A 57023-nucleotide genomic window follows, 5' to 3' on the forward strand; every position below is an offset into this window, starting at 1 on the left:
AGCAGGACGTGACCGGCGCCCAGCGCTCCGGCCGCCGGGCCGGCGAGGGCCTGGCCGACCGGCATCATGGCGAGCGAGCCGGCCACGTCGTAGGCGTGGATGCGGTTGAGGACGTCGGCCGGGACCTGCGTCTGCACGGTGGTCGCCCACATCACGCCCCAGAACGACATCCCCGCCCCGGCGAGCGCGGCCCCGGCCGCCATGGCCGGCACGCCGAGGCCCGCCCCGACGGCCGCCGGGAAGCCGAAGAAGGCGAACAGGGCGAGCGCGCCCGCGCGGAGCATACGGCGGGGACGCAGCCGCAGGGCGAGCAGGCCGCCGATCACCGTGCCAGCGCCGAGGGCCGAGTTGAGCAGGCCGTAGGCGCCCGGGCCGTGGTGCCGGACGACCTCGGCCGCCACCAGCGGGACGGTCGGGCCCCAGACGGCGATCATGTACAGGCACCACACGGCGATCACCGCCCACAGCCAGGCGCGGGAGCGGAACTCCCGCCAGCCGTCGACGAGATCGGCCCGGAAGGCGCGCAGGGCGGAACCGGTGGCGGTCCGGGTGCCCGCGGGCAGCGGGGGCAGGCGCAGGAGCAGCAGGCACAGGGCGCTGAGCGCGTAGGTGGCCGCGTGCGCGGCGAAGACCCCGCCGGGCGAGGCGAGGCCGACCAGGACGCCGGCGGCGGCCGGGCCGGCGAGCTGGGCGGCGGACTCGGCGATCCGGATGGCGCCGTTCGCGCCCTGGACGTCCCGGGCGAGACGGGGCACCGTGCTGGCGACGCCCGGCTGGAAGACCGCGCCGGCCACGCCGTTGACGGCGCCGACGGCGCAGATCTGCCACAGCACCACGTGCCCGGTGAAGAAGAGGCCCGCGGCGAGGGACTGGGTGGCGAGCCGGACGAGGTCGGCGCCGATCATCAGCCCGCGGGTGCCGAACCGGTCGGCGACGACCCCGCCGAAGACGACCAGACCGGCGAACGCGGCGGCCGTGGAGGCCATGGCGAGACCGACCGCGCCCGCGCCGTACCCGTGGCGCAGCAGGCCCGCGGCCAGGGCGACGGGCAGCATGGTGTCGCCCAGGCGGGCGACGGCCCGGGCGGCGAAGAACAGCGCGAAGTCCCGCGACCACACGGCGGCCGGGGCACCGGCCGCGGCCTGCCGCGTCTGCCGGCCGGCGCTCTCGCGCCGCGCGTCCGTACCGGTCATCCCGTGTACTCCCCCTCGCCCGTCCCCGGCTCCCGGCCGGGCTCCCGGCTCGCTCCGTCGCGCGGGATCCTGCCAGTCCGCGGCCGCGCGCACCGGGATTTTCACCCCCTGGACGGCAGCCCCAACTCCGGGTGGCTGTCCAGGAGTCGGGTGGGGGCGGCCTGGCGCCAGGAGTCGGCCAGGATGTCCCGCAGCTCCTGCTCGTCCTCCAGGGCGGCCAGTCTCGCTCTCACCCAGGCGAACTGGGCCTCGTGGGCGGCGATCCAGAACTTCTCCGGTTCGGCCAGCACCAGTTCGTCGCGCTCGTCCTTGGGACAGCGCACGGCGAGGGACGTCTCGTCCTCCGGGAGAGTGGCGAACATCTTCCCGGCCACCCGGAACGTGGGCATGCTCCAGGCGACCTTCTCCGTGGTGTCCGGCAGGGACAGGGCGATTCGGCGTACGTCTTCTGCGTCCGGCATGCAACGCAAGGTAGCCCCTGCCACTGACAGTCACCCTCCGAGCCGCTTGTAGTACAGCGTCGTCGGTCGCAGGGCACCCGCCGGGCTCGCCGCGTAGTCGGGGATGGTGCCGACCACGGTCCAGCCGGCCGAGCGGTACAGCAGCTCGGCCGGGCTGCCGGTCTCGGTGTCGAGGTGCAGCAGGGTGCGGCCGGCAGCGGCGGCGGCCCGTTCGGCGGCGGTCAGCAGGCGGCGGCCGAGCCCCTGCCCCCGCGCGCCGCGGTGCACCATCAGTTTGACCAGCTCGGCGCGGTGCCCGCTGTTGGGCTTGGCCGGGAAGTCCAGGCCGACCGTGCCGGTCACCCGCTCGGTGTGGTCCACGGCCGCCCAGACCGCGCTTCGGCCCGCCCGCACGGCCTCGGCCCGCTCCCGCCACCAGTCGGCCGCGTCGGCGTGGCCGAGCGGTGCCAGGAAGCCGATGGAGGCGCCCGAGTCCACGGCGTCGGTCAGCAGGTCCGCCAGGTCGCCGGCCCGGTCGCGGACCCGGTCGGCGTGCCAGCGCTCGATCCTCACGGCCGTACCACCGCCAGGACGTAACGCGCCGGGTCCGGGCCGGTGCAGCGGAAGCGGGCCGGGCCGGTCACGCGCATCCGCAGGCAGTCCCCGGCGCCGAGCCGGTGGACCTGTTCGGCGACGGTCACCTCCAGGGCGCCGTCCAGCAGCCAGAGGTGCTGTTCGAGGCCGGGCACGGGCGGCCGGTCGTAGGCGAGGTCCGCGCCCGGGGTGAGCCGGCCCTCGACCAGTTCGCCGCGCAGCCCGGTGTGCGGCGGGGACACGGACCGGCGGACGAAGCCGGCGGCGCGGTCCTCCCAGACTCGCTGCTCGGCGGCCCGCACCACGGGCACCGGGGCCGCCTCGACCTCGCTGAGGAGCTGGGACATGGTGCGGCCGTAGACGTGGCAGAGCCGGTTCAGGACGGCGGCGGTGGGGCTGGTCTGCGCGCGTTCGGCGCGGGACAGCGTGGACCGGCTGACCCCGCTGCGCTCCGCCAGCTCGTCCAGGGACCAGCCGTGCTGGGCGCGCAGTTCGGCCAGCCGGGCGCCGAGCAGGGCGTCGACGGCATGCTCGTTTCTCATATCCGGGACGCTAGCCCGGATATGAGACGCCGGTGTTACGGGAAACTCACGCGCCTCACGCCCGCGCCGCCTCGCCGAGCGTCTCCAGCACCGGGCGGATCAGCGGATGTCCCTCGGCGCCGCGGCGGACGGCGGCGAAGACGCGGCGGGTCGGGGCGACCCCGTCGACGGGCCGTACGACCACGCCGGCGAGGTCCATCCCGCACAGCGCGGAGCGCGGGACCAGGGCCACGCCCGCGTCGGCCGCGGCGAGCGCGACGACGGCCCGGAAGTCGTCGGAGGAGTGCTCCAGCCGGGGCTGGAAGCCGGCGCTCTCACAGGCGAGGACCACCACGTCGTGGCAGGGATTGCCGGGGTACGGGCCGATCCAGGCGTCCTTGGCCAGTTCGGCGAGGGGCACCTCGGGCGCGTCCGCCAGCCGGTGGCCGAGCGGGACGACCGCGTCGAACGGCTCGGCGTAGAGCGGGACATGGGTCAGCCGGGGGTCGTCGGCGGGCGGGGCGCCCCGGTATTCGACGGCGACCGCCACGTCCACCAGCCGGTCCAGGACCATGGGCAGACTGGCGTCGCCCTCGGCGTCCTGCACCCGGATCCGTATGCCGGGCGCCACGGCGGCGAGGCGGGCCACCGCCGGGGCCACGACCTGGGCGATCCCGGTCGCGAAGGCGGCCACGGTGACCGTGCCCGCCTCGCCCGAGCCGTAGGCGGCCAGCTCGGCCTCGGCGCGCTCCAGCTGCGCGAGGACCGCGTTGGTGTGGCTGAGCAGGATCTCACCGGCCGGGGTGAGCCGTACGCCCTTGGCGCCGCGCTCGACCAGGCGGTGGCCGGTCTCCTGTTCCAGGGCCGTCAGCTGCTGGGAGACGGCGGACGGCGTGAGATAGAGCGCGGCGGCCGCCGCGGTGACCGTGCGGTGGTCGGCCACCGCACGGAGGATGTGGAGCCGCCGTGCCTCGATCATGATCTCGATTATCCCAGGTCACCGGGTCCGGTCAGGCCGCCAGTGCGGCGCGCGCGGCGATGAAGGCGTCGACCGCGCGGTGCACGTCGGCCGTGGAGTGCGCGGCGGACAGCTGGACGCGGATGCGGGCCTGGCCCTGCGGGACGACCGGGTAGGAGAAGCCGATCACGTAGACCCCGCGCTCCAGCAGCAGCTCGGCCATCCGGGCCGCCTGCGCCGCGTCGCCGATCATGACGGGCGCGATGGCGTGGTCGCCGGGGAGCACGTCGAAGCCCTCGTCGGTCATCCGGCGGCGGAACAGCGCGGTGTTCTCCGCCAGCCGCACCCGCAGGTCGTCGGCGGACTCCAGCAGGTCGAGGACCTTCAGGGAGGCGGCGGCGATCACCGGGGCGAGGGTGTTGGAGAACAGGTACGGGCGGGAGCGCTGGCGCAGCAGGGCGACGATCTCGGCGCGGGCGGCGACATAGCCGCCGGACGCGCCGCCGAGGGCCTTGCCGAGGGTGCCGGTGACGATGTCGACGCGGTCCATGACGCCGTGCAGTTCGGGGGTGCCGCGGCCGGTCGGGCCGACGAAGCCGACGGCGTGCGAGTCGTCGACCATGACCATCGCGTCGTAGCGGTCGGCGAGGTCGCAGATCTCGCGCAGCGGGGCGACGTAGCCGTCCATGGAGAAGACGCCGTCGGTGACGATCAGCCGGCGGCGCGCGCCGGACGCCTCCTTCAGCTTGGTCTCCAGGTCGGCCAGGTCGCGGTTGGCGTAACGGAAGCGGCGGGCCTTGGACAGCCGGATGCCGTCGATGATGGAGGCGTGGTTGAGGGCGTCGGAGATCACCGCGTCCTCCTCGCCGAGCAGGGTCTCGAAGACACCGCCGTTGGCGTCGAAGCAGGAGGAGTACAGGATCGTGTCCTCCTGGCCGAGGAACGCCGACAGCCGGGCCTCCAGCTCCTTGTGCACCTCCTGGGTGCCGCAGATGAAGCGGACGGAGGCCATGCCGTAGCCCCAGCGGTCCAGGGCCTGGTGGGCGGCGGCGATCACCTCGGGGTGGTCGGCGAGGCCGAGGTAGTTGTTGGCGCAGAAGTTGAGGACCTCGCCGGGGCGGCCGCCGGCGGTGACGTTCACGGTCGCGGACTGCGGGCTGCCGATGACCCGCTCGGGCTTGTGCAGACCGGCGGCGCGGATCTCGTCGAGGGTGGTGCGCAGGTCGTCGCGTACGGTGTCGAACATAGGGGGGTTCTCCTGAAGGTGCCGGCGGATGAGGGGAGTTACACGGTCCAGTCGAGGATGACCTTGCCGCCCGTGCCGCTCGCGGCGTCGGCGAAGGCGGCCTCGAAGTCGCGGTAGCCGTACCGGCCGGTGATCACGGGGGCGAGGTCGAGGCCGCCCTCCAGCAGCACCGACATCGCGTACCAGGTCTCGAACATCTCGCGGCCGTAGATGCCCTTGATGGTGATCATCGAGGTGACGATCCGGGCCCAGTCGACCGGGAACTCCTCGGCGGGCAGGCCGAGCATGGCGATCCGGCCGCCGTGCGTCATGTTGGCGATCATGTCCCGCATCGCCTCGGGGCGGCCGGACATCTCCAGGCCGACATCGAAGCCCTCGCGCAGGCCCAGCCGGCGCTGGCCGTCGGCGATGGTGGACTCGGCGACGTTCAGCGCGAGGCTCACCCCGGTCTTGCGGGCCAGTTCCAGGCGTTCCTTGCTGACGTCGGTGATGACGACGTTGCGGGCGCCCGCGTGCCGGGCCACGGCGGCGGCCATCAGACCGATCGGTCCGGCGCCGGTGATCAGCACGTCCTCGCCGACCAGCGGGAAGGACAGCGCGGTGTGCACGGCGTTGCCGAACGGGTCGAAGATCGCGGCCACGTCGAGGTCGACGGGGATCCGGTGCACCCAGACGTTGGCCGCGGGCAGCGCGACGTACTCGGCGAACGCGCCGTCGCGCCCGACGCCGAGGCCGACGGTGGCCCGGCACAGGTGGCGGCGGCCGGCCAGGCAGTTGCGGCACTTGCCGCACACCAGGTGGCCTTCGCCGCTGACCCGGTCGCCGACGCGGACCTCGGTCACGTCCCGGCCGGTCTCCACGACCTGTCCGACGAACTCGTGGCCGACCACGAGCGGCGTGCGGATGGCCTGCCGCGCCCACCCGTCCCAGGCCCGGATGTGCAGGTCGGTACCGCAGATCCCGGTCCGCATGACCTTGATGAGGACGTCACCGGGGCCGATGACCGGCTCCGGGACGTCCGTCAGCCAGAGTCCCGGCTCCGCCTTGTCCTTGACCAGCGCCTTCAACGCTACGGCTCCTGAGGGATGAGACCCGGGCACGCGGGCATGCCGACGGCGCCCGCACCGGGTCAGAGGGGTGGAATCACCCTGCAATCTGCCGTATGCGCGAGCCGGGGTCCATCGAGCTTTTCTTAACCGGCGCCTCAGCTTTCCTACAGGCCCCTCCGGGCAGCGTGCCGCCCGCCTCACAAGGGCAGGCCGTCCTCCGCGCCGCGTTCGAGGCGTACGACGAGGTCGGCGGCGAACGCCTTGATGGTCTCCAGGCCGGTCCGGCCCCAGGCACGGGGCGCTGTGTCGGCGGCACACACGGTGCCGAGCGCCATACCGGAGCCGTCGATGAGCGGGGCGCCGAGATAGGAGCGGATACCGAACGCGTCGACGACCGGGTTGCCCGCGAACCGCGGATAGTCGCGGACGTCCTCCAGGACCAGTGCCTTGTGGCGCACCACCACATGGGGGCAGAACCCATGGTCGCGCGGCAGCATCCGGCCGATCGCGGCCCGGCTGCCGTCTTCGCGGACGACGGGCGCGAGGACGGGCGCGCTCAGGCCCGCGAAGAACTGGTGGTCCTCGCCTATGAAGTTGACCATGGCGTAGCAGGCGCCGGTGAGCTGGGCGAGACGGCCGGCGAAGGCGTCGAGCGCGGGGTCGGGCCGGTCCGCCAGGCCGAGCCGGCGCAGCCGGTGGACGCGGGCGGGTGCCTCCTTGTCCTCGGGCGTGAGCAGCAGACCGCGGACCGGCCGGGGCGGCTCGTAGCTCATGGCCGGACTCCGGCACTGTGGGTGTGCTTCATACAAGGGCTCCGTGAACGGTGGGGCGGGATCACATGCGGGCGCGCTGGCTGGGCACGGCCGCCGGGGTGCGGGCCAGAAGATGGCGTACGAGGGTGAGCAGGGTCTGCACACCGGAGCTGGAGATCCGGGCGTCGCAGCGCACCACCGGGACCTCCGGGTCGAGGCCGATGGCGGCCCGCACCTCGTCGGGGTCGTAGCGGTGGGAGCCGTCGAACTCGTTGACGGCGATAACGAAGGCGAGCCCGCGCTCCTCGAAGAAGTCGACGGCCGCGAAGCACTCCTGGAGCCGCCGGGTGTCGGCGAGGACGACCGCGCCGAGCGCGCCTTCGGACAGCTCGTCCCACATGAACCAGAACCGCTCCTGTCCGGGCGTGCCGAACAGGTACAGCACGTGGTCGGCGTCGAGGGTGATCCGGCCGAAGTCCATGGCGACCGTGGTTTCCATCTTGTTCTCGACGCCGTCGAGGCTGTCCGTGCCGACGCTGACCGAGGTGAGCAGCTCCTCCGTGCTGAGCGGCGCGATCTCGCTGACCGCGCCGACGAAGGTCGTCTTGCCGACCCCGAACCCGCCCGCGACCAGGATCTTGAGCGCGGTCGGGAACGGGTCAGAGCTGTCGTCGTAGTCCATCGAGCACTGCCTCCAGCAGAGACCGGTCAGTGGGTGTGTGGTGGTAGGCGGGCGGCTTGGTGGTCAGCGCACCGCAGTCGACCAGGTCCGCGAGCAGCACCTTGGTGACCACCGCGGGCAGCTTGAGCTGGGCGGCCACCTCGGCGACCGGGACGGGCGCGCGGCACAGGCCGAGTGCCTGCGCGTGCTCGGGGCCGAGGTAGCCGAGCGGGGTGACGCCGGTGGCCAGCACCTGCGACATCAGGTCGAGGGCGATGCTGGGTCTGGTCCGGCCGTCGCTGACCGCGAACGGACGCACCAGCCGCCCGGCCGCGCCGTCCAGCCAGGGCCCGTCGCCGGCTGCGGCCACGCTCAATGCCCCGTCGCCGCGGGGTCCGCGCTCAGCTGCCGGGGCGCGGTCGCCAGGTACGGGCGCACGCTCTTGACCAGCATCGCCATCTCGTAGCCGAGCACCGCGGCGTCGGCGTCGCGGCCGGCCAGCACGGCCAGGCAGGTGCCGGAACCCGCGGTGGTGACGAACAGCAGGGTCGCGTCGAGTTCGACGACGACCTGGCGGACCTCCCCGCCGTCGCCGAACCGGACGCCCGCGCTGCGGCCGAGCGAGTACAGGCCGGAGGCCAGCGCCGCCATGTGGTCGGCGCTGTCGAGGTCGAGGCCGTGCACGGACTTCACCAGCCCGTCGGAGGAGAGGAGCACCGCGCTGGAGGTGTGCGGTACGCGCTGCACGAGGCCGCTCAGCAGCCAGTCGAGGTCGGACGCGGGAACGGTCGGCGCTTCGCTCGCCATGGTGGATCGACTCCTTGGGGTACGAAGATCAGCGGGAGCGCTGGGGATGGGGGTACGGCGTGCGGGCGCGGGCGCGGGTGCCGGCGTGGTCATCCGGCGGGGGTGCTCCCCTCGGTGCGGCCGGCGCCCTGGCTGTCGTCCGGGGCGGGCGCGTGGACGCGGGTGCGGGGCAGGGGGGCCGGGAGCGGCGGTCGGTCCAGAGGGGCGTGGCCCGGGGGTGTGGGGTCCGGAGCCATGGGGAGCGGAGCCGTGTGGTCCCGGGGCGGAGGGAGAGGAGCCGTGTGGTCCCGGCCCGTGTGGGGAACGGCCGTGTGGGCTGGAGCCATGTGGAGGGGAGCCATGTGGCCCGGGCCCAGGTCGGGGGCGGCCGTGTGGGTTGGAGCCACATGGTCTGGGTCCATGTGGTCGGCGTCCATGGGGTCCGCGTCCATGTGGTCTGCGTCCATGTCGGCAACCGTCATGTGCGTGGCGTGCCTGTGTGTGGCGTCCGTATGCGTGACATCCCTGTGGGGCAGACGCACGGGCCCGTACGCCGTCCCCCGGTGCCTGCCGTCCTCGTACGTCCCTGGCCCGTACGGCGATTCCGCGTACTCGGAGGACTCGGAGGACTCGGAGGCCGCGGCGTATCCGGAGGACTCGGCGTACGCGGACACGGCGTGCACCTCCGTCTCCGCACCCGCGGCCGTGCTCGCCTCCCTGTCCGTGCCGATGGCCGTGTCCATGGCTGTGTCGATGGCCGTGTCCAGGCTCTGCTGGGCCTCCGCGAGTCCGATCCCGCGCCGGAAGGCGGCCATCAGACCGGGATCGTGGCCGGCGGCGGAGTCGGTGTCCTGGCGGGGCGCCGGGCCGCCGCGGAGTTGGGGCGCGAGGTGCTCCTGCGCGCGCCGGCGGGGCAGTTGGGGCTTGTCCATGGTGCCGCGCACCGGGTCGACGCGCGGGGTGGGCGGAACGCCCGTGTGCGCCTCCACCACCTGCCGGTCCTCGGCGCTGACACCGTGCCCGGCATCGACGGGCATGGGCCGCGCCTCCTGGGTGCCGCGTACGGGCAGCGCGGCCGGGGCGGCGCCGTGCTGTCCGTAGGTACCGCTCTCGATGCCGCGCCGCCCGGTCCCGCGCTGCGCGTGCCGCCGCCGCCCGGTGGCCACACCCTGACCGGCCCCCGCCCCGGACTCCGTCGCGCTCCCGGCCCCGGACCCGCCGCCGGCCACCGTCCCGCCCACGGGCCCGGCGGCATTCCCTCCGTCGTACACGGAGCCGTTCGCCGTCCGGCCGTCGTACAGGGAGCCGTTCGCCGTCCGGCCGTCGTACGCGGAGCCGTTCCCAGTGCTGCCAGCGGGCTCGGTGCCGGCCTCGGCTCCGGTCCCGGCGACCGCGCCCGGTACCGCGAGCGCGGGCCCCAACAGCGGCTGGGGGACGACGAGTACGGCCTGCACCCCGCCGTAGATGTTGGTCTGGAGCCGCACTTGGATACCGTGCCGGCGGGCGAGCTGGGAGACGACGTAGAGACCGATGCGGCCGTCCGCCAGCAGGCTGGCGACATTGACCTGGTCGGGGTCGGCGAGCACGGCGTTCATCCGGTCCTGCTCGGTGAGGGTCATGCCCAGCCCGCGGTCCTCGACCTCCACGGCGAGCCCGGAGGTGACGAGGCTGGCGCGCAGCAGCACCTGGGTGTGCGGGGCGGAGAACACCGTGGCGTTCTCGACGAGTTCGGCGAGCAGATGGATGACGTCGGCGACGGCGTGGCCGCGCAGTTCGCCGTCGACGGGCGGCACCAGCTTGACCCGGGAGTACTGCTCGACCTCGGCGATGGCGGAGCGCAGCACCTCGGTCATGCCGACCGGGTTGCTCCACTGCCGGCGGGAGACCGCGCCGCCGAGCACGGCGAGGTTCTCGGCGTGCCGCCGGATCCGGGTGGCCAGGTGGTCCACGTGGAACAGGCCCTTGAGCAGGTCGGGATCCTCGATGTCGTTTTCCAGGTCGTCGAGGATCGAGATTTCCCGGTGCACGAGGGACTGAAGGCGCCGCGCGAGGTTGACGAACACCTCCAGCTTCTGTTCGCTGCCCGTCCGGCTGGAGAGCTGGGCGGCCCGTACGACGGCGGTGACGGCGCCGTCGTGCGCGCGGGCCAGGTCGGCGGCGAGCAGGTCGAAGTCGTCGGCGTCCGCCGGGGGCGGGCGGCGGCGGCCGCGCTGGGGCGGGGTCTCGCCCCGCCGGAGCGCGTCGACCAGGGCGCGCAGGTCGGCCTCGCCGTGTGCGGCGGTGCGCCGGAGCGCGTCGACGCGGGTGGTGACCGAGCGGGCGGCGCGGTCGGCGGCCACGGCGGCGATCAGGATGCCGACGGCGGCCACGCCGGCCGCCGCCGCGATCACGCCCCACAGCAGGGGGCTGGTGCGTGCGCCGGCGGAACGGATGCTGAACAGCACGGGGGCGCCGGCGCTGAGCGCGACCGCGAGCGGCGGCAGGACGGCGAGTCGCATCAGCTGTGGCCGTATGTGCGTCTCGGGCAGTGCAGGAGCGGGTCGGGCGCCCGGCCGCCCGTGCCGGCCGCCCTCGCGGCGGTCGGCGCGGGTGGCCGGTGCTCGGAGGTGAGACATCTGCGTCCTCGTACTGTCCGTCGGGCTTGGAGTCCTCGTGCGGTGTGCGCCGCGGGCACGCGTGGATGCGGGCAGGCGTCACCGATGCGTCGGCCGGCGGGACCGGTGAACCGGCCGCGTCGCCCGACGGACACTCACAGTAGTCGTCCGCGCTTCCCGTGCGGTCGGCAGTCGGCAAAGTCCCCCGAGGAGCGTCCCGCTCTGGTATGAGGTGCCGTACGACAGTCCGATGACGCCTGTGCAGCGCGCGAACGGATCCGAACGGAACCGGTCCGACCTGTTCGGATGCGGTCAGTACGGAGTGAAGGCCGCACCGGGTGCCGTTCGCTTCCCGGGGCACCGATAGGCGGGCAGAGGCCGCCGTCCGGCTTCCGGTGCACCGCGGCGGCGGCCCGCGAGGCTTCCGGCCCCCGGTCTCTCCGGCAGGATAATCACAGAGTGTGATTGCCTTGGCCCTGGCTCGGCGGATGCGCGGCACCGGGACAACACGACGCAGCGCACGTACCCGGATCGGGGTACGTGCGCTGCGTGGGGTACGAGGGCGGGCCGGGGCCGCCGGGTCTCAGTTCACCGGGTGCCGGCTCCGCGCGCGGGCGGTTCCGCCACGAAGGCGCCGACCGAGCGCCAGGTGCGCCGGACCTCTCCCGAGACGCCCCGCCACCACGGCTCCGCCGGCAGCTTGCCGGCGGGTTCGAAGGGCTCGCCGGGGCGCGGCAGGGCCACCGCCTGGCCGGCCTCCTCGGCGGCGTCCTTCGTCCACTCCCCCGGCTCGGCCCAGGGGTGCGGCGCGAGGTTGAAGGTGCCCCAGTGGATCGGCAGGAGCACGCCGTGCGGTGCGTCGCCCTGGAGGTCGAGGTGGGCGCGCAGGCCTTCCTCGGGGGTCATGTGGATGTCGGGCCAGAACTCGCTGTAGGCCCCGATCTGGATCATCGTGGCGTCGAACGGGCCGTGGGCGGCGCCGATGTCCTTGAAGCCGTCGAAGTAGCCGGTGTCGCCGCTGTGGTAGATCCGGTGTTCCTCGCCGGCGACGACCCAGGACGCCCAGAGGGTGTGCTGGGTGTTGCGCAGGCCCCGGCCGCAGAAGTGGCGGGCCGGGGTGGCGGTGAGGGTGAGGCCGCCGACCCGGGTGGACTCGTGCCAGTCCAGTTCGCGCAGCCGGTCCGGGGCCACGCCCCAGTGCTCCAGGTGGGCGCCGACGCCGAGCGGCACGGCGAACAGGGTGTCCGTGCCGGCCAGCGCCTTGATGGTGGGCAGATCCAGGTGGTCGTAGTGGTCGTGGGAGATGACCACCACGTCGACCGGTCCGAGCGCGGCCAGCGGCAGCGGCACCGGGTGCAGACGCTTGGGCCCGGCGAACGGGAACGGGGAGCAGCGCTCGCCCCAGACCGGGTCGAACAGGACCCGGTGGCCGTCGATCTCGGCGAGCACGCTGGAGTGGCCCATCCAGGTCAGCCGCAGTCCGGTGGCGGGCGGCTCGGCCAGGTCGGCGAAGGTGGTGGGGTGCACCGGCACGGTGCCCTGGGGGGCGCGCAGCGGCCGGGCGTCCTTGTCCAGGAACACCTTCGCCAGGTCGAGCGTGGAGCCGCTGGGGCGGGTCCGGGCGGGGCCGCCGGGGTTCTGGAAGACGCCGTCCTTGAAGTGCGGCGAGCGGCGGATGCGTGCCAGGCGGGCACCGCCCGGGTCCGCGCCGAACGCGGCGGGCCGCAGCGCGCGCAGCCCGGAGCCCGGAGAACGCAAACCGGTCACGGTACCTCCCGGTGAAGTGGGTGAGGCCCCCTATTATGGTCGGCTCCTCCGACAACCCCTCCGGCGGCCCGGTCGCGGCGGGGCGTGCCCGGGGTCACGGGCACGCGGCGGACGGGAAAAGCCGGACAGGCCCTAGGGTGACGGCGTGGCCAGAGTGCGGTTGAGTGTGGCGGAGCGGCGTGAGGAGTTGCTGCGCGCCGCCATCGGGCAGATCGAGGCGCGGGGCGTGGCGGCGGTCAGGATCGCCGACGTGGCCGCGACGCTCGGGGTGAGCAACGCGCTGGTGCTGTACCACTTCTCCACCAAGGAGCGGCTGGTCGCCGCCGCGTTCGCGTATGCGGCGGCGGACGATCTGGCCCGGCTGCGCGGGCTGCTGGGGCGGCGGACGACGGCGCTGCGCCGACTGCGGGCGGCGGTGCGCTGGTACGCGCCGACCGGCCAGGCCAAGGGCTGGCGGCTGTGGATCGAGGGCTGGGCGGTGGCGCTGCGGGAGCCGGCGCTGCGGGAGGTCACCCGGGACCTGGACCGGCAGTGGAAGGCGGCGATCACGGAGGTCATCGAGGAGGGCGTGGCGGGCGGGGAGTTCACGTGCGCGGACCCGGCCGGTACGGCGCTGCGGCTGACCGCGCTGCTGGACGGGCTCGCCGTGCAGCTCACGTCGTACCCGGGCGCGGTGCCGCGGTCCCGGGCCCGGGAGTGGGCGGACGACGCCCTCGCCCGCGAACTCGGCGTCGACCGCGCGGCGTTGACCGACCGCCGACGGTGATCCGGGCCACCGGCGGTAAGCCGGACCACCGGCGATGATCCGAGCCACCGGCGACGAGCCGGGCCACCCGCGACGAGCCGAGCCACCCAGGGGGGCCGAGCCACCGACGGTAAGCCGGGGCACGGGAAGCCCACCGCCAGGCACGACAAGGCGCGCCCGCGCCCCCGAACCGCCCCCGCGCCGCCCGACCTTGAGCCGCCCGGCCTTGAACCGCCCTGCCTTGAGCCGCCCAACCTTGAGCCGGACCCACAGCGGTGAGCGAGCACCCCACCGCACCGAGCCACCCGCGCGGGACACGGCCGGCAGACGGCCACCGGACGGACGGGGATCAGGCCACGGCGGAGATCCGCAGCTTGATGTCGTCCGGTGAGAGCGTGCCCTTGGCGGTCACGTGGTCGCCGGAGGACTCCCCGCGCAGCCGGCGCCCGATCCAGGGGACGAGGAACTCACGCGCCCACTGGACGTCGTCGCGGCGGACCTCCAGGGTGCCTCGGGGCGGCAGCGGCGGCCAGGGCTGCTCGGGGTCGGCCGGGACGTCCAGGCCGAGGACCTGTCCGGCGCGCAGCGCCACGCGCGTGTGCCCCTCGGGCGAGAGGTGCAGTCGGTCGCTGTCCCAGGCCCTGCGGTCCTGCACGGACTTCAGGGACCACAGGTCGAGTACGGGGCAGCCGTACCGGTCGGCGATGGCGCGGACATGCCCGTTGTAGGTGGCGATCTTGCCGCGCAGATGCTTGAGCACGGGCACGCCACGGGTGTCGAAGCCGGTGGTCACCATGACCGTGCCGGCGACCGCGGTCAGCCGGGCCACGGCGCGTTCGAAGCGCTCGGCCACCTCGTCGGGGTCGGTGCCCGGGCGGATGATGTCGTTGCCGCCCGCGCAGAAGGACACGAGGTCCGGGGCGTGGGCGACGGCCTGCGGGAGCTGGTCGGCCACGATCTGGTCCAGCAGCTTCCCGCGCACGGCGAGGTTGGTGTACCGGAAGTCGCCCTCGGGGCGCCGGTCGGCGAGCAGTACCGCGAACCGGTCGGCCCAGCCTACGAACGCCCCGTCGGGCCCGGGGTCGCCGACGCCCTCGGTGAAGCTGTCCCCCACCGCCACGTACGACCCGATCACTGATCTGCTGTCATTCTTCGAATCGTCTGCCACGTCGGACCATGATTCACCTTCCGATGTGACTTACGCGACCGTAGGCGGGGGTTGACGAGCGGTGAGATGAGCCACTCGTAAAGAGTTTGCAATGCAGGAATAAGGTTCTTCTCCCGATCGGGTCAGATACGGTGCAGCCGGATGACCGTCGCGTCCAAGTCGCCCTTGAGGTCCGTACGCAGGCCGTGGTGCAGCAACACCGCCCCCCGGTGCACTTCGCCCGTTTCGCGGCACGCGTACGACGCCGACGGGTCGAGTCCGCGCAGCCGCAGCGCCGGTACCGGCTCGCCGTAGCGCTGCGTCTGGAGCCAGGCGAGGACGACGCTCCGCCCGCCCCGGACGTACTGCACGGCGCTCAGGCCGCCCGTGGGAGGCCGCAGCCGGTACAGCTCGCCGTGCTGCACCAGCGGGCGGATCTCCTTGTACAGCTCCACCCACCGCCGGGCTTCGTCCCGTTCCCGCGCGCTCCACCGCGTCAGGTCGCCGCCGATCCCGAGGACGCCCGCCATGGCGCTGACGAACCGGAAGCGCAGCGAGCTGACCCGCCCGTTCAGCTGGGTGTTGGGGCTGTCGGTGACCCAGGCGGCCATCACGCGCGCGGGATGGAGCTGGGTGAAGCCGTGCTGGATGGCGAGCCGGTCCAGCGGGTCGGTGTTGTCGGAGGTCCACACCTGGTCGGTGCGGCCGAGCACCCCGAGGTCGATCCGGCCGCCGCCGCCCGAGCAGGACTCGAAGGCGACCTGCGGATGCGCGGCGCGCAACCGGTCCAGCAGGGCGTACAGGGCGTGGACGTGGTCCGTCCACAGGCGCTGCGGATACGGCTCCCCGGGCCAGCCGGCGTCGGTGAAGCAGCGGTTGAAGTCCCACTTCACATAGTCGATCGGGGTGCTGGACAGCAGGGTGTCCAGCCGCTCCCACAGATGGTCCTGGACGTCCTGGCGCGCGAGGTTGAGCACGAGCTGGTGGCGCTGTTGCGTGCGCGTGCGTCCCGGCTGGTACTGCACCCAGTCCGGGTGCGCGCGGTACAGCTCGCTGTCCGGGTTGACCATCTCGGGCTCCACCCAGATGCCGAAGCGCATGCCGAGGCCGTGCACCAGGCTCGCGAGGGGTCCCAGGCCGTGCGGGAAGCGGTCGGGGCTGGGGGTCCAGTCGCCGAGGCCGGCGCGGTCGCTGGTGCGGGCGCCGAACCAGCCGTCGTCCACCACGAACAGCTCGACGCCGATCTCGGCGGCGCGGCGGGCGAGGGCGGCCTGCTGCTCCTCGGAGATGTCGAAGTGCGTCGCCTCCCAGGAGTTGAACAGCACCGGCCGGTCCCGTCCGGCGTCCGGGACGACGTGGGCGCGCTGGTAGGCGTGCCAGGCGCGGCTGGCACCGCCGTGGCCGCCGTCGCTCCACAGGCCCGCGAAGACCGGGGTGGTGTACGACTCGCCGGGCTCCAGGAGTTGCAGTCCCGAGTCGTCGTGGCCGGCGCCGCCGGTGATCTGTACGCGCGCGTCCGGGAGCTGGGCCACGGCGATGCGCCAGGAGCCGGACCAGCCGAGCGCGCAGGCGTAGACCTCGCCGTGCTCCTCGGTGGCGTCGGTGTCGAGGGCGACCCAGGGCAGGTGCTGATGGCCGGTGTGGCCGCGGCGGCTGCCGATGATCTTCTCGCCGTAGGTGAGCGGGGCGGTGGTGAGCCGGGACTCGGCGGCCCAGCGGCCGTGCAACTGGGACAGCCGCCAGCCCTCGCGCTCGGGCAGGGTCCAGGTGGCCGCGTCGGCGCGCAGCAGCTCCACGCGCGCGTGGCCGCCGTTCAGGACGGTCACCCGGCGTTCGACCACGTCGCCGCGCATCCGGTAGTGCAGCGTGACGGTCACGCCGTCGTCGTCGAAGCGCAGCCGCAGCCCGTCGTCCGCGCCGCCGTCCGCGGCGTACGACACGAAGCGCCACTCGGTGCCGCGCCGTTCTTCGGTGCGGACGGACAGGGCGGGGCGGACGAAGCGGGGTCCGCCTTCGACGGGATACTCCTCGCGGCCGTCGAGCGGGGACTCGAAGGGGCGGTGGCCGGGCAGCGGGCGCGCCGCGAGCGCCACGGCGTCGGCGAGCGCGATCCGCGGCCCCCAGTGCAGATGGACCAGCTCGTCGGCGTCGGTGAGGTGCAGGGCGTAACTGCTGCCGGGGCTCGACAGGAGCCAGGTGCGGCCGTCCTCGGCGATGTCCACCATCGAGACCTCACAGGTGTCAACAGATTCGCGCAGATCCCGACATCATCGAGGCCGGGCGCCGGCCTGGCAATGCCTGTGGACAACTCGTTTCACGGGGAAATGGATGCCGTATGGTCGACGCAGCCCCCGCCGACGAGCCATGACGGCGGGAACCGACCGGGAGGAGCCCCCGTGACGCAACAGGTCCCGTCGACCGAGCCTGAGCTGGCCGGAGTGCGCAATTTCCGTGATGTGGGCGGGCTGCCGACCGTGGACGGACGGCGGGTGCGCCACGGAGTGCTGTTCCGCAGCGGCCATCTCGCGCACGCGACGGAGGAGGACGCGGCTTTCCTCGCCTCCCTGCGGCTGCACACGATCTTCGACTTCCGCAACGCGGCCGACCAGAAGCTGGAGGGCCCGGACGTCGAGCTGCCCGGCGTGCGGAACGTGAACCTGCCGCTGAGCGACCCGGCGGACGGCGCCGAGTTCTGGAAGATGGTCCGCGACGGCGATCTGGACCAGTTGCGCGCGCTGCTCGACGATGGCAAGGGGGCGGCCCGGATGACCGCCTCCTACCGGCAGATCGTCAAGGAGCGCACCGCCGAGCACTCCCGGGTGCTGCGCGCGCTGGCCGAGGACAGCGTCCCCGCGCTGATGCACTGCGCGGCCGGCAAGGACCGCGCGGGCGTCTCCATCGCCGTCACCCTCCTCGCCCTGGGCGTCGAGCGCGAGGCGATCGTCGCCGACTACCTGGAGTCCAACGCCAAGCACCGGCGCTACCGGGTGCGTCGCAGCGGCAGCGCGGACACGGCGTACACGCCCGAGGTGATGGACCTGCTCAGCCCGCTCTTCGACGCCCGCGCGGAGTATCTACAGGCGGCGTTCGCGAGCATCGAGGAGACCTGGGGCGACGTGGACGGCTATCTGGACCGGGGTCTCGGCGTCACGCCCGCGGTCCGCGAGCGGCTGCGCGACCGTCTGCTGGACTGACCCGGGCGGCCCGCGGCCCCGCCGGTCAGCTCTTGGCACCCACCGCGAACAGCAGGTAGAGGAAGGCCGCCAGGACGTGTCCGAGGGCGATGTAGATGATCAGCCGGATCCACAGGGACCGGGGGAACTTCTCTTCGAGGTTGGTCATGGCAGCTCTCCGCTCGACGGCCCCAGGCACAGCGTGGCCGTGGGGCTCTGCAGCAGGGTGTGGACGAACAGCAGCTCGACGCCGTCGTGGTCCTCGGCGGCGAGGCGGTGCGGGGTGAGCGAGTCGAAGTGCGCGCTGTCACCGGGGCCGAGCAGATGGGCGGTGTCGCCGAGCCGCAGCCGCAGGCGGCCGCCCAGGACGTAGAGCCACTCCTCGCCGGGGTGGACGCGCACGATGTCGCCCTGTGAGCCGTACGGCACCCGCACCCGCAGGGCCTGCATGCCGCGGCCGGACGCCCCGGCCTGGACGTACGTCCAGCCGCCGGCCCGGGTCGGTTCCATGTCGGCGGCGCGCACGATCGCGTCCCGGTCGGCGGCCGTCTCACCGAGCAGGTCGGAGACGGTCGTACCGTAGATACGGGCGAGCGCGAGGAGCATCGGCAGCGAGGGCTGCCGGTGCCCGGTCTCCAGCCGGGACAGATGGGCCGGGGAGAGGCCGGCGGCGCGGGCCGCGGCCTCCAGGGTCAGCCCGGCCCGCCGGCGCAGGGACCGCAGCTGCGGCGCGACGGCGGACAGGCCGCCGTCGGCGGCCGGCGGCGGCGCGGCGTCTGAGGCGTTCATGCCTCCATTGAGCCCCACGCTTGCCTCTCGGGCAATTTTCTTGCCTCAGAGGCAAACGCCCGGGGTCTCGGCCGCCCGCCGCCGGCCCGCGCGCCCGGCGCCCCGGTCAGCGGTTGGCCACCGCCTGCTTGATCAGGGTCTTGCCGAAGTCCCACATCAGGCCGCCGCCGCTGTGCGCGTCGTCCATCACCGCCGTGAAGGCGTCCACGAACCGGTCGACGTCGGCCTCGTCGACGACCAGCGGCGGAATGAGCTTGATCACTTCCAGGTGGTCGCCGGAGACCTGGGTGAGGATGCGGTGCTTCTGGAGCAGCGGTACGACGACCATCTGCGCGAACAGTCCCTTGCGGGCCGTCTGGAGCATGGTCCAGCGGGTGCGCAGCTTCAGCGAGGACGGCCGGCCGAACTCGATGCCGATCATGAGACCGCGGCCGCGCACGTCGGCGAGCAGTTCGTATGTGTCGATCAGCGCGGTGAGCCGGGACTTCAGCAGCTCCCCCGTGGCGCGCACCTGGGCGACGATCTGGTCGTTCTCCATGACCGACAGCACGGCGAGGCCGCACGCCATCGCCTGTGCGTTGGCGCCGAAGCTGGCCGAGTGCACCAGCACGCGGTCCATGGACGAGTAGACCTTCTTGAAGATCCACTCCTTGCCGAGGGTGGCGCCGACCGGCACATAGCCGCCGGACAGCGCCTTGGCCACGCACACCAGGTCCGGTTCGACGCCGTCCTCGTGCTGGTAGGCGTAGAAGTCGCCGGTGCGGCCGAGGCCGGTCTGCACCTCGTCGGCGATGAGCAGCGCCTTGTGCCGGTGCAGCAGTTCCTGCGCGGCGCGCAGATAGCCGGGCGGTGCCTCGTGCACGCCCTTGCCCTGGATGGGTTCCACGATCAGGGCGGCCACGTCGCCCTTGCGCAACTCGCGTTCCAGCGCGTCGAGGTCGCCGAGCGGGACGGCGGTGTCGGGCAGCAGCGGCGCGAAGCCGTCGCGGAAGCCGTTCTCGCCGTTGACCGACAGCGAGCCGGTGGTCAGACCGTGGAAGGCGTGGTCGCAGTAGAGGACGCGGGGCCTGCCGGTGGCGTAGCGGGCGAACTTCAGGGCCGTCTCGACCGCTTCGGTGCCGCTGTTGCCGAAGAACACCCGGTCCAGGTGCGGGCTGTGCGCGAGGAGCCGTTCGGCGAGCAGTCCGGGCAGCGGCTGGCAGTCGAAGCGGGTCAGGTCGGCGAGGTCCAGGTCCAGGACGTCGTGCAGCGCCTTGCGGACGACCGGGTGGTGGCGGCCGAGGCCCATCACACCGAACCCGGCGAGCATGTCCAGGTAGTCGTTGCCGTCCGCGTCGAAGAAGTGCGCTCCCTCGGCGCGCTCGTAGACCTTGTCGAAGCCGATGGTGTGCAGCATGCGCGGGAGCTGCGGGTTGAGGTGCTTGGCGTGCAGCTCGTAGCGTTCGGCTCCGCGCTCGGCGAGCAGGGCGCCGAGGTCGAACTCGGTGGTCATTCACTCTCCTTGACTGTGCCGTCGGCGTCCTTGACGGCCAGACTGGCGCTGATCCGCCCGGCGATCTCGACGGGCGTGAGACCGATGTCGGCCAGCACCTCGCCGCGCTTGGCGTGCGGGAGGAACTGCTCCGGGATGCCGAAGCGCCGTACCGGTACGTCCACGTCGGCGTCGCCGAGGGCCAGTGCCACGGCCGAACCGACGCCCGCGGCCCGGCTGTTGTCCTCCACCACGGCCACCAGCCGGTGACCGGAGGCGAGCGGGGGCAGCGCGGGGTCGACGGGCTTGACCCAGCGCGGGTCCACCACCGTGCAGCCGATCCCGCGGGCTTCCAGCAGTTCGGCGGCCTTCAGGCACACCGTGGCCATCACCCCGACGGCCACCAGCAGCACCTCGGGGCGCTCGGCGCGGTGCAGGACGTCCATGCCGCCCGCCCGGCCGACGGCCGGGACGCACGGGCCGGCGGTCTCCTTCGGGAACCGGATCAGGGTCGGCGCGTCGTCCACGGCGACGGCCTCGCGCAACTGGGCGCGCAACTGGTCTGCGTCGCGCGGCGCGGCGATCCGCAGGCCGGGGACGACCTGGAGGACGGACAGGTCCCACATGCCGTTGTGGGAGGCACCGTCGGTGCCGGTGACACCGGCCCGGTCCAGCACGAAGGTCACCCCGCACCGGTGCAGCGCGACGTCCATCAGCACCTGGTCGAAGGCGCGGTTGAGGAAGGTGGCGTAGACGGCGACGACCGGGTGCAGCCCGCCGGTGGCGAGGCCGGCCGCGGAGACGGCGGCGTGCTGCTCGGCGATGCCCACGTCCCACACCCGGTCCGGGAAGCGTGCGGCGAACGCGCCGAGGCCGACCGGGTGCAGCATGGCCGCGGTGATCGCGACGACGTCCTCGCGCTCCTCGCCGATCCGCACGATCTCCTCGCCGAACACCGAGGTCCAGGACGGGCCGCCGGGCGGGGCGAGCGGGGCACAGGTGAGCGGGTCCATCACGCCGACGCTGTGGAAGTGGTCCTCCTCGTGCGCGAGGGCGGGTTCGTAGCCGCGGCCCTTCTCGGTGAGGCAGTGGACCAGGACGGGCCCGTGGAAGCGTTTCGCGCGGCGCAGCGCCGATTCGACGGCCTTGATGTCGTGGCCGTCGATCGGGCCGAGGTACTTCAGGCCCAGGTCCTCGAACATGCCCTGCGGTGCGAAGGCGTCCTTGAAGCCCTTCTTCGCGCCGTGCAGGGACTCGTAGAGCGTGCCGCCGACGACCGGGGTCCGCTGGAGGACCTCCTTGCCCCAGGCGAGGACCTTCTCGTAGCCGTCGGTGGTGCGCAGGGTGGCCAGGTGGTTGGCGAGGCCGCCGATGGTGGGGGCGTAGGAGCGCTCGTTGTCGTTGACGACGATGATGAGCGGCCGGTCCCTGGCCGCCGCGATGTTGTTCAGCGCCTCCCAGGCCATCCCGCCGGTCAGCGCGCCGTCGCCGATGACGGCGACCACATGGCTCTGCTCCCCCCGCACCTCGCGGGCCTTGGCGAGGCCGTCGGCCCAGCCGAGCACCGTGGAGGCGTGGCTGTTCTCGATGACGTCGTGCTCGGACTCCTCGCGCGAGGGATAGCCGGACAGTCCGCCCTTGCCGCGCAGCTTGGAGAAGTCCTGGCGGCCGGTCAGCAGTTTGTGCACGTAGCTCTGGTGTCCGGTGTCCCACAGGATGCGGTCCGCCGGTGACTCGAAGACCCGGTGGAGCGCGATGGTGAGTTCCACCACGCCCAGGTTGGGCCCCAGGTGACCGCCGGTCCGCGACACCGCGTGCACCAGGAACTCGCGTATTTCTCCGGACAGTTCTCCGAGTTCCGTCTCGGCCAGCGCCTTCAGGTCGCGTGGTCCCCGGATGCTCTCCAGAATGGTCACTCTCGGGCCCCCTCTCGGTCCGTGCCTTGTCTCAACCCTCGTGGTCCGCCGGGTCCGTCCGCCCGGCCGGCTTCACGGCCTCCTCGATGAGAGTCTCCACGATCTCGGACGGGCGCAGCCCGAGCGACTCCAGGATGCGGATGCCGACCTTGACCTCCTCGGCCGGCGGCGCGGACAGGGAGACGCGGATGGTGTCGCCGATGCCCTGGCTGAGCAGCGCGCCGAAGGCGACCGCCGACTTGATGGTGCCCTGGAACGCCGGGCCGGCCTCGGTCACGCCGAGGTGCAGCGGGTAGTCGCACTGCCCGGCGAGCTGCCGGTACGCCTCGATCATGACGACCGGGTCGTTGTGCTTGACGGAGATCTTGATGTCCTGGAAGTCGTGCTCCTCGAAGAGCGACGCCTCCCAGAGCGCGGACTCCACCAGGGCCTCGGGCGTGGCCTTGCCGTACTTCTGCAGCAGCCGCCGGTCCAGGGAGCCGGCGTTGACGCCGATGCGGACCGGCGTGCCGTGGTCCTTGGCGGCGCGCGCGATCTGCTTCACCTGGTCGTCGAACTGCTTGATGTTGCCCGGGTTCACCCGCACCGCCGCGCAGCCGGCCTCGATGGCGGCGAACACGTACTTCGGCTGGAAGTGGATGTCCGCGATCACCGGGATCCGCGACTTGGCGGCGATGACCGCCAGGGCGTCCGCGTCGTCCTGCGTGGGGCAGGCGACGCGGACGATCTGGCAGCCGGAGGCGGTGAGTTCCGCGATCTGCCGCAAGGTGGCGCCGATGTCGGACGTACGGGTCGTCGTCATCGACTGCACCGACACCGGGGCCCCGCCGCCGACCGCCACCGGCCCCACCCGGATCCCCCGCGACACCCGTCGCGGCGCCACCGGGCGGGCCGGCACCCCGGGGACGCCCAGGGGGACGGCGGTCACCGTGTCACTCCCGGTTCCCGGAGACGGTCTCGCGCATCGCCCGCAGGGACTCCTTCAGGGAGCCCATGGTGGCGAGGACGGCGGTGGGCTCGTAACCGCAGTGCGCCATGCAGTTGGCGCACCGCGGGTCCTTGCCGCGGCCGTACTTGTCCCAGTCGGTCTCCTCGATCAGTTCGCGGTACGTCGGCACGTACCCGTCGCTCATCAGGTAGCAGGGGCGCTGCCAGCCGAAGAGCGAGTAGTTGGGGATCGCCCACGCGGTGCACGGGAAGTCGACCTTGCCCTCCAGGAAGTCCAGGAAGAGCGGGGAGTGGTTGAGCCGCCACTTCTGGCGGTTGCCGCCCGAGAAGGCCTTCTTGAACAGCTCGCGGGTCTGCTCCACCCCGAGGAAGTGCTCCTGGTCCGGGGCCTTCTCGTAGGCGTAGGCGGGCGAGATCATCATCTCGTCGACCTTGAGGTCGTCGTTGAGGAAGTTGAGCACCTCGATGATGGTCTGCGGGGTGTCGGTGTTGAAGAAGGTGGAGTTGGTGGTCACCCGGAAGCCGCGCCGCTTGGCCTCCTTGATGGCCTCCACCGCCTCGTCGAACACGCCTTCCTTCGCGACGGACTCGTCGTGCCGCTCGCGCAGCCCGTCGATGTGCACGGCGAAGGCGAAGTAGGGCGAGGGGGTGAACTTGTCCATCTTCTTGCGCATCAGCATGGCGTTGGTGCAGAGGAAGACGTACTTCCGTTTCGCCACCAGCTGACGCACGATCTCGTCGATCTGCGGGTGCATCAGCGGCTCGCCGCCGGCGATGGACACCATCGGCGCACCGGACTCCAGCACCGCGCCCACGGCCTGGGCCACCGGCATGCGCTGCTTGAGCACGCCGGCCGGGTGCTGGATCTTGCCGCAGCCCTCACATTTCAGATTGCAGGCGAAAAGCGGTTCCAGCTCGACAATGAGCGGGAACTTGTCCCGCTTGCGGAGCTTCTGTTCGGCCAGGTATGTAGCGACTTTGATGGACTGGCGCAACGGCATGGCCATCTGGCTCACCTCCGGGGGAGCGGCAAAGAACGGTGCCATTCGAAAAATGCGGGAAGGATGGAACGAAGGACGCGGAAGGCTGATATCCCTCCGCGCACCGTGCCGATCCGGACGAGTTCGTGTTCGGGAGCGTCCACGACCACCCGGACGGCGGCGACCGGCCGTTCGCCTGTGCGGACGGCGGCCAGCAGCGTGGCCGCCGACTCCATGTCGACGGCGATCGCGCCGGTGGCGAGCAGGCCGGACCGCTCGGGGCCCCGGACGACATGGTCGGAGCCGGTGAGCGGGCCGGTGTGGACGGTCCGTCCGGGCAGCAGGCGCCCGAGCTCCTTGACCAGGAGTTCGGTGCCCACGCAGGGGACGGTGCCGCCCGGGTCCCGGGTCTCCTCGGCGACGACCAGGTCGCCGGGGTGCATGCCGGGGGCGAGACCGGCACAGAAACCGGTGGCCAGCACGGCCGTGCCGGCCCGTGCCGTACCGGCCAGCAGCCGGGTGACGGAGCGTTCCGCCGCGCGGGGCCCCATGCCCGTGCGGAGGAAGGTGACCGGCCCGCCGGTGCCCGCCCGGCCGCTGCGCGCCACCGGCCCGCCCCTCGGCCGCGCGCCGCGGTCGCCGGTGCGCAGGGCGAGGTGCTCGATGCCGAGCGCGCAGGCGATCAGCAGCGGGGCCGGAGCGGGCTGGTGGCTCACATCAGTCCCTCTCGGCCTGCGGGGAGGCCTTGCGGGGCCGGGCGAGCAGCTTCCGCTCGAAGGGGTCGCCGTGCAGGTACCGGCCGAGCGCGGTGAGCGGGAACACCTGCCGGTACAGGTGGTAGTTGATGGAGAAGTCCCACGGGAAACCGGTGCCGGTGAAGTACGGCTCGTCCCAGGTGCCGTCCTCCCGCTGGGTCTCGGCCAGCCACCGGATGCCGCGCTCGACGGCCGCGGAGCCCTTCTCGCCGGCCGCGAGCAGCGCCATCAGCGCCCACGCGGTCTGCGAGGCGGTGGAGGCGCCGCGGCCGCCCCACTCCTTGGCGTCCCGGTAGGAGCGCAGGTCCTCGCCCCAGCCGCCGTCGTCGTTCTGGACGCTCTCCAGCCAGCTCACGGCCCGCCGGATCGCCGGGTGGGAGCCGGGCAGCCCGGCCGCGGTGAGCGCGGGGACGACCGAGCCGGTGCCGTAGATGTAGTTGACGCCCCAGCGGCCGAACCACCCGCCGTCCGGCTCCTGTTCGGCGAGCAGCCAGTCGATGCCGCGCCGGGTGCGCGGGTCGTCGGCCAGGCCCTCGGCGGCGAGCATCTCCACGACGTGCGCGGTGACGTCCGCGGACGGCGGGTCGATGACCTCGCCGAAGTCGCAGAACGGCAGCCGGTTCGGGAACGGGCTGGTGTTGTCGGCGTCGAAGGCGCCCCAGGCGCCGTTCTTCGACTGCATGCCGAGGTTCCAGCGGACGGCCCGCCCGATCGCCCGGTCCACGCGCTCGGGGTCGTGGTGGCGGACCCGGCGCAGCGCGAGGGCGACCTCGGCGGTGTCGTCCATGTCCGGGTAGTTGTCGTTGTGGAACTCGAACGCCCAGCCGCCCGGCGGGAGTTCGGGCCGGCGTACGGCCCAGTCGCCGGGCCGGACGATCTCCTCGCCGAGCATCCAGTCGGCCGCCTTGACCAGTTGCGGGTGGTCCACCGGCAGACCGGCGTCCACCAGGGCGATGGTGGCCAGGCAGGTGTCCCACACCGGGGACTGGCACGCCTCGATCATCCGGGCGCCGTCCTCGCGCCAGACGGCGAACCGGTCCAGCGAAGCCAACCCCTCGCGCAGCACGGGGTGTTCGAGGTCGTAGCCGAGCAGGTGCAGGGCGATCACCGAGTACACGGCCGGGGGCTGGATGCCGCCCCAGCAGCCGTCGTTCTCCTGCCGCTCGATGATCCAGCGGGCCGCCGAGTTCAGCGCGGCCTTGCGCAGCCTGCGCACGGCGACCTTGCGGTAGCCGCGCACCACCTTGTCGAGCCGCTGGAAGACCCCGTCCCAGCTCGCCACCGGGGCGAGCGGCTGGGGCGGGTTGGGGTCGGCCGGGTCGGTGTGCAGCTCGTCCAGCGCGAACGGCGCCGGGCGCACCGGGCGTTTGGCGGACACGATGGTGAGCGGCACGATGGTCTGCCGGGCCCAGCACCCGAAGCTGTAGATGTTGAGCGGGAACCAGGTGGGGAAGTAGATCAGCTCCGGCGGGAGTTCGGGCAGGTCCTCCCACTTCCACCAGCCGAACAGGGCGAGCCAGATCCGGGTGAAGACCCGGGCGGCGGCGATGCCGCCGCGCTCGCGGATCCAGGCCGAGGCCCGCGCCATGTGCGGGTCGTCGGGCGCGTCGCCGGCCAGGCGCAGGGCGACGTACGCCTCGATGGTGGTGGACAGTTCGCCCGGGCCGCCGTAGAAGGTGGCCCAGGTGCCGTCCTCGCGCTGCTCGCCGCGGATGAACTGCGCGGCGGCCTGCGTGGTGCGCTCGTCCAGAATGCCCAGGAACTGGCGGAGCAGCAGGTCCTCGGCGTCCATGGTGACGTTGGTCTCCAGGTCGCCTTTCCACCATCCCTCGGCGTCCTGCCTGGCGAGCAGGAAATCGGTGGCGCGCCGGGCGGCGCGCGCGGCGGCTTCTTCTGCCCCGGTCGTCTCCGGGGTGGTGAGGGTGGCGTCGCTGGCCGCGGCAGCCCGGGACGGCAAGATGGCCCCGGTGCTTCCGTCGGTCGTCGCTGTCATGGCTTCCCCTTCGTGCAGTCGTGCGAGTCGTGCTGCTGTGGGTCCGCCGTCGGCCGGTGTCCTGAACCCTTGCGACACCGGCCGGCGACTACGCGAGGCTTATCCGGCCAATGGTGATCATCTCTTTCGTACGACGACGAAGTCGGCGAGCGCCGTGAACGCGTCCCGCACCCGGTCGGGCATGTCGACGGCGTCGAGGGCTTCGATGGCGATGGTGTGCTGACGGCGCGCTTCCCCGGCCGTCCACTCGCGGCCGCCGGCCTCCTCGATGAGGGCGGCGCGGGCCGCGAACTCCTCCTCGGAGAAGTTCGCGAAGTCACTGCTCTTGGCGTCGGCGGCGAGGATCTCGCCGAGCCGCTCGGAGGCGGGGCCGCCGGCCGCGAGGGCGGCGACGACCGGCAGGGACTTCTTGCGCTGGCGCAGGTCGCTCCAGGTCTGCTTGCCGGTGGCGTCCGGGTCGCCCCAGATGCCGAGCAGGTCGTCCACGGCCTGGAAGGCGAGGCCGAGGTGGTAGCCGTAGCGCTCCAGCGCGTCGGCGGTGGCGTCGGCGGCGCCGCCGAGGACCGCGCCGATGGAGGAGGCGCAGGCGAGCAGGGCGCCGGTCTTGTTGCCCTCCATCTCCAGGCACTCCTCGACGCTGACGCGGTCGCGGTGCTCGTAGGAGATGTCCTGGGCCTGGCCGTCGATCAGGGCGCGGGTGGCCGTGGTCAGCCGGCGGGTGGCACGGCCGGCCTCGGCCGTGCCCAGTTCCAGCAGGACCTCGCCGGCCAGGGCGAACAGGGCGTCGCCGACCAGGATGGCCTGGGCGGGGCCGTGCACCTTCCAGACGGTGTCGCGGTGCCGGCGCTGTTCGTCGCCGTCCATCAGGTCGTCGTGCAGCAGCGAGAAGTTGTGCACGAGTTCGACGGCGACCGCGCCCGGGACGCCCGTCTCGGGCGCGGCGCCGGTGACCTCGGCGGACAGGACGGCGAGCGCCGGGCGGACCGCCTTGCCGCCGTCCCCGTCGGCGGGGTTGCCGGCGGCGTCGATCCAGCCGAAGTGGTAGGCGGCGACGGTGTCCATGGGCGGTGCCAGCCGGTCGACGGCCGCGCGCAGCACCGGTGTGGCCAGGGTCCTGCCGCGCTCCAGCAGCGCGGTCACGTCCACCGCGGGCCTCCGAACGGGCGTCGCGGCCGGGGGCACAGTGGGCACAGTCTCTCCTCTTGTTGCGGTTCCGGGGGTGCGGGGGCCTGCCGCCCGCCGATCGGGCATCAGGCCGCCTCCTCGAACTCGAAGAGGTGGCGGGGGCGGGGCCGGCCCAGGGCGCCGAGCGCGGCGTCGGCCGCGCTCACTCCGCTGCGGACCGCACTCTCCATGGTCGCGGGCCACCCGGTGGCGGTCCACGCTCCGGCCAGGTACAGGCCGGGGGCCTTGGTCCGGGCGCCGGGCCTGAGACGCCCGACGCCGGGGGCGGGGGCGAAGGTGGCCGTGCGCTCCCGGGTCACGAAGAAGTCCGTCACCTCGGCCGTGCGCGTCCCCGGGATCAGGCGCTCCAGCTCCGGCAGATAGCGCTCGCGCAGGTCGGCCACCGGTGTGTCGATGTCGTCCCACGCGGCCGACTGGGACAGCGCGAGGTACTGGCCCGTGCGCAGCCCGGAGGCCTCGGTGCGGTCGAAGACCCACTGCACCGGGGTGCCGAGGGCGGCGAAGAAGGGCCGCGCGAGCACCTTGCGGTCGTAGACGACGTGGACGTTGAGGATCGGCGCGGTGCCGATCTCCAGCAGCCGTCCGGGGGTGTCGAGGGCGCCGGGCGGCAGCAGGCCGTGCGCCTCGCGCTGGGGTACGGCGAGGACGACGGCGTCCGCCGAGAGCGTCTCGCCGGGAACTTCGACGCTCCACGCTCCGTTCTCGTTGCGGGAGACGGAGGTGACGCGTGTACGGACCTCGGTGCGCACGCCCGCGGAGTCGAGCGCCTTGCGGGCCAGCCGGTCGTGCAGTTCGCCCAGCGGGACGCGGGCCCAGCCGATGTCGGCCGCGCCCGGGGCGGAGAGCAGACCGGTCTTGAACACCATCGCGGCGAGCCCCAGCGAGGCGTCGCCCGCGACCGCGTTGAGGGTGGCGACCCCGACCAGGTCCCACAGGGCCTCGACGGCGCGCGCCGACTGGCCGTGCGCCGCCAGCCAGCCGCCGAAGTCCTGGGCGTCCAGGCGCGGATCGGCGAGGTCGAGCCCCTTCAGCGCGAGCGCGGCACGCCCGACGGCGGCGCGCTCGGCGAGCGAGAGGTGCGGATAGGCGGCCAGGCCGCGCCCCAGGTGGAGGGGGACGGGCAGCGGGTCGCGGCGCAGCCTGCCGAGCCGTCGTCCCTCGGGCTTGGCGGCGTCCACGACGGGCACGTCCAGGCGGTCCTGCAGCGGTGCCAGCGCCGCGCCCTCGATCCGGTCGAGGAACCAGCGGTAGGCGGTGCAGCAGCGCAGGTAGACGTGCTGGCCGTTGTCGACGGTCAGTTCGCCCCGCTGGAAGGAGAAGGCGAGGCCGCCCAGCCGGGGCCTGCCTTCGAGCAGGGTGACGTGCACGCCGGCGTCGGCGAGGGCGAGCGCGGCGGTGGTCCCGGCGAGGCCGCCGCCGACCACGACGGCGCTGCGGCCCGCCGCCGGCGGGGTGCCGGGGTGCGCGGGTGCGGAGTGTGGTGAGCCGTCGCTCATCGTGCGTCCTTCCATGCGTGCCGGGCGTGCTGGTTGAACGGTGCACGCCCGGCTGTCGCAGTCAGGGACGCCACGCCGCAGTGGAGGGTTGCCTGCCGCATGCCGTCTGGTGCGGTGCGGTCCATCAAGCGCGCCTCCTGACGGAGCGCCGGGAGACGTGACGGGTGTCGAGGCCGGACAGGCCGCGCACGGCGACGTAGGCCTTCTCGTGTCCGGGCAGCGAGACGCGGCCGCGCAGCACGGCCTGCGGGTCGCGCTCGATGCGGTCCAGCAGCCGGCGGTAGATGCCGGCCATCGCGGCCACACAGGCGCCGCTGCGCCGGTCGAGCAGCGGCAGCAGCCGGTAGCCCTCGGCGAACAGGGCCCGGGCGCGCCGTACTTCGAAGTGGACGAGGCCGGCGAAGTCGGAGCCCTCGGGCGGGGTGGGGGCCTGGAACCCGGCGCCGCAGCCGAACTTGGCGAGGTCGTCGGCGGGCAGGTAGGTGCGGCCGCCCACCGCGTCCTCGCGGACGTCGCGCAGGATATTGGTGAGCTGGAGGGCGAGGCCGAGGGTGTCGGCGTACTCGGCGGCGCGCTCGGTGCCGCGCGCGCCCGGTTCGGTGCCGAACACGCCGAGCGAGAGGCGTCCGATGGCACCGGCGACACACCGGCAGTAGACCTTGAGGTCGTCCCAGGTCTCGTAGGTCTCGCCGCGTACGTCCATCTGGACGCCGTCGATCAGCTCGTCCAGGCCGCCGAGCGGGATCGGGAAGGCCCGGGCGGCGTGGCTGAGGGCGACGGCCACCGGGTCGGTGTCGTCCTCCTCGACCCCGCCCTCGCGGATCCGGGCGAGCAGGGCCCGGGTGTCCTCCAGCCGGGTCAGCTTGACCTCGTCGGCGAGGTGGCCGTCTCCGATGTCGTCCACGCGCCGGGAGAACGCGTACAGCGCCGACATGGCGCGGCGCTTGGCCGCCGGCAGCAGCCGGATGCCGTACGCGAAGTTACGGGCCTGCTGCCCGGTGACGGCCTCGCAGTAGCTGTAGGCGGCGAGTACCGGTGCGGACACGTGCGGCGCGGACTCCACGGTCCGGATCACCCCTCTCCTCGCAGGATCACGCCCGCCTCGCGCAGCAACTGGACCTTGCCGGGTCGGGGCGGGCCGGGAAGTACGTCGTATTCGGCGGCGGCGATCGCTGCGACCGCCGCCCTTCCCCCCGCCACGAACCCCGCGAGCAGCAGCTTGAGCCTGCCGTGGACGCTACCCACCAGGGGGGCGCCTTCATTCAGCAGGTCGCGGGCGCGTTGTGCTTCGTATGCAACCAGGGCGCGCACCGATGCGCCCGCGCTTTTCACGCCAAGATCGGCTTCCTGGACGTGGAAGCGGCGCATGTCCTCGGCGGGGAGGTAGATCCGGTCGCGGCCGAGGTCCTCGGCGACGTCCTGGAGGTGCTCGACGATCTGCAGGGCGGTGCAGACCGCGTCGGACAGCCGGATCCGTTCGGGAGTGGCGGTGCCGGTGACGGCCAGGACGAGGCGGCCGACGGGGTTGGCGGACAGCTCGCAGTAGGCGAGGAGGTCGTCGTAGGTCTCGTACCGGGTGACGAGCTGGTCCTGGCGGTTGGCGGCGATCAGTCCGAGGAACGGCTCGGGGGTGAGGGCCCGGCGGCGGACCGTGGGCTGCAGGCGGCGCAGCAGCGGGTGGCGCGGGGTGCCGTCGAAGACGCGGCGCAGGTCGGCCTCGAAGGCGTCGAGGAGGAGCAGCCGGTCCGCGGCCTCGGCGGGGGCCACGCCGAGCAGGCGGGCGTCGGCTCCGCCGGGGGCGAGGTCGCCGTCGCCGATGTCGTCCACGAGGCGGGCGAAGCCGTAGACCGCCATGAGGTCCTCGCGCCAGGCGCGCGGCAGGAAGAAGGGGGCCACGGGGAAGTTCTCGCGCGCGGCCTTGTCCAGCGTGGCGCGTTCCAGGGCGGGCGCCGTGGTGGCGGCCGTCATCGGGCGCTGCCCGGGGCGAGGACGGCACACGCTCCGCCGAGCCGGGGAGTTTCCGTAGCCATTGCCGTCACATCTCCCGTTCTACACTGCCGACCCAAAACACACTATTTCGGACACGCCGCCCCGCAATGCACGGGGCCCGTGAAGGAAGGCGCGCATTATCGCCCCACTTGCCGGTTTCCGGCGCCGGTACAGCTTACGTTGTACAACGTCGCGCCGACCGCCGGGGTCTCCCGCACATCACAACAACACACCGATTGGCTCCAAGATTCCTAACGCGGTGCGGAGTTGACGTTTCCTTTGCAGATGCCAGGGCCCCGCCGGAAGAATTCCGGCGGGGCCCTGGCCGAAACGGGTTACTTGCCCGTGAACTTCTCGTACTCCTTCAGGACCTCGTCGGTGGGTCCGTCCATCCGCAGTTCACCGCGCTCCAGCCAGAGCACGCGGTTGCAGGTGTCGCGGATCGACTTGTTGTTGTGACTGACCAGAAAGACCGTTCCGGCCTCTTTGCGCAGTTCCCGGATGCGCTCCTCGGAGCGCTTCTGGAACTTGCGGTCACCGGTGGCCAGCGCCTCGTCGATCATCAGGACGTCGTGGTCCTTGGCGGCGGCGATGGAGAAACGCAGCCGGGCCGCCATACCGGAGGAGTAGGTGCGCATCGGCAGCGTGATGAAGTCGCCCTTCTCGTTGATACCCGAGAAGTCCACGATGTCCTGGTAGCGCTCCTTGATCTCCTCCCGGGACATGCCCATGGCGAGACCACCGAGAATGATGTTCCGCTCACCCGTCAGGTCGTTCATCAGGGCCGCGTTGACGCCCAGCAGGGACGGCTGGCCGTCGGTGTAGACCTTGCCCTTCTCCGCGGGCAGCAGGCCGGCGATCGCGCGCAGCAGGGTGGACTTGCCGGAGCCGTTGGAGCCGATCAGGCCGACGGCCTCGCCGCGGTAGGCGACGAAGGACACGCCGCGCACGGCGTGCACCTTGCGCACGCCCCGCTCCTCGCCGCCGCCGCGCCGGAGGATCCGGCTCAGGGCCGCCGTCGCGCTGCCCTTGCCGGTCTTGGCGCCGTTGACCCGGTAGACGATGTGCAGGTCGTCCGCGATGACCGTCGGACGCGGGTCCTGGGTGTGCTGTTCAGCCACGGCCGTACCGCTCCTCCGCCTTCCAGAAGTACACGAAGCCGCCGGCGAAGACCGCCACGGCCCAGAACAGGGCGATGGCCCACACGTGCGGCGGCAGGTTCTCGGCGCCGTAGCCGTCGATCAGCGCGAAGCGCATCAGGTCCATGTAGACCGCGGCCGGGTTGACCTGGAGCAGCCGGACGATCCACTCCGAGCGGCCCTGCAGCATCTGGTGGATGGAGAACATGACACCGGAGGTGTACATCCAGGTCCGCAGCAGGAACGGCATGAGCTGCGCGAGGTCCGGCGTCTTGGCGCCCATCCGGGCCACGATCAGCGCCAGCCCGGTGTTGAACAGGAACTGCAGCACCAGCACCGGCACGATCAGCAGCCAGGACGGGCCCGGGTAGCTGCCGAAACCGATCGCCACGACGAACAGCACCAGCATCGAGAACAGCAGCTGCTGGAGCTGCTGGAGCGAGAAGGAGACCGGCAGCGAGGCGCGCGGGAAGTGCAGGGCGCGCACCAGGCCGAGGTTGCCGGAGATGGCCCGGACGCCCGACATCACCGAACTCTGCGTGAAGGTGAACACGAACACGCCCGTGACCAGGAACGGGATGTACACGTCCCGCGACATGCCCCGGCTGGCGTGCAGGATCAGCCCGAAGATGAAGAAGTACACGGCCGCGTTCAGCAGCGGCGTGGCCACCTGCCAGAGCTGGCCCAGCTTGGCCTGGCTGTACTGGGCGGTCAGCTTGGCCTGGGAGAAGGCCAGGATGAAGTGGCGCCGGCCCCACAGCTGCCGGATGTACTCCACGAGCGAGGGCCGGGCGCCGCTCACGGAGAGCCCGTACTTGGCGGCCAGCTCGGCCGCCGTCAGTCCCGCGTCGGGCGACGGGGCCGCGGTCACCGTGACCGTGCCGTCGTGCGTGGTCTCACTCACAGGGGGGAAACTTTCGTCTTCGGGTTCGCGTGCGGGTTCGTCGTCGGGAGCCTCCGCGCGCGGCGGCGTCCGTCAGGGACGAGCTTGTCAGATGACCGGCGGACGGCCCAGCCGGGTGAGCCGCCACACCGTACGCCAGCGCATGGGGCGGCGGGGACCGCACGGCGTGGTCCAGCCCTCCCGGAAGCCGCCGAACCAGGCCCGCAGGGCCGGCCGCGAGGGGCGGCGCGCCAGCGTGAGCAGCAGCCAGACCCCGAGATAGACCGGGACCAGCAGGGCGGGGAGGTTGCGGCGGGCGAGCCAGACGCGGTTGCGGGCGACCATGCGGTGGTAGACCGCGTGCCGCGAGGGCGCGGTCGTCGGGTGGTACAGCACCATGTCGGACCGGTAGTCGATCATCCAGCCCGCGTCGAGGGCCCGCCAGGCCAGGTCGGTCTCCTCGTGCGCGTAGAAGAACGCGTCCGGGAGTCCGCCGACCTCCGCGAAGACCCGGGTGCGGACGGCGTTGGCGCCGCCGAGGAAGGTGGTGACCCGGGAGGAGCGCATCGGGTCCGAGGCGCGCAGCCGGGGCACGTGCCGGCGCTGGGTCTCGCCGGTCTCGGGATCGGCGATGCGGAAGCTGATGATGCCGAGCCGGGGGTCCGCGGCGAACGCCTGGCGGCACAGTTCGGCGGTGTCCTGGCGGGCGAGCAGGCCGTCGTCGTCCAGGAAGAGCAATATGTCGACATCGCGGCCACCGGGTCCGAACGCCTCTATGCCGACGTTGCGCCCGCCCGGGATGCCGAGGTTCTCGGGCAGCTCTATGGTGCGCACGCCCTCGGGCACGTCCGGGACGGGCGAGCCGTTGCCGACGACGACCACCTCGACCGGGTCGCCGTCCTGCCGGGCGACGGAGTCGAGCAGGGCCCGCAGCTCCTCGGGCCGGTTGCCCATGGTGATGACGACGGCGCCGACCTTCATGCCCGCGCTCACTTCAGCCTGCTGGAGGCGAGGATGGACACCAGGTGCAGCAGCGTCTGGAGCAGGGCGATGCCGGCGAGCACGGCCGTGCCGAGGCGGGTGAAGAACAGGTCGCCGCGGACCTGGTCCACGATCGCGAGGACGACGATGAGCAGCGCGGCCTCGATGCCGAGGATCAGCCGGTGGAACTTCAGGGCGGCGGCGGCCCGCCGGGCCAGCGCCATGCCGGAGGAGCGCGGCTCCGCGGCGGACTCCTGCACCGGGGGCTTGCCGGTCTGGTGCCGGGCGACGCCGACCAGGTCGGTCTCGGCCTTGATCAGGATGGCGCCGAGCGCGGCGAGCGTGCCGAGGAACGCCCACAGCCAGTCGATGCGGCCGGTGCCGAACAGGTCGGCGGCGCGCAGGCCGAGGCCGACCAGCACGGCCGCGTCGGTGAGGTAGGCGCCGACGCGGTCCAGGTAGACCCCGCCGAGCGAGTACTGCTGCTTCCAGCGGGCGATCTCGCCGTCGACGCAGTCCAGCAGCAGGTAGAGCTGGGTGGCGACCACGCCGAGCACGGCGCCCGTGATCCCCGGCACCAGCAGGGCCGGGGCCGCGAGCACACCGCAGACGGTCATCAGGTACGTGAGCTGGTTGGGCGTGACCCTGGTGTTGACCAGGTAGCGGTCGACGCGCAGGGACACCTCGCGCATGTAGAGGCGTCCCGCCCAGTGCTCACCGCTGCGCCGGTCCTTCACCCCCGCGGGGTGGACGACCGGACGGAGTTCAGCTACCGATGGCCTTGACATAGTCGGCGTAGTTGTCCTTGATCTGGTTCGTCTTGAGGTCGAGGTGTTCGAGGATCGTGTAGCGGCCGGGCCGGGTCTCCGGGGCGAACTCCACCGCGCGGACGAACTCGTCCGCCGTGAAGCCGATCTCCTCGGCGAGCACCGGGAGCCCGTGCCGGCGCAGCACCCCGGCCATGTACGCCGACTCCTCGTGGGCGCCGCGCAGGTACATCGCGAAGGCGGCGCCGAGGCCGCACTGCTCGCCGTGGGCGGCGGCACGCTGGGGGTAGAGCAGGTCGAAGGCGTGGTTGATCTCGTGGCAGGCGCCGGAGGACGGCCGGGAGTCGCCCGACACGGACATGGCGATGCCGGTGAGGACCAGCGCCTCGGCCAGGACCTGGAGGAAGGTGTCGTCGCCGACTCCGCCGGGGTGGCGCAGCACCGCCTCGCCGGCCTGCCGGGCCATGGCGGCGGCCAGGCCGTCGATCTTCTCTCCGTTGACCCGGGCCGCCAGCTCCCAGTCCGCCACGGCGGAGATGTTGGAGATGGCGTCGCCGATGCCGGAGCGGACGTACCGGACGGGTGCCTCGCGGATCACGTCGAGGTCGATGATGACGGCGATCGGGTTGGGCACGCCGTACGAGCCGCGGCCCGCGTCGTTGTCCAGGGTGGCGACCGGCGAGCACAGGCCGTCGTGGGCGAGGTTGGTGGCGACGGCGACCAGCGGCAGGCCGACCCGGGCCGCCGCGAACTTGGCGCAGTCGATGATCTTCCCGCCGCCGAGGCCGACGACCGCGTCGTAGTGGCCGGCCTTTATGTCGCCGGCCAGCCGCACCGCGTCGTCGATGGTGCCGCCGCCGACCTCGTACCAGCTCGCGCCGGGCAGCGAGGGCGCGATCCGGTCGCGCAGCCGGGCACCGGAGCCGCCGCTGACGGCGATGGCGAGCCGTCCCGACTGGGAGATGCGCTCGTCGGCGAGGACGCAGGCCAGGTCGTCCAGGGCACCCGGGCGGATGTCCACGACGACCGGCGAGGGGATCAGCCGGGTCAGTACTGGCACGCGATCTCCCGTCCACGGGCGAGATCGTCGTGGTTGTCGATCTCGACCCACTCGACCTCGCCGATCGGCGCCACGTCGATGCGGAAGCCCCGGTTCACCAGTTCCTGGTAGCCGTGCTCGTAGAACTGCTGCGGGTCGCTCTGCCAGACCGTCTTCAGCGCGTCGGCCAGGGCCGGCGCGGCGTCGCCCTCGATCAGGGTGACGCCGATGTACTCGCCGGTGGCCTCGGCCGGGTCCATCAGCTTGGTGATCCGCGTCATGCCCTTGCCGGGGTCGACGACGACCTTCATCTCCTCGTCGGCCAGGCTCTTCACCGTGTCCAGCGCGAGGATGATCTTCTTCCCGTCGCCGCGGGCGGCGAGCAGGGTCTTCTCGACGGAGACCGGGTGCACGGTGTCGCCGTTGGCGAGGATCACGCCGTCCTTGAGGGCGTCACGGCCGCACCACAGGGAGTAGGCGTTGTTCCACTCCTCGGCCTTGTCGTTGTCGATCAGGGTGAGCTTCAGGCCGTACGTCCGCTCCAGGGCCGCCTTGCGCTCGTACACGGCCTCCTTGCGGTAGCCGACGATGACCGCGGCCTCGGTCAGCCCGATCTCGGCGAAGTTGCCGAGCGTCAGGTCCAGGACCGTGGGTTCGCCCTCTATGCCCGCGGGCCCCACCGGCACCAGCGCCTTGGGCAGGGTGTCGGTGTAGGGGCGCAGACGCCGTCCGGCGCCGGCCGCCAGCACGAGGCCGATCATGCGGGTTCTCCTTCGTCGTGTACGGCGGGCGCCCCAGCGGACACCCAGAAGCGGATGCTCTCGACGAGCACCACCAGGGCGACGGCCACGGCGAGGACCGTGAGCGCGGCCTTGAACTGCGCGGCGGTGAGCACCGCGGCGAGGACGGTGACGAGCAGCGTCCGCCCCTCCTGCCCCCCGATGGCGCGCACCAGCCAGGCCGGGGGCGCTCCGGCGTCGCCGCGGATGCGGTACACCGTGTCGTAGTGATGGTAGGCGACGGCCGCCACCAGCCCGAAAGCCGCGGGCAGCGCTCCGTTCACCCCCGCTTGGGCCGCCAGGGCGAGGACGGTGCCGTACTCGGCGGCCCGCAGGACGGGCGGGACCAGCCAGTCGAGGGCGCCCTTGAGCGGGCGGGCGACGGCGAGGCCCGAGGTCAGGACGTAGACGAGGGCGCCGGCCACCGGGAGCGGCCCGCCGGGGGCGGCGAGGGCCGAGCAGGCCACGACCGCGGCGCCGCCCAGCAGGGCCACGGCGGGCACGGCGAGGCCGGGCAGACCGCGCCGGAACACCCGCCCGACGGCCCGCGCCAGCGGCCCGGAGTCGGCGAGGTCGGCGAGCGCCCGCGCGGCCCGGTCGGTGCGCCGGGCCCGGCGGGTCACCGAGCGCAGCACCCGGCCCGCGGTGGTGTAGGCCGCGGCGAAGGCGCAGCCGGCCAGCAGGACGTAGAAGGTGATCCGCGGGGTGGTGACCGCGGTGAGGACCGCGATCATCGCCCAGCGCTCGCCGATCGGCAGCACGATCATGCGGCGCAGCCAGACCGTCCAGCCGACGCTGTCCAGCTTGTCGGAGAGGGCGGCGGTGGGGCTGGTGTTGGCGGTGGCGTCGTGGTTGGCCTCGTTGAAGGAGAAGTCGACCACGTGCCGGCAGGTCTGCAGGACCATCGCGCCGAGGGCCAGCGCCCACACGTCGTCGCCGCCGCGGGCCGCGCCGAGGGCGAGGCCCGCGTAGTAGGCGTACTCCTTGGCCCGGTCGAAGGTGGCGTCGAGCCAGGCGCCGAGGGTGGAGTACTTCAGCGCGTAGCGGGCGAGCTGGCCGTCGGTGCAGTCCAGCACGAAGGAGGCGATCAGCAGCACGCCGGCCGCGACGAACCCGGCGCGGGTGCCGGTCGCCGCGCAGCCGGCCGCGATGAGCGCGGTGAGCAGCGAGGCCGTGGTGACCTGGTTCGGGGTCAGGCCGCGGCGGGCGCACCAGCGGGCGAGGTAGCGCGAGTAGGGGCTGATGAAGAAGGTGGTGAAGAAGCCGTCGCGGGACTTCACGGCCGACCGCAGGCGCACGGCCTCGTCGTCGACGGCGGCGACGGCCCGCCGGGCCTCGTCCAGGGCCGCCCGGTCGGCGGGCACGGTGGCGACCAGGCTGCCCAGCTCGGGCCGGTGCACCGCGTCGCCGCCGGCGTCCAGCGCGGTGGCGACGCGGTCGGCGAGGCTGTCCACGGCCAGCGCGGGGGCGCCGCCGCGCGCGGCGGCCGGGCCGCCGTCCGCGGCCAGGGCCCGGGTGAGCGCCTGCCGGGCGGCGGGCTGGGCGGTGACGGCGCCGGGTACGGCGGCGAGCGGGAAGCGCGGGTCGGTCAGGCCCAGGCGCAGCGCGTGCGGGTGGCCGACGAACCGGGCGTCGACCAGGGCCACGCGCCGGTCGGCCGGCACGGCCGCGAGCAGGCTCTCCGCCGCACCGGCGTCGGCGGCCACGCGCACATCGAAGCCGAGGGACCGCAGATCGTGCTCCAGTGACGATCCGGGGACCGGCTGACCGGTGACGATGGCGGTCGACAACCGAACTCACTCCCTGGGTGCCGGCGCGCGGGCGCCGGTCTGCTGCGTGGCGGGGCGCCCCGGCCTGCGGCACCCGGGCGGCATGTCGGCAGAGGCTATCGGATGGTCCGGAGCCCGTGTTCACCGGCCGTTCACGGTGCGGCCCACGAGGGCTGACCCGGCCTTTGCCGCGATCATCATGGGCGATCCGGGGCCCGGCCACAAACCCAAGGGGGCAGACCCGGGCAACCGGGACACGGGGCCGCTCCCGGCATAGGGTGGACGACCATGACGTGGCTGATCACCGGCGGAGCCGGATACATCGGGGCGCACGTGGCGCGGGCCATGGCGGACGCGGGCGAGCGCGTCGTGGCGCTGGACGACCTCTCGGCCGCCGTGCCGGAGCGGCTGCCGGCCGAGGTGCCGCTCGTGCGCGGCTCGACCCTGGACGGACCGCTGCTGAAGCGGGTCCTGGCGGAGTACGGCGTGACGGGCGTCGTCCATCTCGCGGCGCGCAAGCAGGTCGCGGAGTCGGTGGCCCGGCCCACCCGCTACTACCGGGAGAACGTGGGCGGCCTGGCCACCCTGCTGGAGGCGGTCGCGGAGGCGGGCGTGGGCCGGCTGGTGTTCTCCTCCTCGGCGGCGGTGTACGGCAACCCGGACGTGGACCTGATCACCGAGGACACCCCGTGCGCCCCGGTGAACCCGTACGGCGAGACCAAGCTGGCCGGCGAGTGGCTGGTGCGGGCGGCCGGACGGGCGCACGGGATCTCCACGGTCTGTCTGCGCTATTTCAACGTGGCGGGCGCGGCGGCGCCGGAGCTGGCGGACACCGGTGTGTTCAACATCGTGCCGATGGTCTTCGACCGGCTCACCCGCGGCGAGGCCCCGCGGATCTTCGGTGCCGACTACCCGACGCCGGACGGCACGTGCGTCCGTGACTACATCCATGTCGCCGATCTGGCCGAGGCCCACCTGGCGGCGGCGCGGCGGCTGGCCGCGGGGGAGGTCACCGGCGATCTGACGCTGAACGTCGGCCGCGGCGAGGGCGTCTCGGTGCGCGAGCTGATCGCGGTCGTCGGGGAGGTCACCGGGGACCGCCGGCCGCCCGTGGTGGAGGACCGCCGGCCGGGGGACGCGCCGCGCGCGGTGGCCTCCGCCGAGCGGGCCGCCGCGGAGCTGGGCTGGCGGGCCCGGCGCGGGGTGCGGGAGATGGTCGGTTCGGCCTGGGCCGGCTGGCTGCTGCACCAGGAGGGACAGCGGGTCTCCAGCTCCTGACCTGGGAAGTGTTTGCGCAGGTCACAGCATATGACAACGGTGTTCAGTGCCGCGTTGCCAATACCCCCCGCCCGTAGTTCACTGGCCTGTCGGAGCGGCACACGGAAGGCGGATGTCATGGGCGCAGGGCACGACCACGGGCACTCCCACGCGCCCGCCCCGGGTACGGCCACGGCGGCGTACCGGGGCCGGCTGCGTGTGGCGCTGGGCATCACGCTCATGGTCATGGTGGTCGAGATCGCCGGCGGTCTGGCGGCGGACTCGCTCGCGCTGATCGCGGACGCGGCGCACATGGCGACGGACGCGGTGGGCCTCGGCATGGCGCTGCTCGCGGTCCACTTCGCGAACCGCCCGGCGAGCACCAACCGCACCTTCGGCTACGCCCGCGCCGAGATCCTCGCGGCCCTCGCCAACTGTCTGCTGCTGCTCGGCGTCGGCGGTTACGTCCTGTACGAGGCGGTCCAGCGGTTCGTCGAGCCCGCGCAGACCCGCGGCGGCCTGATGATCGTGTTCGGTCTGGTCGGCCTGGTCGCGAACTCCGTCTCGCTGGCGCTGCTGATGCGCGGGCAGAAGGAGAGCCTGAACGTGCGCGGCGCCTTCCTGGAGGTCGCCGCGGACGCGCTCGGCTCGGTGGCGGTGCTGATCTCGGCGGTGGTGCTCCTGACCACCGGCTGGCAGCCGGCCGACCCGATCGCCTCGCTGGTCATCGGGCTGATGATCGTGCCGCGGACGCTGAAGCTGCTGCGCGAGACGCTGGACGTGCTGTTGGAGGCGGCTCCCAAGGGTGTCGACATGGCGCAGGTGCGGGCGCACATCCTGGCGCTGGACGGCGTGGAGGACGTCCACGACCTGCACGCCTGGACGATCACCTCGGGCATGCCGGTGCTGTCGGCGCACGTGGTGGTCAGCTCCGAGGTGCTGAACGCCATCGGGAACGAGAAGATGCTGCACGAGCTGCAGGGCTGCCTGGGCGACCACTTCGACGTGGAGCACTGCACCTTTCAGCTGGAGCCGGGCGGCCATGCGGAGCACGAGGCCCGGCTGTGCCACTGAGCGCCCGGGGCGGTGCGGGCCGCCCCCGGGCGGTTCCCGGCGGCGGGCGGCGGGCACGATGACCTACCGGGTCCGGCTCCCGGTGCCGCGCCGCGCGCGGGACGCGCGGGACGTGCCCGGGGCGCCGGACCCGTACGGCAGACTTGGGGTGCTAGGACCGAAGCGAAGGATGCGTATGCCGATCACACCTGCCACCGCGACGCACAGTCCGTCGGAGGGCCCCGCAGAGGCGATTTTGCTGGAACTGGTCGACGAGAAGGGTGTGACGATCGGTACGGCGGAGAAGCTCTCCGCCCACCAGCCGCCGGGCCGGCTGCACCGGGCGTTCTCGGTGTTCCTCTTCGACGAGCGGGGCCGGCTGCTGCTCCAGCAGCGGGCACTGGGCAAGTACCACTCCCCCGGTGTGTGGTCCAACACCTGCTGCGGACACCCGTACCCGGGCGAGGCGCCGTTCGCGGCGGCGGCCCGGCGCACCCACGAGGAGCTGGGTGTCTCCCCGTCGCTGCTGGCGGAGGCCGGCACGGTCCGCTACAACCATCCCGACCCCGCCTCGGGCCTGGTGGAGCAGGAGTTCAACCACCTGTTCGTCGGCCTGGTGCAGGCGCCGCTCGCGCCGGACGACCAGGAGGTCGCCGCGACCGGCTTCGTGACGGCGGCCGAGCTGGCGGAGCGGCACGCCCGGGACCCGTTCTCGGCCTGGTTCATGACCGTGCTGGACGCGGCCCGGCCGGCGATCAGGGAACTGACGGGCCCGGCCGCCGGCTGGTGATCCGTCCCGGTCGCCTCACGGCAGCGCCGCGGGCTTGAGCGGCAGGGCGGCCCAGATCACCTTGCCGCCGCTCGCGGTGTGCTCCATGTCGACCACCCCGCCCGCCTCCCGGGCCACCTCGCGGACCAGGAGCAGCCCCCGGCCGCCGGTCTGCCCGTGGTCGGCCTCCAGGGCGGTCGGCCGGTAGGGGTGGTCGTCCTCCACCGACACCCGCACCCAGTCGGCCCCGACGGCCACCTCCACGGCCAGCACCGGCGACAGCAGCGCCGCGTGCCGTACCGCGTTGGTGACCAGTTCGGAGACGATCAGCAGCAGCCCGTGCACCAGGTCGTCGGAGACCGGCACGCCCTGGCGCAGCAGCAGGTCCTTCACCGCGTGCCGGGCGTGCGGGACCGAGGCGTCCACCGCCGCCGCGGTGAACCGCCAGACGCCCTCGTACGGCAGGGGGTCCGGCGGCCGTTCGCCGCGCCCCGCCGGGCACGGGCCCTCCCCGTACCCGTGGTTGTCCCTCGTCCGGTCGCCGTCCTCGCGCTCGATTGTCACCACACGCCGAGTGTTGGCAACGGTGTGCTCCCGCCCGGTCACCTGAACAGAAGTCAGCGGGTATCGAACGGTTTCTGACCGGGTGCGCTTGACCTGGTCGCCGACGGGACTGTTCCTGTTTCCCCCACGCCGGTTCGCGAACTAGTCGGGTTGTACGGGTTTGCCCGGTCGCGCGGTGTGCTCCGCCCGCGGCGGCGCGGACCGCCTCGGCTACGATCCGCCGCATGGAGCCCCAGCTTTCGCACCGGATCGCCGACTCCGTCGCCACCGTGGTGATCCGCAACCCCGCCAAGCGCAACGCCATGACGGCGCCGATGTGGCGGGCCCTGCCCCCGCTGCTGGACACCCTGGCGCGCGATCCGGAGGTACGGGCGCTGGTCCTCACCGGCGAGGGCGGCACTTTCTGCGCGGGCGCCGACATCGCCACGCTCCAGGGCTCGCCCGAGGAGGCGCAGGGCCTCGCGGTGGCGGCCGAGGAGGCGCTGGCCGCGTTCCCCAAGCCGGCCGTCGCCGTGGTGCGCGGGCACTGTGTGGGCGGCGGGGCGCAGCTCGCGGCGGCCTGCGATCTGCGGCTGGCGGAGGAGGGCGCGCTGTTCGGGGTGACCCCGGCGCGGCTCGGCATCGTCTACCCGGCCTCCTCGACCCGCCGGCTGGTGTCCCTGGTCGGCCCGGCCACCGCCAAGTACCTTCTTTTCACAGCCGAGTTGATCGATGCCGGGCGGGCGCTGCGGACCGGTCTGGTGGACGAGGTGCTGCCCGCGGACGCGCTGGACGGGCGGGTCGCGGAGCTGACCCGGGTGCTGGTGTCCCGCTCGCAGCTCACCCAGGCCGCCGCGAAGGAGTTCGCGGCCGGCCGCACCGACCGGGACGCCCACTGGACCGCGCGGGCCCGCGGTGGCGGCGACACGGCGGAAGGGGTCGCCGCGTTCCTGGAGCGCCGCCGGCCGCAGTTCACCTGGAGCGTGACCGCGCCCGACTGAGGTGTCCGGGCCCCGGCGGGGCGCCCTGATCCCGGTTGTCGGTGTCACCTGCCACAATTGCCGCGCAACCTCAGTGGAGAAGGCGGTACGGGATCGTGACGACACCCGGGTCCCTCGGAACAGGGTCCATCGAAGGCAGGATCGCCGAGGAGCTAGGCGTACGGGAGCGGCAGGTGAAGGCCGCCGTGGAACTGCTCGACAGCGGCTCCACCGTGCCCTTCATCGCTCGCTACCGCAAGGAAGCGACCGAGATGCTCGACGACGCGCAACTGCGCACGCTCGAGGAGAGGCTGCGGTACCTGCGGGAACTGGAGGAGCGCCGGAGCGCGATCCTGGAGTCGGTGCGGGAGCAGGGCAAGCTCACCGAGGAGCTGGAGGCGCGGATCCGGGGCGCCGAGACCAAGGCGCGGCTGGAGGACGTCTACCTCCCGTACAAGCCCAAGCGGCGCACCAAGGCGCAGATCGCGCGCGAGGCGGGTCTGGAGCCGCTGGCGGACGGGCTGCTGGGCGATCCGGCGGTCGACCCGCTCGCGGCCGCCGCCGCGTTCGTGGCCCCGGACCGGGGCGTGGCCGATCCGCAGGCCGCGCTGGAGGGCGCGCGGGCCATCCTCACCGAGCGGTTCTCCGAGGACGCCGACCTGATCGGCGAGCTGCGCGAGCGCATGTGGGTGCGCGGGCGGCTCGCCGCGACGGTGCGGGAGGGCAAGGAGGAGGCGGGCGCGAAGTTCGCCGACTACTTCGACTTCGCCGAGCCGTTCACGGACCTGCCCTCGCACCGGATCCTGGCGCTGCTGCGCGGGGAGAAGGAAGAGGTCCTGGACCTCGTCCTGGAGCCGGAGGAGCCCACCGAGGGCCCCTCGTCGTACGAGGGCGTGATCGCCTCGCGGTTCGGGATCGCCGGCCGGGGCCGGCCGGCCGACAAGTGGCTGGCGGACACGGTCCGCTGGGCCTGGCGCACCCGCATCCTGGTGCACCTCGGCATCGACCTGCGGCTGCGGCTGCGCACGGCCGCCGAGGACGAGGCGGTGAACGTGTTCGCGGCGAACCTGCGGGACCTGCTGCTGGCCGCCCCGGCCGGCACCCGCGCGACGCTCGGTCTGGACCCGGGGTTCCGGACGGGGGTGAAGGTCGCCGTGGTCGACGCCACCGGCAAGGTCGTCGCCACCGACGTCATCCATCCGCATGTGCCGGCCAACAAGTGGGACCAGGCGATCGCCACGCTGGCGCGGCTGGCGAAGGAGCACGCGGTCGAGCTGATCGCGATCGGCAACGGCACGGCGTCCCGGGAGACCGACAAGCTGGCCGCCGACCTCCTGGCGCGGCACCCGGAGCTGAAGCTCACCAAGGTGATGGTGTCCGAGGCGGGCGCGTCGGTGTACTCGGCGTCGGTGTACGCCTCGCGCGAGCTGCCGGACCTGGACGTGTCGCTGCGCGGCGCGGTCTCCATCGCCCGGCGGCTGCAGGACCCGCTGGCGGAGCTGGTGAAGATCGACCCGAAGTCCATCGGCGTCGGGCAGTACCAGCACGACCTGTCCGAGGTGAAGCTGTCCCGCTCGCTGGACGCGGTCGTCGAGGACTGTGTGAACGGCGTCGGCGTGGACGTCAACACCGCCTCCGTGCCGCTGCTGTCCCGGGTGTCGGGCGTCTCCGCCGGGCTCGCCGAGAACATCGTGGCGCACCGGGACGCCCACGGCCCCTTCACCTCCCGCGCGGAGCTGAAGAAGGTCGCGCGGCTCGGCCCGAAGGCGTACGAGCAGTGCGCGGGCTTCCTGCGCATCCGCGACGGCGTGGACCCGCTGGACGCCTCCAGCGTGCACCCCGAGGCGTATCCGGTGGTGCGCCGCATGGTGAAGACCACGGGCCAGGAGGTGGCGTCCCTGGTCGGGAACACCGGTGTGCTGCGTTCGCTGCGGCCGGCCGACTTCGTGGACGACACCTTCGGTCTGCCGACCGTCACGGACATCCTCAAGGAGCTGGAGAAGCCGGGCCGCGACCCGCGTCCGGCGTTCAAGACGGCCACCTTCAAGGAGGGCGTGGAGAAGATCTCCGACCTGGCCGCCGGGATGGTGCTGGAGGGCGTGGTGACGAACGTGGCCGCGTTCGGCGCGTTCGTGGACGTCGGTGTCCACCAGGACGGTCTGGTGCACGTGTCGGCGATGTCGAAGTCGTTCGTCAAGGACCCGCGCGACGTGGTCAAGCCCGGTGACATCGTCAAGGTGAAGGTCCTGGACGTGGACATCCCGCGCAAGCGGATCGCGCTGACCCTGCGGCTGGACGACGAGGCGGCCCCGCAGGGCCAGGGCGGCGGCCGGCCGCAGCGTGGCGGTGCCCGTCCGCCCCAGCAGCGGCAGGGCGGCGGCCAGGGACAGCCCCAGGAGCAGGGTCAGCGGCAGGGCCGGGGCGACGGCGGCCAGGGGCAGCGGCAGGGCGGCCAGCGCCAGACCCAGGGTCAGGGCCGCCCCCAGGGTCAGGGCCACCCCCAGGGTCAGGGCCACCCCCAGGGCCAAGGGCAGCGGCAGGGCCGGGGCGGCGGTGACCGGGGCGGGCGGCAGGCGCCGGCGCCGGCCAACAGCGCGATGGCGGACGCGCTGCGCCGCGCGGGTCTGCTGAACCCGAAGAAGAGCTGACGGCACGGGTCCGGGGCCGGGCGGCGCCACCGTCCGGCCCCGGTCCACGCGTGGGTCAGCGCTCCGTCACCTTGCCGTCCGCGACCTCCAGGCGCCGGGTCACCCGGACCGCGTCCAGCATCCGCCGGTCGTGGGTGACCAGCAGCAGGGTGCCCTCGTAGGCGTCGAGGGCCGACTCCAACTGCTCGATGGCGGGCAGGTCCAGGTGGTTCGTCGGCTCGTCCAGCACCAGCAGGTTGACGCCCCGGCCCTGGAGCAGGGCGAGCGCGGCACGGGTGCGTTCGCCCGGGGACAGGGTCTCGGCGGGGCGCAGCACGTGGTCGGACTTCAGGCCGAACTTGGCGAGCAGGGTGCGCACCTCCGCCGGTTCGGTGTCCGGGACGGCCGCGCGGAAGGCGTCGAGCAGGGACTCGGGGCCGTGGAACAGTTGCCGGGCCTGGTCGACCTCGCCGACCAGGACACCGGAGCCGAGGGCCGCGTGGCCGCGGTCGAGCGGGATACGGCCGAGCAGCGCGCCGAGCAGGGTGGACTTCCCGGAGCCGTTGGCACCGGTCACCGCGATCCGGTCCGCCCAGTCGACCTGGAGCGACACCGGTCCGAGGGTGAAGCCGCCGCGCCGCACTTCGGCGTCCCGCAGGGTCGCCACGACCGCGCCCGACCGCGGGGCCGAGGCGATCTCCATGCGCAGCTCCCACTCCTTGCGCGGCTCCTCCACCGTCTCCAGGCGCTCGATCAGGCGCTGGGTCTGGCGGGCCTTGGCGGCCTGCTTCTCGCTGGCCTCGCTGCGGAACTTGCGGCCGATCTTGTCGTTGTCGCTGCCCGCCTTGCGGCGGGCGTTCTTCACGCCCTTGTCCATCCAGGCCCGCTGCGTCTGGGCCCGCTCCTGGAGGGCGGTCTTCTTGTCGGCGTACTCCTCGAACTCCTCGCGGGCGTGCCGGCGGGCCACCTCCCGCTCCTCCAGATAGGCCGCGTAGCCGCCGCCGTAGACGTTGACCTGTCCCTGGGCGGCGTCGAGTTCCAGGACCCGGGTGACGGTGCGGGTGAGGAACTCGCGGTCGTGGCTGACGACGACCGTGCCCGCGCGCAGACCGGTGACGAACCGCTCCAGACGCTCCAGGCCGTCCAGGTCGAGGTCGTTGGTGGGCTCGTCCAGGAGGAAGACGTCGTAGCGGGACAGCAGCAGGGAGGCGAGGCCGGCGCGGGCCGCCTGGCCGCCGGAGAGCGCGGTCATCGGCTGGTCCAGGTCCACCGTCAGGCCGAGGGAGTCGGTGACCTCCTCCGCGCGCTCCTCCAGGTCGGCGCCGCCGAGGCCGAGCCAGCGCTCCAGGGCGGTCGCGTAGGCGTCGTCGGCACCGGGCGCGCCGTCGACCAGCGCCTGGGTGGCCTCGTCCATGGCCCGCTGCGCGGCGGCGACACCGGTGCGGCGGGCCAGGAAATCGCGGACGGTCTCGCCGGGCCGGCGCTCCGGCTCCTGCGGCAGGTGGCCGACGGTCGCGGCGGGCGGGGACAGCCGCAGCTCGCCCTCGTCGGGCGGGGTGAGTCCGGCGAGCATCCGCAGCAGGGTCGACTTTCCCGCGCCGTTGGCGCCGACCAGCCCGATCACGTCACCGGGCGCGACGACGAGGTCGAGCCCGGAGAACAGGGGGCGGTCGCCGTGCCCGGCGGCGAGGTTCTTGGCAACGAGGGTGGCAGTCATCAGAACGCCGATCCTAACGGCGGCGGGTACACGCCTCCGCCGGGTTTCCCGCCGCTCCCGGATCCGGGCGACCGCCCTGCCCCGGCCGGCCGCGTGGGGCCTATCGTCCTGGTGTGGACAGTGCGCCGAGTGATGAAGTGATCGTGGTCGGAGGCGGTGTCGCCGGGCTGACGACGGCCGTGCTGCTGGCCGAGTCCGGGCGGCGGGTGCGGGTGTGGGCCCGGGAGCCGGCCGAGGGGACGACGTCGGCGGTCGCCGGCGGCCTGTGGTGGCCGTACCGCATCGAACCCGGGCCGCTGGCCGGCGCGTGGGCGCTGGAATCCCTCGGCGTGTACGAGGAGCTGGCCGCGCGGCCCGCGGAGACAGGGGTGCGGCTGGTGGAGGGCGTTCACGACGGGGTCCGGCCGGCGGAGCTGGGCGCGTGGGCGGGCCGGGTGCCGGGGCTGCGGGCGGTGGCCGGCGGACTGGCGGCGCGGCTGCCGGTGATCGACATGCCGGTGCACCTGGCGTGGCTGCGGCGGCGGCTGGAGCGGGCCGGGGGCGCGGTGGAGGTGCGGGAGGTGACCGACCTGGCCGCCGTGCCCGCCGCGGTGGTGGTCAACTGCACGGGTCTCGGGGCCCGTTCCCTGGTGCCGGACCCGGCGGTGCGGCCCGTGCGCGGGCAGTTGGTCGTGGTGGAGAACCCGGGCGTGACGAGCTGGTTCACCTCCGTCGACCACTCCCCGGGCGCGTCCACGTACTTCATTCCGCAGCCGGGCTGGCTCCTCCTGGGCGGTACGGCCGAGGAGGACGACTGGTCCCTGGAGCCGGACCCGGCGACCGCCGCGGCGATCGTCGCCCGCTGCGCGGCCGTCCGGCCGGAGATCGCCGGGGCCCGGATCCTCGCCCACCGGGTGGGCCTGCGCCCGGCCCGCGCGGCGGTACGGCTGGAGCGCCGCCCCCTCCCCGGCGGCCGCGCCCTGATCCACAACTACGGCCACGGCGGCGGGGGCGTCACGGTCGCCTGGGGCTGCGCCCGCGAAACCCGGGACCTGGCCTTCCCTGCCCCCTGACGACTCCCCCGACACGACGGGCACACTCCACGACACGGCCCCCTCCGGGGGCCCGGCAACCGCGCGCCCGGCCCGGGGCGGCTCCGGGCCCGCCCCGGGGGCCGCGCGCCCGGCCGCTCCCCGCCAGCCGAGGCAACCAGCACGCCGCAGAGGCACGGGGACCGACGCGTCCGGCCCAGGACAACCCGAACCCGGCCACTCCCCGCACACGACGGCCCGCACCCGGCCGCTTCCGGCGCACGGCGGCACGCGCCCACCAAGGCGACCAGCACGCCCCAGAGCCGCGGGGAGCCACACGACCGGCCCAGGACAACCCGAACCCGGCCACTCCCCGCGCACGACGGCCCGCACCCGGCCGCTTCCGGAGCACAGCGGCCCGCGCCCGCGCCCGCCAAGGCGACCGACACGCCCCAGAAACGCGGGGACCGACGCGTCCGGCCCAGGACGATCCGTGCCCGGCGACTTCCGGCGTACGACGGCCCGCGGCCGGCCGCGCCGCGCGGCCGCTCCGCTTCGTCCTGTCCGTCAGTCGGTCGGGAGGTGGCGGACGAGGCCGGGTGTGCGGACGCCGTCCAGGATCGCCGGCGCCGGCGCCGTGGTGGCCGTGGTGCCCTGCGTCGCCCTGGTGAACGCCGCCGCGCCGCCCACCAGCGGCAGCTTCGCGCTCGTGCGGGACAGGTCGACCGTGAGCGTCGGCCGGGTGGACGGCGGGTCGATGAGGTCCTTGTCCGTGCCGGCGACGACCAGGGCCAGCCGGTGTCCGGCGGGCACGACGTGGTCGGTGGCGCCGAGGCGGAGCGTCATCGTGTACGGCCGGCCCGGCGTGAGCGGGACGCCCCGGGCCGCCGAGGCGTAGTGCCCGAGGTCGGCCCAGCCGCGGCTGACCACGGTGGAGCCGACGGCGGCGGTCTTGGCCCGGGTCTCCTTGTAGCAGGCGCTGTCCCCGGCGGTGCTCGCGCCCCAGCAGGTGCGGTCGGTGAGGGTGGTGATGCCCTCGGCGGCGTCGGCGTAGTCGCGGATGGTGTCGGGACCGACGTCCACCAGGACGGCGGACAGGTGGGCGGTGGCGGTGGTCGGGGTGGCGGTGACCGTCACCGCGGAGGAGCCGGCCAGCCGCAGGGGACGGGAGAGGGGCGCGGTGAGGAAGCCGGCCTTCTCGGGCGTGCCCGTGGTGATGCGCGCGGCCCAGTCGGTCTCGCTCAGCGCCGGGTCGTCCGTGAAGGTCTCGGTGCCGGCGGACCGGCGCAGGCCGAGCGTGCCGACGCCGGCCCGGTCGCCGGGGGCCGGCCGCAGCACGGTCGCGCGCGTGCCGGCCGGGGGCCAGGAGGCGCTGGTGACCCACTGGCCGGGGTGGCGTTCGACATCGGCGGCCGGCTCGCGGTCGATGCCGTTGTCGTAGCCGAGGAGTTCGTGGTCGAACCAGCGGTGCAGGGTGTCGACCCAGGCGCCGCGCCGGTAGTCGAAGGGGTCGACGTGTCCGGTCTGGGACAGCCAGATCTTGCGCCGCACACCGTGCCGGGCGAGGGCGTCCCACCAGGGGCCGAGGTGCTGGGTGCGCACGTTGAGGTCCTGCATGCCGTGCACCGCGAAGACGCTGGCCCGCACCTTGGCCGCGTCCTTGACGTAGTCCCGCTCGGTCCACAGCGGGGTCCGGTCGCCGCTGCGCGGGCTGCCCTCGACGAGGCGGCGCTGTACGGCCGCGCAGTGCGCCCGCGCGCCGTCGCTCTCGACGGCGTCGGCGAGTTCGTCGGGCCCGCCGTCGTAGAGCGGGGCGCCCTGGGCGAAGTAGTAGTCGTACCAGGAGGAGATGGCGCTGATCGGGACGATGGTCTTCAGGCCCCGGACGCCCGTCGCGGCGACGCCGTTGGCGATGGTGCCGTCCCAGCTCTTGCCGATCATGCCGGTGCGGCCGTTGGTCCAGCCGGCCCGCACCAGGGTGGCGCCGGTGCGGCTGGTGTACGCCCTGCCGCGGCCGTTCAGCCAGTCGATCACGGCCTTCGCGGACCGGATGTCGGACGGGCCGCCGATGTCGACGCAGCCGTCGGAGCGGTTGGTGCCGGCCAGGTCGACGCCGACGAAGGCGTAGCCGCGGGGCACGAAGTAGTTGTCGTAGTAGAGCGGCATCCGGACGACGTGACCGTGGGTGTCGTACGTCTTGCGCTGGCTCTCGTTGCCGCGCCCGCAGCAGGAGTAGTAGGGGCTGGCGTCCATGATGACCGGCACCTTGCGGCCCTGCCGGGCGGGTTCGGCGGGCCGGACGATGTCGGCGGCGACGCGGTCGCCCTTCCCGTCGCCGTCCCCGTCGAGACCCGTGTCCACCCACACGGACTCCCGGACGGCGCCGGCGTAGGAGTAGACGGGCCGGCTCTCCCGGGGCGCGGCGTGGACGGCCGGGGCGAGGAAGACGGCCGCCAGCGCGGCGACGGCGATGAGGACGAGCGGTCTGCGGACTCTGGAGCGCGTGCGTGTCGGCATGCGCGGACGGTACCCCCGTCAACTCGCCCGCAGAAGAGGGCACTCCGCGGACGTGACGGCCGAATGGCGATCGTGTGACAGCAGGGGCCATGGACAGGCCGGAGACCACAGGGACTGAATAGGCTTCGAACAGACTTCCTTGAACGGACGTGCAGTCCTGAAGACTTGGAGCTGACGTGCACCGCAGAATCATCGCACCGGGCGCTCTCGCGGCGTCCTCCCTCCTGCTGGCGATCCCGGCATCGGCCGCGAGTTACTCCCCCGGCGCGCCGGGCATCGGCGACCCCTACTACCCGTACTACGGCAACGGCGGCTACGACGTCTCGCACTACGACCTGAGGCTGCAGTACCAGCCGAAGACGGACGAGCTGGAGGGCACGGCGACGATCCTGGCGAAGACCACCCAGGATCTGTCCCGCTTCGACCTCGACTTCCTGCTGGACGTCGGCGAGGTGCGGGTCAACGGCGCCAAGGCGGCCTTCACGACGTCCGGCGAGCACGAACTGGTCGTCACGCCGAAGACCCCGCTGGCCAAGGGCTCGACCGTCACCATCGTGGTCCGCTACAGCGGGGTGCCGTCGACGAAGAGCGCCTACGGCTTCACCTCCTGGCACCGCACGCCCGACGGCGGCGTGGCCGCCAACGAGCCCGAGGCCGCCTGGTGGTGGTTCCCCAGCAACGACCACCCGACCGACAAGGCCACCTACGACGTGTCGGTGTCCGTCCCGGACGGCACCCAGGCCATCTCCAACGGCCTGCTCCAGTCGAGCACTTCGAAGCTGGGCTGGACCCGCTACAACTGGCGGCAGACCAAGCCGCAGGCGACCTACCTGGCCACCCTCGCGCTCGGCCGGTTCGACATCACCACCGGCACCTCCGACGGCGGTGTGCCCGTCATCAACGCCTACAGCAAGGACCTCGGCGACAACGACGGCGCCGCGCGCGCCAGCGTGGAGCGCACCGGGGAGATCGTGGACTGGCTGAGCGGCTACTTCGGGCCGTATCCGTTCACCTCGGCGGGCGGGTACGTGCCGAACACCACGACCGGGTACGCGCTGGAGACGCAGACCCGCGTCTACTACAGCCCGAAGCAGTTCGCGAACGGCTCCAACACGTCCCTGGTCGTGCACGAGCTGGCCCACCAGTGGTACGGCGACGACGTGTCGGTCAAGGGCTGGAAGGACATCTGGATCAACGAGGGCTTCGCCCGGTACGCGCAGTGGCTGTGGTCCGAGCACGAGGGCGAGGGCACCGCGCAGGAACTCGCCGACTACGTGTACGCCTCGCACCCGGCCGACGACGCGTTCTGGACGGTCGCGCCCGGTGACCCCGGTCCCGACAACCAGTTCGACGGCGCCGTCTACGACCGGGGCGCCGTCGCCATCCAGGCGCTGCGCAACGCGGTCGGCGACGAGGCGTTCTTCGCGATCCTGAAGGGCTGGCCGAAGGAGCACGCCTACGGCAACGCCTCGGTGGCCGACTTCCAGCGGTACGCGGAGCGGGTGTCCGGCAAGCCGCTGGCCGCGCTGTTCGACACCTGGCTGTTCCAGCCGACGAAGCCGGCCGCGCCGTCGGCCCGCGCCCTGGTGGGGTCGCGTACGGCGGTGGCGCAGCCGAAGTCGTGGAAGAAGATCGAGGCGACGAACGACGTGCACGGGAACGGGCACAGCGGGCGCTGATCCGGACGCCGGCCGGCGGCACCGGGACCCGGACACCCCGGTGTCCCGGTGCCGTGGCCGGCCGGCGCCGACACCGTAGGAAACGGCACGGTGGCGTCACCCGGGGCACTGTGTGCTCTCCGGTGTGACGCCACCGTGGGTGATACCGCCGGCAGGGGCCGCGGGCCGTTACTCCGGGAGCCGGGACGGGGTCCGGCCGGTGTTGTCGGACACCCGGCGGCGGACGCCGAACCAGCCGGCGACCAGCATGACGGCGACCACCGGGATCAGGAACAGGGTCTTGCGGCCGACCTCGGTGTCGTTCCACATCATGCCGAGGCAGACCAGCAGGAACACGATCGTGGCGATCTCGGCGGCCGGGCTGAACTTCAGCTGGAAGTGCGGCCGGGTGACCAGGCCCGCGCGGGCGCGGCGGACGAAGACCATGTGGCAGATCATGATGATGACCCAGGTGCTGATGATGCCGAGCGAGGCGACGTTCAGCACGATCTCGAAGGCCTGGCTGGGCACCAGGTAGTTCAGGCCGACGCCGAGCACACAGACCGCGCAGGTCAGCAGGATGCCGCCGTAGGGCACCTGGCTGCGGCTCATCACCCGGGTGAACTTCGGCGCCGAGCCGGCCACGGCCATCGAGCGCAGGATGCGGCCGGTGGAGTACAGGCCGGAGTTGAGCGAGGACATGGCCGCGGTCAGCACGACCAGGTTCATCACGTCACCGGCCGCCGGCACGCCGATCTTGGACAGCACGGTCACGAACGGGCTCTGGTCGGCGGAGTACACCGAACCGGGCAGCAGCAGGGCGAGCAGCACGACCGAGCCGACGTAGAAGAGGGCCACCCGCCACATGATCGAGTTCACCGCGCGCGGGACGACCTTCTCCGGTTCGGCGGTCTCGCCGGCGGCCACGCCGACCAGCTCCAGGGCGGCGTAGGCGAAGATCACGCCCTGCATGACCAGGACCACCGGCATCAGACCGTGCGGGAAGACGCCGCCGTGGTCGGAGATGACGCTCAGGCCCGGCTTGCTGCCGCCGACGTCGTGCTGGGTCGCCAGCAGGAAGATACCGATCAGCATGAAGCCGACCAGGGTGGCGACCTTGATGATCGCGAACCAGAACTCCATCTCGCCGAAGATCTTCACCGAGATGAGGTTCACGGTGAGGACGACCGCGAGCGCGACCAGGGCCAGCACCCACTGCGGGATGGCGGTGAACATGCTCCAGTAGTGCGTGTAGAGCGCGATCGCGGTGATGTCGGCGATGCCCGTCGTCGACCAGTTCAGGAAGTACATCCAGCCGGCGACGTAGGCGCCCTTCTCCCCGAGGAACTCGCGCGCGTACGACACGAAGGACCCGGAGGACGGGCGGTACAGGACCAGCTCGCCCAGCGCCCGCACGACGAAGAACGCGAAGACACCGCAGACCAGATAGGCCAGGGCGAGCGCGGGGCCCGCGTTGTGCAGGCGGCCGCCGGCGCCGAGGAAGAGGCCGGTGCCGATGGCTCCGCCGATGGCGATCATGTTGACGTGGCGGGCCTTGAGGTCCTTGCTGTAACCGGCGTCGCCCGCGTCCGCGGACGTCTGGGGCACCTCGGGCCGGGTGGTGGCCTGTACCGGTTCCACGGCTTCCTTGCTCACGGGTGGTTTCTCTTCCTGGGTGCGCCCGGGCCTCATGGGCCCGGGGGTCGTGCAGGTCTCGGCCCGCACCACCCTTGTGTCGGGGCACAGACCAAGGCAGCAGCTTCCCAGAGGAGGCGGCGGGTATGCGGTGGCCCACGTCACAGAGCGGTACTTCTCACACGCCCGTCACGGGCTCTCCCCGGGTTTCACACCCCGGGTGTGACAGCGATACTGCTGCGCATGACGACCGACACCGGGGAGCCGACCCTGACCATCGACGAGCTGGCCGCGCGGGCGGGCGTCACGGTCCGCACGGTCCGCTTCTACGGCACCAAGGGGCTGCTGCCGCCGCCGGTGATCGGTCCGCGCCGGGTGGGGCACTACGGCCGGGAGCACCTGGCCCGGCTGGCGCTGATCGAGGAGATGCGGCACCAGGGCATGACCCTGGCCGCGATCGAGCGGCACCTGCGGCAGCTCCCGGCCGATCTGGGCCCGCAGGGGCTCGCGATCCACCGGGCGGTGGTCGCCTCCTGGGCGCCGGACACCGTGGAGACCGTGACCCGTGCGGAGCTGGAGCGGCGGGCGGGGCGGCGGCTGGCCGGGGAGGACGTGGACCGGCTGGCCGCGATGGACGTGCTGACGCGGGACGGGGAGTCCTTCCGCGTGGACTGCGGTCTGCTGCGGCTCGCGGTGCAGCTCCTCGACGTACCGCTGGCGCAGGAGACGATCCTGGCCGCGCGGACCGCGCTGACCGGGCACGCGCGCGCGGCGGCGCACGAGCTGTCGGACCTGCTGCGCGAGGCCGTGGCCGAACGGGACACGCGGGACGTGAAGTCCCTGTCGGCCCATATGCACCCCCTGGTGGTGCAGGCGCTGCTCACCACCTTCCAGCGGTCACTGAAGGAGGAACTGCACCAGTGGCTGGACGGCACGGGCGACGCAGAGGACCCGGAGGACACGAGCCGGCACACGGACGGCGCGGACGGCTGACAGCGCTGAGGGCACTGACAACCGGCGGGCGCCGAGGGCGCTGACACGGCTGACGGGCCCGCCGGGTCTCGGCAGCGGCGGGCCGTGGCCCCGGGGCCGGGTCCCGGGGCCGTCGGCTGTATGCCGCGGGTCAGTGGGCGTCGGTGAAGACCTCGCCGCTCTCGGCCTTCGCCACCAGCAGCGCGGGCGGGGTGAACCGCTCGCCGTAGCGCTCGGCCAGCTCGCGCGCACGGGCGACGAACCCGGGCAGGCCGCCCTCGTAGCCGTTGATGTACTGGAGCACACCGCCGGTCCAGCCGGGGAAGCCGATGCCGAGGAGCGAGCCGATGTTGGCGTCGGCGACCGAGGTGAGGACGCCCTCCTCCAGCAGGCGCACGGTGTCGAGCGCCTCGGCGAAGAGCATGCGCTCCTGCATGTCCCGGAACGGGATCTCGTACCCGGGCTTGGTGAAGTGCTCGCGCAGCCCCGGCCAGAGTCCGGCCCGCCCGCCGTCCTCGGTGTAGTCGTAGAAACCGGCGCCGCCGCCGCGGCCGGTGCGGCCGAACTCGTCCACCATGCGGTCGATGACCGCCTCCGCGGGGTGCGGGGTCCAGGTGCCGCCGGCCTCCTCCACGGCCCGCCTGGTCTCGGTCCGGATCTTGCGCGGCAGCGTGAGGGTCAGCTCGTCCATCAGGGACAGCACCTTGGCCGGGTAGCCGGCCTGGGCGGCGGCCTGCTCCACGGAGGCGGGCTCGACGCCCTCGCCGACCATGGCGACGCCCTCGTTGATGAAGTGGCCGATCACCCGGGAGGTGAAGAAGCCCCGCGAGTCGTTGACGACGATCGGCGTCTTGTCGATCTGCCGGACCAGGTCGAAGGCGCGCGCGAGCGCCTCCTCGCCGGTGCGCTCGCCCTTGATGATCTCGACCAGCGGCATCTTGTCGACCGGTGAGAAGAAGTGCAGCCCGATGAAGTCGCGCTGGCGCTGCACGCCCTCGGCGAGGGTGGTGATCGGCAGCGTGGAGGTGTTGGAGCACAGCAGCGCGTCCGGGGCCACCACCGACTCGATCTCCTGGAACACCTTGTGCTTGAGGGCGGTGTCCTCGAAGACGGCCTCGATGACGGCGTCACAGCCCGCGAGGTCGGCGGCCTCGGCGGTGGGCGTGATCCGGGCGAGCAGGGCGTCGGCCTTCTCCTGGCCGACGCGGCCCTGGGCGACGGCCTTGGCGCACAGCTTCTCCGCGTAGCCCTTGCCCTTGACGGCCGCCTCCAGGGAGACGTCCTTGAGGACGACGTCGATGCCCGCGCGGGCGCATGCGTAGGCGATGCCGGCGCCCATCATGCCGGCGCCGAGGACGGCGGCCCTGCGGACCTCGCGGCGCTCGATGCCCCGCGGCCGGCTGGCTCCGGAGTTGACCGCCTGGAGGTCGAAGAAGAACGCCTGGATCATGTTCTTCGAGGTCTGCCCGGCGGCCAGTTCCACGAAGTAGCGGGCCTCGATGACCTGGGCGGTCTCGAAGTCGACCTGGGCGCCCTCGACGGCCGCGGCGAGGATGCTGCGCGGGGCCGGGTAGGGGGCGCCGCCCGTCTGCTTGCGCAGGCCGGCCGGGAAGGCGGGCAGGTTGGCGGCGAACTTCGGGTGGGCCGGGGTGCCGCCGGGGATCTTGTAGCCCGGGGTGTCCCAGGGCTGCCGGGACTCGGGGTGGGCGTCGATGAAGGCGCGGGCCTTGGCGAGGAGCTCCTGCGGGGTCGCGGCCACCTCGTGGACCAGGCCGTTGTC

Annotated in this window: 49 protein-coding genes and 1 pseudogene (2 of these 50 only partly in view); 10 read left to right on the top strand and 40 right to left on the bottom strand. The window is 73.1% G+C overall.

The features are described 5' to 3' along the window. From ACZ4SV_RS07855 to ACZ4SV_RS07915, 13 genes are all read right to left on the bottom strand, one after another. Positions 1-1193, bottom strand: the 5' portion of a protein-coding gene (locus tag ACZ4SV_RS07855; RefSeq protein ID WP_468002335.1) for an MFS transporter. 115 nt of this gene lie to the left of the window's left edge; the window shows 1193 of its 1308 coding nt (coding positions 1-1193); it begins with the start codon at positions 1191-1193; its stop codon lies off the left edge, out of view. 101 nt (positions 1194-1294) lie between these two features. Further along, positions 1295-1654 carry an MmcQ/YjbR family DNA-binding protein gene (locus ACZ4SV_RS07860; RefSeq protein ID WP_468002337.1) on the bottom strand — a complete coding sequence of 120 codons (360 nt, stop codon included), beginning with the start codon at positions 1652-1654 and terminating at the stop codon, positions 1295-1297. A 30-nt stretch (positions 1655-1684) separates the two neighbouring features. Further along, positions 1685-2200: a GNAT family N-acetyltransferase gene (locus ACZ4SV_RS07865; protein ID WP_468002507.1), complete on the bottom strand. Its 516-nt coding sequence runs from the start codon at positions 2198-2200 to the stop codon at positions 1685-1687. A gap of 2 nt (positions 2201-2202) precedes the next feature. Beyond that, the gene (locus ACZ4SV_RS07870; RefSeq protein WP_468002339.1) at positions 2203-2769 is read right to left on the bottom strand and encodes a helix-turn-helix domain-containing protein; all 567 of its coding nucleotides are present in this window, start codon (positions 2767-2769) and stop codon (positions 2203-2205) included. 55 nt (positions 2770-2824) lie between these two features. Beyond that, positions 2825-3727 (bottom strand): LysR family transcriptional regulator, encoded by a 903-nt coding sequence (locus ACZ4SV_RS07875; RefSeq protein WP_468002341.1) that lies wholly within the window; start codon positions 3725-3727, stop codon positions 2825-2827. Between the two features lie 31 nt (positions 3728-3758). After that, positions 3759-4952, bottom strand: a complete 1194-nt coding sequence (locus tag ACZ4SV_RS07880) for a glycine C-acetyltransferase (protein ID WP_365882377.1) — start codon at positions 4950-4952, stop codon at positions 3759-3761. Positions 4953-4990: 38 nt separating this feature from the next. Then, positions 4991-6019: an L-threonine 3-dehydrogenase gene (gene tdh, locus ACZ4SV_RS07885; RefSeq protein WP_397935526.1), complete on the bottom strand. Its 1029-nt coding sequence runs from the start codon at positions 6017-6019 to the stop codon at positions 4991-4993. A 179-nt stretch (positions 6020-6198) separates the two neighbouring features. Beyond that, positions 6199-6774, bottom strand: a complete 576-nt coding sequence (locus tag ACZ4SV_RS07890) for a GAF domain-containing protein (RefSeq protein ID WP_397935528.1) — start codon at positions 6772-6774, stop codon at positions 6199-6201. A gap of 61 nt (positions 6775-6835) precedes the next feature. Beyond that, positions 6836-7435, bottom strand: coding sequence for a GTP-binding protein (locus ACZ4SV_RS07895; RefSeq protein ID WP_468002344.1), 600 nt, complete (start codon positions 7433-7435; stop codon positions 6836-6838). Continuing rightward, positions 7413-7784 carry a DUF742 domain-containing protein gene (locus ACZ4SV_RS07900; protein ID WP_365882369.1) on the bottom strand — a complete coding sequence of 124 codons (372 nt, stop codon included), beginning with the start codon at positions 7782-7784 and terminating at the stop codon, positions 7413-7415. The genes ACZ4SV_RS07895 and ACZ4SV_RS07900 overlap by 23 nt, the downstream gene beginning before the upstream one ends. 2 nt (positions 7785-7786) lie before the next feature. Next, positions 7787-8221: a roadblock/LC7 domain-containing protein gene (locus tag ACZ4SV_RS07905; RefSeq protein ID WP_468002346.1), complete on the bottom strand. Its 435-nt coding sequence runs from the start codon at positions 8219-8221 to the stop codon at positions 7787-7789. 89 nt (positions 8222-8310) lie between these two features. Continuing rightward, positions 8311-10815, bottom strand: a complete 2505-nt coding sequence (locus tag ACZ4SV_RS07910) for a sensor histidine kinase (RefSeq protein ID WP_468002348.1) — start codon at positions 10813-10815, stop codon at positions 8311-8313. Between the two features lie 567 nt (positions 10816-11382). Further along, entirely contained in the window at positions 11383-12561 is a 1179-nt protein-coding gene (locus tag ACZ4SV_RS07915) for an MBL fold metallo-hydrolase (RefSeq protein WP_468002350.1), read from the bottom strand. A 145-nt stretch (positions 12562-12706) separates the two neighbouring features. Here ACZ4SV_RS07915 and ACZ4SV_RS07920 point away from each other — a divergent pair, with 145 nt between their 5' ends. Further along, the gene (locus ACZ4SV_RS07920; RefSeq protein ID WP_468002352.1) at positions 12707-13327 is read left to right on the top strand and encodes a TetR/AcrR family transcriptional regulator; all 621 of its coding nucleotides are present in this window, start codon (positions 12707-12709) and stop codon (positions 13325-13327) included. 328 nt (positions 13328-13655) lie between these two features. Here ACZ4SV_RS07920 and ACZ4SV_RS07925 read toward each other — a convergent pair whose 3' ends face one another. Both ACZ4SV_RS07925 and ACZ4SV_RS07930 read right to left on the bottom strand, forming a co-directional pair. Beyond that, entirely contained in the window at positions 13656-14441 is a 786-nt protein-coding gene (locus ACZ4SV_RS07925; protein ID WP_468002509.1) for an SGNH/GDSL hydrolase family protein, read from the bottom strand. Positions 14442-14596: 155 nt separating this feature from the next. After that, on the bottom strand, positions 14597-16678 hold the full coding sequence (locus ACZ4SV_RS07930) for an alpha-galactosidase (RefSeq protein WP_468002354.1): 2082 nt from the start codon (positions 16676-16678) through the stop codon (positions 14597-14599). 171 nt (positions 16679-16849) lie between these two features. On the opposite strand from ACZ4SV_RS07930, the gene ACZ4SV_RS07935 reads away from it, so the two are divergent. Further along, positions 16850-17647 carry a tyrosine-protein phosphatase gene (locus ACZ4SV_RS07935; RefSeq protein ID WP_365881091.1) on the top strand — a complete coding sequence of 266 codons (798 nt, stop codon included), beginning with the start codon at positions 16850-16852 and terminating at the stop codon, positions 17645-17647. A gap of 25 nt (positions 17648-17672) precedes the next feature. On the opposite strand, the gene ACZ4SV_RS07940 is transcribed toward ACZ4SV_RS07935, so the two are convergent. The 20 genes and pseudogenes from ACZ4SV_RS07940 to ACZ4SV_RS08035 form a co-directional block, all read right to left on the bottom strand. Continuing rightward, the gene (locus tag ACZ4SV_RS07940) at positions 17673-17795 is read right to left on the bottom strand and encodes a DUF6126 family protein (RefSeq protein WP_365881093.1); all 123 of its coding nucleotides are present in this window, start codon (positions 17793-17795) and stop codon (positions 17673-17675) included. Continuing rightward, a complete protein-coding gene (locus ACZ4SV_RS07945) occupies positions 17792-18415 on the bottom strand; it encodes a helix-turn-helix domain-containing protein (RefSeq protein ID WP_397980181.1) in 624 nt (207 codons plus the stop codon). The genes ACZ4SV_RS07940 and ACZ4SV_RS07945 overlap by 4 nt, the downstream gene beginning before the upstream one ends. 106 nt (positions 18416-18521) lie before the next feature. After that, entirely contained in the window at positions 18522-19907 is a 1386-nt protein-coding gene (locus tag ACZ4SV_RS07950) for an aspartate aminotransferase family protein (RefSeq protein WP_397935542.1), read from the bottom strand. Continuing rightward, positions 19904-21802: a 1-deoxy-D-xylulose-5-phosphate synthase gene (gene dxs / locus ACZ4SV_RS07955; protein WP_468002358.1), complete on the bottom strand. Its 1899-nt coding sequence runs from the start codon at positions 21800-21802 to the stop codon at positions 19904-19906. Before dxs ends, ACZ4SV_RS07950 begins: the two co-directional genes overlap by 4 nt. A 112-nt stretch (positions 21803-21914) precedes the next feature. After that, positions 21915-22730, bottom strand: a pseudogene (gene ispG, locus ACZ4SV_RS07960) (flavodoxin-dependent (E)-4-hydroxy-3-methylbut-2-enyl-diphosphate synthase); the annotation flags it as partial. A 4-nt stretch (positions 22731-22734) separates the two neighbouring features. Beyond that, on the bottom strand, positions 22735-23757 hold the full coding sequence (gene hpnH / locus ACZ4SV_RS07965) for an adenosyl-hopene transferase HpnH (protein ID WP_365882277.1): 1023 nt from the start codon (positions 23755-23757) through the stop codon (positions 22735-22737). A 5-nt stretch (positions 23758-23762) separates the two neighbouring features. Beyond that, complete coding sequence (locus ACZ4SV_RS07970; protein ID WP_468002360.1) at positions 23763-24446, bottom strand: phosphorylase family protein; 684 nt, start codon at positions 24444-24446, stop codon at positions 23763-23765. Position 24447: 1 nt separating this feature from the next. Continuing rightward, the gene (gene shc, locus ACZ4SV_RS07975; protein WP_468002362.1) at positions 24448-26478 is read right to left on the bottom strand and encodes a squalene--hopene cyclase; all 2031 of its coding nucleotides are present in this window, start codon (positions 26476-26478) and stop codon (positions 24448-24450) included. A gap of 117 nt (positions 26479-26595) precedes the next feature. Beyond that, positions 26596-27729, bottom strand: coding sequence for a polyprenyl synthetase family protein (locus tag ACZ4SV_RS07980; protein ID WP_468002364.1), 1134 nt, complete (start codon positions 27727-27729; stop codon positions 26596-26598). Then, positions 27729-29159 (bottom strand): hydroxysqualene dehydroxylase HpnE, encoded by a 1431-nt coding sequence (gene hpnE / locus ACZ4SV_RS07985; RefSeq protein WP_468002366.1) that lies wholly within the window; start codon positions 29157-29159, stop codon positions 27729-27731. Before hpnE ends, ACZ4SV_RS07980 begins: the two co-directional genes overlap by 1 nt. Then, positions 29156-29284: a DUF6380 family protein gene (locus tag ACZ4SV_RS07990; RefSeq protein WP_365941973.1), complete on the bottom strand. Its 129-nt coding sequence runs from the start codon at positions 29282-29284 to the stop codon at positions 29156-29158. The genes hpnE and ACZ4SV_RS07990 overlap by 4 nt, the downstream gene beginning before the upstream one ends. Further along, positions 29284-30234, bottom strand: coding sequence for a presqualene diphosphate synthase HpnD (gene hpnD, locus ACZ4SV_RS07995; protein ID WP_468002369.1), 951 nt, complete (start codon positions 30232-30234; stop codon positions 29284-29286). The genes ACZ4SV_RS07990 and hpnD overlap by 1 nt, the downstream gene beginning before the upstream one ends. Further along, the gene (gene hpnC / locus ACZ4SV_RS08000; RefSeq protein WP_365941974.1) at positions 30231-31127 is read right to left on the bottom strand and encodes a squalene synthase HpnC; all 897 of its coding nucleotides are present in this window, start codon (positions 31125-31127) and stop codon (positions 30231-30233) included. Before hpnC ends, hpnD begins: the two co-directional genes overlap by 4 nt. Before the next feature lie 356 nt (positions 31128-31483). After that, on the bottom strand, positions 31484-32269 hold the full coding sequence (locus ACZ4SV_RS08005; RefSeq protein WP_365882841.1) for an ABC transporter ATP-binding protein: 786 nt from the start codon (positions 32267-32269) through the stop codon (positions 31484-31486). After that, the gene (locus ACZ4SV_RS08010) at positions 32262-33191 is read right to left on the bottom strand and encodes an ABC transporter permease (RefSeq protein ID WP_365882839.1); all 930 of its coding nucleotides are present in this window, start codon (positions 33189-33191) and stop codon (positions 32262-32264) included. Before ACZ4SV_RS08010 ends, ACZ4SV_RS08005 begins: the two co-directional genes overlap by 8 nt. Positions 33192-33278: 87 nt before the next feature. Next, positions 33279-34151, bottom strand: coding sequence for a glycosyltransferase family 2 protein (locus ACZ4SV_RS08015; RefSeq protein WP_365882845.1), 873 nt, complete (start codon positions 34149-34151; stop codon positions 33279-33281). A gap of 8 nt (positions 34152-34159) precedes the next feature. Beyond that, positions 34160-34939 carry a CDP-alcohol phosphatidyltransferase family protein gene (locus tag ACZ4SV_RS08020; RefSeq protein ID WP_365882837.1) on the bottom strand — a complete coding sequence of 260 codons (780 nt, stop codon included), beginning with the start codon at positions 34937-34939 and terminating at the stop codon, positions 34160-34162. Further along, positions 34917-35978, bottom strand: a complete 1062-nt coding sequence (locus tag ACZ4SV_RS08025; protein ID WP_397935556.1) for an iron-containing alcohol dehydrogenase family protein — start codon at positions 35976-35978, stop codon at positions 34917-34919. The genes ACZ4SV_RS08020 and ACZ4SV_RS08025 overlap by 23 nt, the downstream gene beginning before the upstream one ends. Then, a complete protein-coding gene (locus ACZ4SV_RS08030; RefSeq protein WP_397935557.1) occupies positions 35966-36718 on the bottom strand; it encodes a phosphocholine cytidylyltransferase family protein in 753 nt (250 codons plus the stop codon). The genes ACZ4SV_RS08025 and ACZ4SV_RS08030 overlap by 13 nt, the downstream gene beginning before the upstream one ends. Further along, positions 36715-38526 carry a DUF5941 domain-containing protein gene (locus ACZ4SV_RS08035; RefSeq protein ID WP_468002374.1) on the bottom strand — a complete coding sequence of 604 codons (1812 nt, stop codon included), beginning with the start codon at positions 38524-38526 and terminating at the stop codon, positions 36715-36717. The genes ACZ4SV_RS08030 and ACZ4SV_RS08035 overlap by 4 nt, the downstream gene beginning before the upstream one ends. A 267-nt stretch (positions 38527-38793) precedes the next feature. Between ACZ4SV_RS08035 and galE the strand changes: the two genes are divergently transcribed. From galE to idi, 3 genes are all read left to right on the top strand, one after another. After that, a complete protein-coding gene (gene galE, locus ACZ4SV_RS08040) occupies positions 38794-39783 on the top strand; it encodes a UDP-glucose 4-epimerase GalE (RefSeq protein ID WP_365881410.1) in 990 nt (329 codons plus the stop codon). Between the two features lie 117 nt (positions 39784-39900). Beyond that, a complete protein-coding gene (locus ACZ4SV_RS08045) occupies positions 39901-40836 on the top strand; it encodes a cation diffusion facilitator family transporter (RefSeq protein ID WP_365881412.1) in 936 nt (311 codons plus the stop codon). A 175-nt stretch (positions 40837-41011) separates the two neighbouring features. Further along, positions 41012-41605, top strand: coding sequence for an isopentenyl-diphosphate Delta-isomerase (gene idi, locus ACZ4SV_RS08050; protein WP_468002377.1), 594 nt, complete (start codon positions 41012-41014; stop codon positions 41603-41605). A gap of 15 nt (positions 41606-41620) precedes the next feature. On the opposite strand, the gene ACZ4SV_RS08055 is transcribed toward idi, so the two are convergent. After that, on the bottom strand, positions 41621-42151 hold the full coding sequence (locus ACZ4SV_RS08055; protein WP_468002379.1) for an ATP-binding protein: 531 nt from the start codon (positions 42149-42151) through the stop codon (positions 41621-41623). Between the two features lie 221 nt (positions 42152-42372). Between ACZ4SV_RS08055 and ACZ4SV_RS08060 the strand changes: the two genes are divergently transcribed. After that, positions 42373-43128 (top strand): enoyl-CoA hydratase/isomerase family protein, encoded by a 756-nt coding sequence (locus ACZ4SV_RS08060; RefSeq protein ID WP_468002381.1) that lies wholly within the window; start codon positions 42373-42375, stop codon positions 43126-43128. Positions 43129-43223: 95 nt separating this feature from the next. Beyond that, positions 43224-45755: a Tex family protein gene (locus tag ACZ4SV_RS08065; protein ID WP_468002383.1), complete on the top strand. Its 2532-nt coding sequence runs from the start codon at positions 43224-43226 to the stop codon at positions 45753-45755. 55 nt (positions 45756-45810) lie between these two features. On the opposite strand, the gene ACZ4SV_RS08070 is transcribed toward ACZ4SV_RS08065, so the two are convergent. Further along, on the bottom strand, positions 45811-47451 hold the full coding sequence (locus ACZ4SV_RS08070) for an ABC-F family ATP-binding cassette domain-containing protein (protein ID WP_468002385.1): 1641 nt from the start codon (positions 47449-47451) through the stop codon (positions 45811-45813). A 137-nt stretch (positions 47452-47588) separates the two neighbouring features. On the opposite strand from ACZ4SV_RS08070, the gene ACZ4SV_RS08075 reads away from it, so the two are divergent. After that, a complete protein-coding gene (locus tag ACZ4SV_RS08075; RefSeq protein WP_468002511.1) occupies positions 47589-48503 on the top strand; it encodes an FAD-dependent oxidoreductase in 915 nt (304 codons plus the stop codon). 525 nt (positions 48504-49028) lie between these two features. On the opposite strand, the gene ACZ4SV_RS08080 is transcribed toward ACZ4SV_RS08075, so the two are convergent. Further along, entirely contained in the window at positions 49029-50978 is a 1950-nt protein-coding gene (locus tag ACZ4SV_RS08080) for a Xaa-Pro dipeptidyl-peptidase (protein WP_468002387.1), read from the bottom strand. A 176-nt stretch (positions 50979-51154) separates the two neighbouring features. Here ACZ4SV_RS08080 and ACZ4SV_RS08085 point away from each other — a divergent pair, with 176 nt between their 5' ends. Beyond that, entirely contained in the window at positions 51155-52657 is a 1503-nt protein-coding gene (locus ACZ4SV_RS08085) for a M1 family metallopeptidase (protein ID WP_468002389.1), read from the top strand. Positions 52658-52825: 168 nt separating this feature from the next. Here the strand turns inward: ACZ4SV_RS08085 and ACZ4SV_RS08090 are convergent, their stop codons facing one another. Then, positions 52826-54292 (bottom strand): amino acid permease, encoded by a 1467-nt coding sequence (locus ACZ4SV_RS08090; protein WP_468002391.1) that lies wholly within the window; start codon positions 54290-54292, stop codon positions 52826-52828. 222 nt (positions 54293-54514) lie between these two features. Between ACZ4SV_RS08090 and ACZ4SV_RS08095 the strand changes: the two genes are divergently transcribed. Beyond that, entirely contained in the window at positions 54515-55264 is a 750-nt protein-coding gene (locus tag ACZ4SV_RS08095; protein WP_468002393.1) for a MerR family transcriptional regulator, read from the top strand. Positions 55265-55394: 130 nt separating this feature from the next. Here the strand turns inward: ACZ4SV_RS08095 and ACZ4SV_RS08100 are convergent, their stop codons facing one another. Continuing rightward, on the bottom strand, positions 55395-57023 hold the 3' portion of the coding sequence (locus ACZ4SV_RS08100; RefSeq protein WP_468002395.1) for a 3-hydroxyacyl-CoA dehydrogenase NAD-binding domain-containing protein. It continues 549 nt past the right edge of the window; only the last 1629 of its 2178 coding nucleotides appear in the window; its start codon lies beyond the right edge, outside the window; the stop codon is at positions 55395-55397.

The sequence above is a fragment of the Streptomyces sp. NPDC027672 genome (genome assembly GCF_055566335.1).

Excerpts from the sequence above, each read along its gene's own strand:
- ACZ4SV_RS07860 (WP_468002337.1), bottom strand. The coding sequence starts at position 1,654 with ATGCCGGACGCAGAAGACGTACGCCGAATCGCCCTGTCCCTGCCGGAC.
- ACZ4SV_RS07870 (WP_468002339.1), bottom strand. The coding sequence starts at position 2,769 with ATGAGAAACGAGCATGCCGTCGACGCCCTGCTCGGCGCCCGGCTGGCC.
- ACZ4SV_RS07875 (WP_468002341.1), bottom strand. The coding sequence starts at position 3,727 with ATGATCGAGGCACGGCGGCTCCACATCCTCCGTGCGGTGGCCGACCAC.
- ACZ4SV_RS07880 (WP_365882377.1), bottom strand. The coding sequence starts at position 4,952 with ATGTTCGACACCGTACGCGACGACCTGCGCACCACCCTCGACGAGATC.
- ACZ4SV_RS07890 (WP_397935528.1), bottom strand. The coding sequence starts at position 6,774 with ATGAGCTACGAGCCGCCCCGGCCGGTCCGCGGTCTGCTGCTCACGCCC.
- ACZ4SV_RS07895 (WP_468002344.1), bottom strand. The coding sequence starts at position 7,435 with ATGGACTACGACGACAGCTCTGACCCGTTCCCGACCGCGCTCAAGATC.
- ACZ4SV_RS07905 (WP_468002346.1), bottom strand. The coding sequence starts at position 8,221 with ATGGCGAGCGAAGCGCCGACCGTTCCCGCGTCCGACCTCGACTGGCTG.
- ACZ4SV_RS07910 (WP_468002348.1), bottom strand. The coding sequence starts at position 10,815 with ATGTCTCACCTCCGAGCACCGGCCACCCGCGCCGACCGCCGCGAGGGC.
- ACZ4SV_RS07930 (WP_468002354.1), bottom strand. The coding sequence starts at position 16,678 with ATGGTGGACATCGCCGAGGACGGCCGCACCTGGCTCCTGTCGAGCCCC.
- ACZ4SV_RS07940 (WP_365881093.1), bottom strand. The coding sequence starts at position 17,795 with ATGACCAACCTCGAAGAGAAGTTCCCCCGGTCCCTGTGGATCCGGCTG.
- ACZ4SV_RS07945 (WP_397980181.1), bottom strand. The coding sequence starts at position 18,415 with ATGAACGCCTCAGACGCCGCGCCGCCGCCGGCCGCCGACGGCGGCCTG.
- ACZ4SV_RS07950 (WP_397935542.1), bottom strand. The coding sequence starts at position 19,907 with ATGACCACCGAGTTCGACCTCGGCGCCCTGCTCGCCGAGCGCGGAGCC.
- hpnH (WP_365882277.1), bottom strand. The coding sequence starts at position 23,757 with ATGGCCATGCCGTTGCGCCAGTCCATCAAAGTCGCTACATACCTGGCC.
- shc (WP_468002362.1), bottom strand. The coding sequence starts at position 26,478 with ATGACAGCGACGACCGACGGAAGCACCGGGGCCATCTTGCCGTCCCGG.
- ACZ4SV_RS07980 (WP_468002364.1), bottom strand. The coding sequence starts at position 27,729 with ATGCCCGATCGGCGGGCGGCAGGCCCCCGCACCCCCGGAACCGCAACA.
- hpnE (WP_468002366.1), bottom strand. The coding sequence starts at position 29,159 with ATGAGCGACGGCTCACCACACTCCGCACCCGCGCACCCCGGCACCCCG.
- ACZ4SV_RS07990 (WP_365941973.1), bottom strand. The coding sequence starts at position 29,284 with ATGGACCGCACCGCACCAGACGGCATGCGGCAGGCAACCCTCCACTGC.
- hpnC (WP_365941974.1), bottom strand. The coding sequence starts at position 31,127 with ATGACGGCCGCCACCACGGCGCCCGCCCTGGAACGCGCCACGCTGGAC.
- ACZ4SV_RS08015 (WP_365882845.1), bottom strand. The coding sequence starts at position 34,151 with ATGAAGGTCGGCGCCGTCGTCATCACCATGGGCAACCGGCCCGAGGAG.
- ACZ4SV_RS08020 (WP_365882837.1), bottom strand. The coding sequence starts at position 34,939 with ATGTCAAGGCCATCGGTAGCTGAACTCCGTCCGGTCGTCCACCCCGCG.
- ACZ4SV_RS08030 (WP_397935557.1), bottom strand. The coding sequence starts at position 36,718 with ATGATCGGCCTCGTGCTGGCGGCCGGCGCCGGACGGCGTCTGCGCCCC.
- galE (WP_365881410.1), top strand. The coding sequence starts at position 38,794 with ATGACGTGGCTGATCACCGGCGGAGCCGGATACATCGGGGCGCACGTG.
- ACZ4SV_RS08045 (WP_365881412.1), top strand. The coding sequence starts at position 39,901 with ATGGGCGCAGGGCACGACCACGGGCACTCCCACGCGCCCGCCCCGGGT.
- idi (WP_468002377.1), top strand. The coding sequence starts at position 41,012 with ATGCCGATCACACCTGCCACCGCGACGCACAGTCCGTCGGAGGGCCCC.
- ACZ4SV_RS08060 (WP_468002381.1), top strand. The coding sequence starts at position 42,373 with ATGGAGCCCCAGCTTTCGCACCGGATCGCCGACTCCGTCGCCACCGTG.
- ACZ4SV_RS08070 (WP_468002385.1), bottom strand. The coding sequence starts at position 47,451 with ATGACTGCCACCCTCGTTGCCAAGAACCTCGCCGCCGGGCACGGCGAC.
- ACZ4SV_RS08080 (WP_468002387.1), bottom strand. The coding sequence starts at position 50,978 with ATGCCGACACGCACGCGCTCCAGAGTCCGCAGACCGCTCGTCCTCATC.
- ACZ4SV_RS08095 (WP_468002393.1), top strand. The coding sequence starts at position 54,515 with ATGACGACCGACACCGGGGAGCCGACCCTGACCATCGACGAGCTGGCC.